This is a genomic window from Siccibacter turicensis LMG 23730, from assembly GCF_000463155.2.
Taxonomy (GTDB): Bacteria; Pseudomonadota; Gammaproteobacteria; order Enterobacterales; family Enterobacteriaceae; genus Siccibacter; species Siccibacter turicensis.
This window is the reverse complement of sequence record NZ_AWFZ01000042.1, coordinates 419,228-475,587: the sequence shown is the minus strand read 5'-3', so window position 1 is coordinate 475,587 and position 56,360 is coordinate 419,228. Positions and strand designations below refer to the sequence as shown.

At 60.6% G+C, this 56,360-nt stretch carries 51 protein-coding genes (2 of these 51 running past the window's edge); 16 read left to right on the top strand and 35 right to left on the bottom strand.

Translation table 11 applies throughout. The annotated features are described in order from the left end of the window. The 3 genes from DW58_RS14205 to hglS form a co-directional block, all read right to left on the bottom strand. On the bottom strand, positions 1-1,091 hold the 5' portion of the coding sequence (locus tag DW58_RS14205; protein WP_024549555.1) for a glucan biosynthesis protein D. 565 nt of this gene lie to the left of the window's left edge; 1,091 of the gene's 1,656 nt are visible here — the first part of the coding sequence; it begins with the start codon at positions 1,089-1,091; its stop codon lies beyond the left edge, outside the window. A gap of 289 nt (positions 1,092-1,380) precedes the next feature. Next, entirely contained in the window at positions 1,381-2,892 is a 1,512-nt protein-coding gene (locus DW58_RS14200; RefSeq protein ID WP_024549556.1) for a carboxylesterase/lipase family protein, read from the bottom strand. Positions 2,893-2,932: 40 nt separating this feature from the next. Further along, complete coding sequence (gene hglS / locus DW58_RS14195) at positions 2,933-4,276, bottom strand: 2-oxoadipate dioxygenase/decarboxylase HglS (protein WP_024549557.1); 1,344 nt, start codon at positions 4,274-4,276, stop codon at positions 2,933-2,935. 267 nt (positions 4,277-4,543) lie between these two features. On the opposite strand from hglS, the gene DW58_RS14190 reads away from it, so the two are divergent. Continuing rightward, complete coding sequence (locus DW58_RS14190; protein WP_024549558.1) at positions 4,544-5,467, top strand: LysR substrate-binding domain-containing protein; 924 nt, start codon at positions 4,544-4,546, stop codon at positions 5,465-5,467. Positions 5,468-5,519: 52 nt separating this feature from the next. Here DW58_RS14190 and DW58_RS14185 read toward each other — a convergent pair whose 3' ends face one another. The 4 genes from DW58_RS14185 to DW58_RS14170 all read right to left on the bottom strand — a co-directional run bounded on the left by DW58_RS14185 (position 5,520) and on the right by DW58_RS14170 (position 9,438). Continuing rightward, positions 5,520-6,017: a YciE/YciF ferroxidase family protein gene (locus DW58_RS14185; protein ID WP_024549559.1), complete on the bottom strand. Its 498-nt coding sequence runs from the start codon at positions 6,015-6,017 to the stop codon at positions 5,520-5,522. A 139-nt stretch (positions 6,018-6,156) separates the two neighbouring features. Next, on the bottom strand, positions 6,157-7,848 hold the full coding sequence (locus tag DW58_RS14180) for a methyl-accepting chemotaxis protein (RefSeq protein ID WP_024549560.1): 1,692 nt from the start codon (positions 7,846-7,848) through the stop codon (positions 6,157-6,159). A gap of 162 nt (positions 7,849-8,010) precedes the next feature. After that, positions 8,011-9,129 carry an S-(hydroxymethyl)glutathione dehydrogenase/class III alcohol dehydrogenase gene (locus tag DW58_RS14175; RefSeq protein WP_024549561.1) on the bottom strand — a complete coding sequence of 373 codons (1,119 nt, stop codon included), beginning with the start codon at positions 9,127-9,129 and terminating at the stop codon, positions 8,011-8,013. A gap of 33 nt (positions 9,130-9,162) precedes the next feature. Then, positions 9,163-9,438, bottom strand: a complete 276-nt coding sequence (locus DW58_RS14170; RefSeq protein WP_024549562.1) for a metal/formaldehyde-sensitive transcriptional repressor — start codon at positions 9,436-9,438, stop codon at positions 9,163-9,165. Positions 9,439-9,818: 380 nt separating this feature from the next. Between DW58_RS14170 and DW58_RS14165 the strand changes: the two genes are divergently transcribed. Together DW58_RS14165 and DW58_RS14160 are read left to right on the top strand one after the other, a co-directional pair. Beyond that, the gene (locus DW58_RS14165; protein ID WP_029696388.1) at positions 9,819-10,154 is read left to right on the top strand and encodes a hypothetical protein; all 336 of its coding nucleotides are present in this window, start codon (positions 9,819-9,821) and stop codon (positions 10,152-10,154) included. 221 nt (positions 10,155-10,375) lie between these two features. After that, positions 10,376-10,747 carry a hypothetical protein gene (locus DW58_RS14160; protein WP_024549563.1) on the top strand — a complete coding sequence of 124 codons (372 nt, stop codon included), beginning with the start codon at positions 10,376-10,378 and terminating at the stop codon, positions 10,745-10,747. Positions 10,748-10,782: 35 nt separating this feature from the next. Here DW58_RS14160 and DW58_RS14155 read toward each other — a convergent pair whose 3' ends face one another. From DW58_RS14155 to DW58_RS14120, 8 genes are all read right to left on the bottom strand, one after another. Continuing rightward, complete coding sequence (locus tag DW58_RS14155) at positions 10,783-12,108, bottom strand: MFS transporter (protein ID WP_024549564.1); 1,326 nt, start codon at positions 12,106-12,108, stop codon at positions 10,783-10,785. A gap of 239 nt (positions 12,109-12,347) precedes the next feature. Next, a complete protein-coding gene (gene cybB, locus DW58_RS14150; RefSeq protein ID WP_024549565.1) occupies positions 12,348-12,878 on the bottom strand; it encodes a cytochrome b561 in 531 nt (176 codons plus the stop codon). Positions 12,879-12,991: 113 nt separating this feature from the next. Then, on the bottom strand, positions 12,992-13,327 hold the full coding sequence (locus tag DW58_RS14145) for an EmrE family multidrug efflux SMR transporter (RefSeq protein WP_024549566.1): 336 nt from the start codon (positions 13,325-13,327) through the stop codon (positions 12,992-12,994). Next, the gene (locus DW58_RS14140; protein WP_024549567.1) at positions 13,327-13,917 is read right to left on the bottom strand and encodes a TetR family transcriptional regulator; all 591 of its coding nucleotides are present in this window, start codon (positions 13,915-13,917) and stop codon (positions 13,327-13,329) included. The genes DW58_RS14145 and DW58_RS14140 overlap by 1 nt, the downstream gene beginning before the upstream one ends. Before the next feature lie 151 nt (positions 13,918-14,068). Next, positions 14,069-15,508 (bottom strand): aldehyde dehydrogenase, encoded by a 1,440-nt coding sequence (gene aldA, locus DW58_RS14135; protein WP_024549568.1) that lies wholly within the window; start codon positions 15,506-15,508, stop codon positions 14,069-14,071. A gap of 197 nt (positions 15,509-15,705) precedes the next feature. Continuing rightward, on the bottom strand, positions 15,706-16,503 hold the full coding sequence (locus tag DW58_RS14130; protein WP_024549569.1) for a YdcF family protein: 798 nt from the start codon (positions 16,501-16,503) through the stop codon (positions 15,706-15,708). A 117-nt stretch (positions 16,504-16,620) separates the two neighbouring features. After that, positions 16,621-17,034 (bottom strand): fosfomycin resistance glutathione transferase, encoded by a 414-nt coding sequence (fos, locus tag DW58_RS14125; RefSeq protein ID WP_024549570.1) that lies wholly within the window; start codon positions 17,032-17,034, stop codon positions 16,621-16,623. After that, positions 17,018-17,506: a GNAT family N-acetyltransferase gene (locus tag DW58_RS14120; RefSeq protein ID WP_024549571.1), complete on the bottom strand. Its 489-nt coding sequence runs from the start codon at positions 17,504-17,506 to the stop codon at positions 17,018-17,020. Before DW58_RS14120 ends, fos begins: the two co-directional genes overlap by 17 nt. A 132-nt stretch (positions 17,507-17,638) precedes the next feature. On the opposite strand from DW58_RS14120, the gene DW58_RS14115 reads away from it, so the two are divergent. Genes DW58_RS14115 through DW58_RS14100 form a run of 4 tightly spaced genes read left to right on the top strand, consistent with a single transcriptional unit; the run spans position 17,639 to position 22,214 of the window. Further along, positions 17,639-18,070, top strand: a complete 432-nt coding sequence (locus DW58_RS14115; protein ID WP_024549572.1) for a MarR family winged helix-turn-helix transcriptional regulator — start codon at positions 17,639-17,641, stop codon at positions 18,068-18,070. After that, the gene (locus DW58_RS14110; RefSeq protein WP_024549573.1) at positions 18,070-19,722 is read left to right on the top strand and encodes an MFS transporter; all 1,653 of its coding nucleotides are present in this window, start codon (positions 18,070-18,072) and stop codon (positions 19,720-19,722) included. Before DW58_RS14115 ends, DW58_RS14110 begins: the two co-directional genes overlap by 1 nt. 33 nt (positions 19,723-19,755) lie before the next feature. Then, positions 19,756-20,838 carry an HlyD family secretion protein gene (locus tag DW58_RS14105; RefSeq protein WP_029593039.1) on the top strand — a complete coding sequence of 361 codons (1,083 nt, stop codon included), beginning with the start codon at positions 19,756-19,758 and terminating at the stop codon, positions 20,836-20,838. After that, positions 20,835-22,214: an efflux transporter outer membrane subunit gene (locus DW58_RS14100; RefSeq protein WP_173644479.1), complete on the top strand. Its 1,380-nt coding sequence runs from the start codon at positions 20,835-20,837 to the stop codon at positions 22,212-22,214. Before DW58_RS14105 ends, DW58_RS14100 begins: the two co-directional genes overlap by 4 nt. Positions 22,215-22,238: 24 nt before the next feature. On the opposite strand, the gene DW58_RS14095 is transcribed toward DW58_RS14100, so the two are convergent. Beyond that, positions 22,239-23,051: a hypothetical protein gene (locus DW58_RS14095; protein WP_024547599.1), complete on the bottom strand. Its 813-nt coding sequence runs from the start codon at positions 23,049-23,051 to the stop codon at positions 22,239-22,241. Between the two features lie 23 nt (positions 23,052-23,074). Then, positions 23,075-26,977, bottom strand: coding sequence for an ATP-dependent RNA helicase HrpA (gene hrpA, locus DW58_RS14090; RefSeq protein ID WP_024547598.1), 3,903 nt, complete (start codon positions 26,975-26,977; stop codon positions 23,075-23,077). A 230-nt stretch (positions 26,978-27,207) separates the two neighbouring features. Between hrpA and azoR the strand changes: the two genes are divergently transcribed. Then, positions 27,208-27,813, top strand: a complete 606-nt coding sequence (azoR, locus tag DW58_RS14085; RefSeq protein ID WP_024547597.1) for an FMN-dependent NADH-azoreductase — start codon at positions 27,208-27,210, stop codon at positions 27,811-27,813. Positions 27,814-27,871: 58 nt separating this feature from the next. On the opposite strand, the gene DW58_RS14080 is transcribed toward azoR, so the two are convergent. From DW58_RS14080 to DW58_RS14065, 4 genes are read right to left on the bottom strand one after another with little or no spacing between them, the layout of a single operon-like run. Further along, complete coding sequence (locus DW58_RS14080) at positions 27,872-28,201, bottom strand: hypothetical protein (RefSeq protein WP_024547596.1); 330 nt, start codon at positions 28,199-28,201, stop codon at positions 27,872-27,874. Positions 28,202-28,211: 10 nt separating this feature from the next. Continuing rightward, entirely contained in the window at positions 28,212-28,505 is a 294-nt protein-coding gene (locus DW58_RS14075) for a YdbL family probable chaperone protein (RefSeq protein WP_152525625.1), read from the bottom strand. A 50-nt stretch (positions 28,506-28,555) separates the two neighbouring features. Next, positions 28,556-28,747, bottom strand: coding sequence for a YnbE family lipoprotein (locus tag DW58_RS14070; RefSeq protein WP_024547594.1), 192 nt, complete (start codon positions 28,745-28,747; stop codon positions 28,556-28,558). Then, on the bottom strand, positions 28,744-31,386 hold the full coding sequence (locus tag DW58_RS14065; RefSeq protein ID WP_024547593.1) for a YdbH family protein: 2,643 nt from the start codon (positions 31,384-31,386) through the stop codon (positions 28,744-28,746). Before DW58_RS14065 ends, DW58_RS14070 begins: the two co-directional genes overlap by 4 nt. A 210-nt stretch (positions 31,387-31,596) precedes the next feature. Here DW58_RS14065 and DW58_RS14060 point away from each other — a divergent pair, with 210 nt between their 5' ends. Beyond that, the gene (locus DW58_RS14060) at positions 31,597-32,583 is read left to right on the top strand and encodes a 2-hydroxyacid dehydrogenase (protein ID WP_024547592.1); all 987 of its coding nucleotides are present in this window, start codon (positions 31,597-31,599) and stop codon (positions 32,581-32,583) included. 94 nt (positions 32,584-32,677) lie between these two features. Here DW58_RS14060 and DW58_RS14055 read toward each other — a convergent pair whose 3' ends face one another. Then, positions 32,678-32,944, bottom strand: a complete 267-nt coding sequence (locus DW58_RS14055; RefSeq protein ID WP_024547591.1) for a putative hemolysin — start codon at positions 32,942-32,944, stop codon at positions 32,678-32,680. 311 nt (positions 32,945-33,255) lie between these two features. On the opposite strand from DW58_RS14055, the gene nifJ reads away from it, so the two are divergent. Further along, positions 33,256-36,780: a pyruvate:ferredoxin (flavodoxin) oxidoreductase gene (nifJ, locus tag DW58_RS14050; protein ID WP_024547590.1), complete on the top strand. Its 3,525-nt coding sequence runs from the start codon at positions 33,256-33,258 to the stop codon at positions 36,778-36,780. 53 nt (positions 36,781-36,833) lie between these two features. Here nifJ and dbpA read toward each other — a convergent pair whose 3' ends face one another. Next, the gene (dbpA, locus tag DW58_RS14045) at positions 36,834-38,207 is read right to left on the bottom strand and encodes an ATP-dependent RNA helicase DbpA (RefSeq protein WP_024547589.1); all 1,374 of its coding nucleotides are present in this window, start codon (positions 38,205-38,207) and stop codon (positions 36,834-36,836) included. Between the two features lie 82 nt (positions 38,208-38,289). Beyond that, positions 38,290-38,670, bottom strand: a complete 381-nt coding sequence (locus DW58_RS14040; RefSeq protein ID WP_024547588.1) for a RidA family protein — start codon at positions 38,668-38,670, stop codon at positions 38,290-38,292. 306 nt (positions 38,671-38,976) lie between these two features. Between DW58_RS14040 and DW58_RS14035 the strand changes: the two genes are divergently transcribed. From DW58_RS14035 to ttcA, 3 genes are all read left to right on the top strand, one after another. Then, positions 38,977-39,693 carry a hypothetical protein gene (locus DW58_RS14035; RefSeq protein WP_024547587.1) on the top strand — a complete coding sequence of 239 codons (717 nt, stop codon included), beginning with the start codon at positions 38,977-38,979 and terminating at the stop codon, positions 39,691-39,693. A 226-nt stretch (positions 39,694-39,919) separates the two neighbouring features. Beyond that, on the top strand, positions 39,920-40,393 hold the full coding sequence (locus DW58_RS14025) for an Hcp family type VI secretion system effector (RefSeq protein ID WP_024547586.1): 474 nt from the start codon (positions 39,920-39,922) through the stop codon (positions 40,391-40,393). Between the two features lie 262 nt (positions 40,394-40,655). Next, positions 40,656-41,588, top strand: coding sequence for a tRNA 2-thiocytidine(32) synthetase TtcA (gene ttcA / locus DW58_RS14020; protein WP_024547585.1), 933 nt, complete (start codon positions 40,656-40,658; stop codon positions 41,586-41,588). A gap of 34 nt (positions 41,589-41,622) precedes the next feature. Here ttcA and ynaL read toward each other — a convergent pair whose 3' ends face one another. The 3 genes from ynaL to DW58_RS14010 all read right to left on the bottom strand — a co-directional run bounded on the left by ynaL (position 41,623) and on the right by DW58_RS14010 (position 45,154). Beyond that, positions 41,623-41,772: a proline-rich small protein YnaL gene (gene ynaL, locus DW58_RS21195; protein ID WP_162831860.1), complete on the bottom strand. Its 150-nt coding sequence runs from the start codon at positions 41,770-41,772 to the stop codon at positions 41,623-41,625. 274 nt (positions 41,773-42,046) lie between these two features. After that, on the bottom strand, positions 42,047-43,030 hold the full coding sequence (zntB, locus tag DW58_RS14015) for a zinc transporter ZntB (protein WP_024547584.1): 984 nt from the start codon (positions 43,028-43,030) through the stop codon (positions 42,047-42,049). Positions 43,031-43,534: 504 nt separating this feature from the next. Then, on the bottom strand, positions 43,535-45,154 hold the full coding sequence (locus DW58_RS14010; RefSeq protein ID WP_024547583.1) for a peptide ABC transporter substrate-binding protein: 1,620 nt from the start codon (positions 45,152-45,154) through the stop codon (positions 43,535-43,537). 273 nt (positions 45,155-45,427) lie between these two features. Here DW58_RS14010 and mpaA point away from each other — a divergent pair, with 273 nt between their 5' ends. Continuing rightward, complete coding sequence (gene mpaA, locus DW58_RS14005; protein WP_024547582.1) at positions 45,428-46,129, top strand: murein tripeptide amidase MpaA; 702 nt, start codon at positions 45,428-45,430, stop codon at positions 46,127-46,129. Here mpaA and ycjG read toward each other — a convergent pair. Continuing rightward, the gene (gene ycjG, locus DW58_RS14000) at positions 46,120-47,097 is read right to left on the bottom strand and encodes an L-Ala-D/L-Glu epimerase (RefSeq protein WP_024547581.1); all 978 of its coding nucleotides are present in this window, start codon (positions 47,095-47,097) and stop codon (positions 46,120-46,122) included. The genes mpaA and ycjG overlap by 10 nt on opposite strands. 159 nt (positions 47,098-47,256) lie before the next feature. On the opposite strand from ycjG, the gene tpx reads away from it, so the two are divergent. After that, on the top strand, positions 47,257-47,763 hold the full coding sequence (gene tpx, locus DW58_RS13995) for a thiol peroxidase (RefSeq protein WP_024547580.1): 507 nt from the start codon (positions 47,257-47,259) through the stop codon (positions 47,761-47,763). A 51-nt stretch (positions 47,764-47,814) separates the two neighbouring features. Here tpx and tyrR read toward each other — a convergent pair whose 3' ends face one another. The 3 genes from tyrR to DW58_RS13980 all read right to left on the bottom strand — a co-directional run bounded on the left by tyrR (position 47,815) and on the right by DW58_RS13980 (position 52,058). Beyond that, positions 47,815-49,377, bottom strand: a complete 1,563-nt coding sequence (gene tyrR, locus DW58_RS13990; protein ID WP_024547579.1) for a transcriptional regulator TyrR — start codon at positions 49,375-49,377, stop codon at positions 47,815-47,817. 228 nt (positions 49,378-49,605) lie between these two features. Next, positions 49,606-50,664 carry a YcjF family protein gene (locus tag DW58_RS13985; protein ID WP_024547578.1) on the bottom strand — a complete coding sequence of 353 codons (1,059 nt, stop codon included), beginning with the start codon at positions 50,662-50,664 and terminating at the stop codon, positions 49,606-49,608. Continuing rightward, positions 50,661-52,058: a YcjX family GTP-binding protein gene (locus DW58_RS13980; RefSeq protein ID WP_024547577.1), complete on the bottom strand. Its 1,398-nt coding sequence runs from the start codon at positions 52,056-52,058 to the stop codon at positions 50,661-50,663. The genes DW58_RS13985 and DW58_RS13980 overlap by 4 nt, the downstream gene beginning before the upstream one ends. A 232-nt stretch (positions 52,059-52,290) precedes the next feature. Here DW58_RS13980 and DW58_RS13975 point away from each other — a divergent pair, with 232 nt between their 5' ends. Next, positions 52,291-53,301 (top strand): LacI family DNA-binding transcriptional regulator, encoded by a 1,011-nt coding sequence (locus DW58_RS13975; RefSeq protein WP_024547576.1) that lies wholly within the window; start codon positions 52,291-52,293, stop codon positions 53,299-53,301. 47 nt (positions 53,302-53,348) lie between these two features. Here DW58_RS13975 and DW58_RS13970 read toward each other — a convergent pair whose 3' ends face one another. The 4 genes from DW58_RS13970 to DW58_RS13955 form a co-directional block, all read right to left on the bottom strand. Then, entirely contained in the window at positions 53,349-54,272 is a 924-nt protein-coding gene (locus DW58_RS13970) for an OmpG family monomeric porin (protein WP_024547575.1), read from the bottom strand. 71 nt (positions 54,273-54,343) lie between these two features. After that, a complete protein-coding gene (locus DW58_RS13965; protein ID WP_024547574.1) occupies positions 54,344-55,426 on the bottom strand; it encodes an ABC transporter ATP-binding protein in 1,083 nt (360 codons plus the stop codon). Positions 55,427-55,436: 10 nt separating this feature from the next. Next, entirely contained in the window at positions 55,437-56,120 is a 684-nt protein-coding gene (pgmB, locus tag DW58_RS13960; protein WP_024547573.1) for a beta-phosphoglucomutase, read from the bottom strand. Then, positions 56,089-56,360, bottom strand: partial view of a glycoside hydrolase family 65 protein gene (locus tag DW58_RS13955; RefSeq protein ID WP_024547572.1) — the end only. It continues 2,029 nt past the right edge of the window; the window shows 272 of its 2,301 coding nt (coding positions 2,030-2,301); the start codon falls outside the window, past its right edge; it ends in the stop codon at positions 56,089-56,091. The genes pgmB and DW58_RS13955 overlap by 32 nt, the downstream gene beginning before the upstream one ends.

The following is a 56,360-nucleotide window of genomic DNA, read 5'->3' as shown; positions in this document are numbered from 1 at the left end:
ACCCACAGGCTTGGGCGCTTGTTGTACCAGCCCATGATGTCCTGATAGTTATCGAAGTCGCGGTCGAGCTGCAGCAGGCCGAAGCCCTTCGGATTGTTATCCTGGAAGGCGTTGAACTGCAGTTTCTGCGGGTTATTCAGCGGACGGCAGATCCACTCGCCGTTACCGCGCCACATGGCGAGGCGATCCGAGTCGTGGATCTGCGGGTGGATGGTGTCGCACATCCGGCGCTCGTGGTTGCCGCAGCTGAACATGCTGGTCATCGGCGCGATGCCGACCTGCTTGATGTCCTTGCGGGCATAGAGGTGGTTTTCCACCTCCATAATCACCTGCGCCTGCTCGCAGTGAATGGTGAACTTGTACGCGCCGGTGACGCTCGGGCCGTCGAGCAGCGTATAGACCACAAAGGTGGTGTCGTCGGCTTTCGGGGTTTCAAACCAGAACGCGGTGAAGTCCGGGAACTCTTCCGGAGTATCGGTGAAGGTATCCACCGCCAGACCACGGGCGGAGAGCCCGTACTGATAGGTGTCATCCACCGCGCGGAAGTAGCTGGCCCCGAGGAAAGAGACGATGTCGCGGCGCGCCAGCTCCGGCGCTTTGAAGGCGCGGAATCCGGCGAAGCCCAGGTCGCTCTGGCCCTCAAGCTGACGGGTATCGACCCCGGCGTCGTTGTAGTTGAACAGCTCCGGGCGGAAGTGAATCTCCCGCGCCTGACGGGTGGCGGCGTCCAGCGAGAACATGCGCACCCGGCGGCGGAAGCCCATGCCGACGTGGAAGAACTGCACGTCCAGCTCGCGCCCCTCGATGTTGCTCCACAGCGAGTGGGCCGCATCGTACTGAATGCTGTTGTACTGCTGGGGCGTGAGGGTAGCCAGCGTCTGCGGCAGCGGGCGCGGCGCCCCGCCCCACGGCTGGCCGGCGAGATCCCGGGCCATCGACTGAAGGACAGAGAAATCAAAGGCACGGCTCTGACCATCCGCGATACCTGCTTCCTGCGCCCAGGCTTCGCGTGAAAAGAGCGTAGCCAGAGCCGGTGTGCCGCACGCTGCGGCAAGCGCCATTGAGGCTTTAATAAAACGTCTGCGGTTCATGCCTGTAAAATCGTCCTTCTTATTGTCGTGGTAATCATATTCCGCGGGGCGGAACATAACGGCAAGAGAGTGCAACGACTGCAAGCCGTTCACTCTAGACAACATTTACGCCAAATCCAATGACTTGACGTAAAAGCGGGCGACTTTTTTCAGCGCCACCGGAAAGTCCCGAAAACAATGCAAATAAACGTAAAAAAGCCCTGCCGGTTATAAATGCAGGGCGGGAATAATACGATGTTTCGTGCGCGCCGGCACCGCAGCGCGAAAATATTTCCGTCTGCGGGCCGGGTCAGTCGAGGGTGACGAGCCGGGACATCACCCGGCAGAAAAGCGCCATGCGGGCGCGCATAAAGCGGTTTTCTACCCGGAAGCCCGCTTCGCGGTGAATGCCGATGCGCAGCAGGCGGTCGCGGCGGCGGGTGCTGGCCGGCCAGCGAACCGGGCCATCCAGCACGCTGGTCTGCGCGCTCGCCGCCCGGGCGAACTGCACCCAGTAGTCCGCCACCTGCCCGGCAAAGGCCAGATCCTGTTCATCCACATGCTGGCACAGCGGTTCGGCGAGCGTCAGGTTGTCGAACACGTACGGCACCTCGTTGCCGTGCCACGCCCCGTGCGGAAACAGCTTGCGCTCGGCGAGCGGCACATAGTCGAACCAGTAGCGCCAGCACGGCTGATTGAGGCGCTGCTGGGCGCGCATCATCACATAGCCCATGGTGGTGAAAGCCATGTCGCGACACACCTCGCGCCCCAGCGGCCCGTCGCCTTTAAGACCGGGATAGAGCAGCCGGATCAGCCCCATCCCCATCCGGCGCTCGCGGCGCAGCCGGGTCATCTGCGCGGCGAAATCGACGCCAAACAGCCCGAGCACGCTGGCCTCATCGCTGTTGCTGCCGATCATCACCGGCACCGGGTACTGACGGGCGTGCAGCAGCGTGTCGAGCATCGGCTCGGGGAGCACGGCGTCACCGGATATCGGCGTGGGGTGCAGGTTGAACGGTTTCTCCAGCGCCCAGAATGCGTCGCCGGGCAACGCCCGCAGCTGCGCCGCGGTGGCGTTTTCCAGTCCCAGATGGGCGGCAACGGCCTCGCCCTGGTGCAGCGCGCGCTGGCGCGGCACATCCGGCAGCGTGTAGCCGCTTTGCACTATCGCTTTATGAAACAGCCCGGCGGCCAGCGGAGAGCACAGCAACGACAGCACGCTGCGCGCCCCGGCCGACTCGCCGAACAGCGTCACGTTGCTGGCGTCACCGCCAAAGGCTTCGATATGCTGCTGCACCCAGCGCAGCGCGGCAATCTGGTCGAGCAGCGCAAAGTTGTGCACCGGGCCGTCAGGATTTTCCTGATCCAGCGCCGGGTGGGCGAAAAAGCCGAGATGACCGAGGCGGTAGTTCACCGAAACCAGCACCACGCCGCGCGCCGCGAGGCGTGCGCCGTCGTAGGGAGGAAGCCCGGCCGAGCCGAGGGTAAACCCGCCGCCGTGCAGCCAGACCATCACCGGCAGCGGTGCGGTACGCTCTTTGGGTGCCCAGACGTTGAGCCACAGGCAGTCTTCGGAGAACGCACCGGGATCGCCCCCGGCAATCTCCTCGCACAGGGTTGCGTTTTGCCAGCAGGCGGCGCCGTTGCGGGTGGCGTCGCGCACGCCCTCCCACGCCGTTACCGGTTCGGGGGCTCGCCAGCGGCGCTCGCCGACCGGCGGCGCGGCGTAGGGGATGCCGCGCCAGCAGTGAATGTTATTTTCCAGGGCTCCGCGCAGCCGTCCCTGGGGCAGTTGAATGATGAGGGTTTCAGGCGTGTTCATACCGCTTCCTTATTGGACACACCCTCTTATTCTGGCGAATTCAGAGGAAACCGCAACGGCGCTTGCTGCGATCCTCCGCCTGCTGATAGAGCGTAAACTCGTCCAGCACCGGGCAGCCCAGCGCCTGCTCGAACGCTTCGCGGCTGGCGTTGCCGTGCCGCTGGCCCTGTGCCTCGTCCCCGAGGTTTGACTGAAAAATCCCCGCCGCGCTCACCGGAAGAAAGTCTTCGTAGATGATGGGCTGGGCGGTGATCCAGCCGCGTTCGATCAGCATCTGCGGGTCATCCCCCGGTGAGATGGCGTGCCGGTGCACCTCGCCCACCGGCGTCAGGCGGTAGCGGAAGTAGGCCAGCCCCTGACGGCGCAGCAGCATCTCGCTATCCGGAAAGGCGCTGAACACCTGGTGCAGGTGATGCTGATGCGTGAGGTTGTCTTTACCGGTCCCGGCTTCGCTCAGTAGACGGTCATACAGCGCCCGTCCCTTTGGCGTTAACGCCATGCCGCGCTGCTCGATTTCGCCGAAGCGCGCCGTATGGGTGCCCTGATGCTCCCCGGCGAACAGAATCGGCTCCTCCAGCGCTTTAAAGCTGGTCTGGCGCAAAAGGATCGGCAGCTCGCGGCGCGGCGGCCCTTCGATGATGGCTTTCGGCGCGATGCCGTACTCCGGCATCAGGGCCTGCACGCGATCGATATCCAGGGTGCGCGGCGTCAGGTGATTAATGTGGCAGCCTTTGAAGCAGACCACATCTGCGATCAGCCGGTGCTCGTCATGCAGCGCCTGGTAGGTGTCGGCGTCCACGGTGGCGTGGCGATGCCAGCGAAAGGTTTCAAGCGCTTCGGTAACGAAACGCTGCGCCTCATCCGGCGTGAACCCCTGGTTGTCGTCGTAACGATCCAGCAGCCGGTAGAGCTGCGGAGTGAAGATGTCGCGCTTCGCGAGTATCGCCGCCGCCTTTTTACGCAGCGCGGCATCGCTAATCAACTCAAGGCGCAGCAGCGAGGTAAAGACGCGGAACGGGTTGCGGCACAGCGCCTCATCCTCCACCGGCCTGAACGCGGTGGAGTGAACCGGGACGCCCGCCTGAGAGAGATCGTAATAGCCCACCGGGTGCATCCCCATCACTTTGAAGATGCGCCTGAGCGTCGCCAGCTCCGCTGGGCTGCCCACCCTGATGGCGCCGTGGCGTTCCACGTTGAGCCGCGCCAGTTCGTCGGCGTTGAGCAACTGCTCGTGCAGCGCCGGGTTGTTCTCCAGAATCGCCAGATTCACATCAGCCACCAGTTCCAGCAATGTGCCATATTGCGGCACTTCCTGCTGGTACATCCCGGACATGGCCTGAGAAAATAGCTCGCGAATTTCATCTGCCGTGATGGTATTCGTCATCTCTCTCTTCCTCTGCGTAACACTCTCTGGAGTGTAGAAAAGCCGTTGACGCGCCGGGCAAATAATTGCCGTTCTGTGATCCCGGATGAATCGGCGTTATTTTTAACCGCATCGGTGACAACGTCACTCAAAATTCAACGTTGCATCATATCGACAATCACTTTTTGTTATCAATACTGACTACTTGTTAATTTTAATTTGCTAGCAAGTTATCAAAATTAAACAAGTTATCTTGTCACCCGCCCCGCACTGCTTTAAACATCGGTTATGGAAAAAAATGGCCTCTTTAGTCAGCGCATTCGTTTGCGCCACCTGCATACTTTTGTCGCCGTCGCCCAGCAAGGAACCCTTGGGCGTGCGGCGGAGACCCTCAACCTCAGTCAGCCCGCCCTGTCTAAAACGCTTAACGAACTGGAACAGCTGACCGGCGTGCGCCTGTTTGACCGCGGCCGGCTGGGTGCAAAGCTGACCGTGATGGGCGAGCAGTTTCTCACCCACGCGGTGAAGGTGCTTGATGCCCTGAACCACGCCGGCCAGGCGCTCAATCGTAAGGAAGACAAGGAGCTTGACGTGGTGCGCGTCGGGGCGCTGCCCACCGCCGCGCTTGGCGTCCTGCCCACGGTTATCGGTCACTTCCACAAGCAGCACAGCGACATCAAGCTGCAGGTCGCCACCATGAATAACCACATGCTGCTGGCTGGGCTGAAAACCGGGGAGATCGACGTGGGCATCGGACGCATGTCGGACCCGGACCTGATGACCGGCCTCAACTATGAGCTGCTGTTTCTCGAGTCGCTGAAGCTGGTGGTTCGCCCTGACCATCCGCTGTTCAATGACAACATTACCCTGAGCCGGGTGATGGAGTGGCCTGCGGTGGTCTCGCCTCAGGGCACGGTGCCGCGGGAGAACGCCGAAGCGCTGCTGGAGAGCCAGGGGTGCAAGCTGGCGCCAACCTGCGTGGAAACGCTCTCGGCGTCGCTGTCGCGGCAGCTTACGGTGGATTTTGACTACGTGTGGTTTGTGCCATCCGGCGCGGTAAAAGAGGATTTAAAACAGGGTGTGCTGGTGGCCCTGCCGGTGCCGACGCTTGGCGCGGGGGAGCCAATCGGCATTCTGACCCGCTCGGATGTGACGTTGTCACCCAGCGCGCAGGCGCTGCTCAATCAGATCCGAAAATCGGTGCCCGCATAAATGAAAACGCCCGGCAGAGCCGGGCGTCGTTCACGTTCCTGAAACCTGACAATCAGGCCGCGCTGGCCTTTTTGTTCACGCCGGACTCCGCAATGAGCGTCAGTTTACCGTCGGTTTCTTTCTCTTCTGCCAGGGTTTCCGCCAGCAGTTTTTCAGCATCTTTGTAGCCCAGCTGTTTCGCGAGGGTTACCAGGGTACCGTATGCGGCAATCTCATAGTGCTCAACCTTCTGCGCCGCAGCGATCAGTCCTGCATCACGCACCGGACCTTTTTCGACTTCTTCAATAACTTCTGCACCCTCTTCAACCAGCCCTTCCATTGCCACGCACTTAATGCGGCGCAGCTTCAGTTCGGGCACGCTGTCGACCACTTTGTCGATGCGCTCGATCTGGCCCTGGGTTTCTTCGAGGTGCATTTTAAACGCCTCGCTCAGCTTCGGTTCAGACGCGGCGCGTGCCAGTTTTGGCAGCGCTTTGGTCAGCTGTTTTTCGGCGCTGTACGTGTCGGAAAGTAAATGTACGAACAAGTCCTGAATGGTTTTGATCTGCATGTCTTATCTCCGTTATCGCTAAAGTCCCCTTAAGCATGGACGACGATGCGGGAAATAAGCCAGGCGGCAAACGCCAGGCATTGTCCTAAAACGCAGGTTGGAGAGTAGACGGGCACGACGAACGTGCCCGGAAAATAACTCAGAAGGTTTCCCAGTGCTCGCCCTGGGCCAGCGCCGGGCGCGGTGTCGCAGCGCGTGGAGCGGACGGTGGTGGCGTGGTGTCGCGTGCTGACGTAACGCCGCGCAGACGGAACGCGCCCACGGCCTGGGTCAGACGCGCGGCCTGATCTTCAAGCGCAACCGCGGCTGCCGATGCTTCTTCAACCAGCGCGGCGTTTTGCTGGGTGACATTATCCATCTCGGCAATCGCCTGGCCTACCTGCTCAATGCCACGACTCTGCTCATCAGAGGCGGCAGCGATCTCCTGCATGATATCGGTGACGCGGCGTACCGCATCGACGATACCCTTCATGGTTTCGCCCGCTTCCACCACTTCACTGGAGCCTTTGTCGATAAGCGTCACCGAGGCGCCGATCAGTCCTTCGATCTCTTTCGCCGCCTGGGCGCTGCGGCTGGCGAGGGTACGCACTTCGCTGGCAACCACCGCGAAGCCACGGCCCTGTTCGCCGGCGCGTGCGGCTTCTACCGCCGCGTTCAGCGCCAGAATGTTGGTCTGGAACGCGATGCTGTTAATGACCGCGGTGATTTCAGAGATTTTCTTCGAGCTGGCGGAGATGCCGCCCATGGTATTGACCACGCCCGACACCATGCGTCCGCCGTCGCTGGCCTTGTTAGAGGCCTCGGCCGCCAGTTTGCTGGCGTGGTGAGCGTTGTCGGCGTTCTGTTTCACCGTGGCGGTGAGCTGCTCCATGCTGGCCGCGGTTTGCTCCAGCGCGGCGGCCTGCTGCTCGGTACGTGACGACAGATCGGTGTTGCCGGCAGAGATTTCGCTGGTGCCCTGATAGATAGCGTCGGCGCCCTGGCGCACGCTGCCCACGGTGTCCACCAGTGAACGCTGCATGTGCTGAAGATGCTGGCTCAGCTTGCCGATTTCGCTGCGGCCCGTGGCCTCTTCCGGCATCGTCAGATCGCCGGCGGCAATCAGCTCAATGCGCTTCGCGGCGTGCTGCAGCGGGGTAATCACCGTGCGGCGCAGCGCCACAAAGGTCAGCAGGGAGAGAATCAGCGCTACCGCAAAGGCGCCGCCCATCACCATCAGGCTAAACTGGGTGCGGTTGTGGGCATCCACGCTCAGCTGCTGCGCGCGTGCGGTGCGGATCTCAATGGCTTTGAGCAGAATGTCGTTATAGTCGCTGTCGAGCTGACGGGCAACTTCATCTTCATGGTTGATGATCGCCTCAAACATGCCGTTTTTAGCGAACTTCAGCATCGGTTGCAGGCCGTCAATGTAGGCGGTAAAGCGGGTTTTCAGCTCGCCATCCAGCGCCACATCGGCCGGGGTTTTCACCTTGCGGTCCATATACTGATTGAAGCCGTCCTGCGCCTGTTTAAGGCGCTTCTCGGCCTCAGCAACGTTCATCTTCATCAGATCCATCTCTGCCACGCGGCTTGCCGCCCCGGCATGGATCATGTTGATGCGCGCGGTGCGCAGGTGATTGGAACTGTTAGAAAGGCTCGAACGAACCTGAATTTCCTCCGTCACATCGTTGAGGGTCTGTTCGCTCTGCAGCTGGAAGTAACCCGCCAGCCCCACGCACAGCGCAAACAGCAGCAAAATCCCTCCGAGAATGGAAGCAAACAGCGGAACCAGCCTTATGTGATGCAGGAAGCCGACGCTCCCCGAGTGGTGCATCGTTTTTGTTTTGTCCATGGCCCAAGTCTCTTATTGGTAAGGTGCGAAATAACACCAGATAAACATCGGCATTTCGCGACGAACGCTTACCGCTAAAAGCGCTAACTGGCTCACAGTTTGCGCTAAAACCTTGCGAGATCGGGGAAATAGCCAGCGGCAGGCGCCGCTGGCAGAGGGGGATTACTTGTCGCCGAAGTGGATAACGGTACGGATGGATTTGCCCTGATGCATCAGGTCAAAGGCTTCGTTGATCTGCGAAAGCGGCAGGCGGTGGGTAATGAACGGGTCAAGATTGATTTTGCCCTTCATGGAGTCTTCCACCATGCCCGGCAGCTGGGTGCGCCCTTTCACGCCGCCAAACGCCGAACCGCGCCATACGCGTCCGGTCACCAGCTGGAACGGACGGGTTTTGATCTCCTGACCTGCACCCGCCACGCCGATGATGACGCTCTCGCCCCAGCCTTTATGGCAGCACTCGAGCGCAGAGCGCATAACGTCAACGTTGCCGATACATTCGAAGCTGTAGTCCACGCCGCCGTCGGTGAGCTCAACGATCACCTCCTGCACCGGCTTGTCGTAGTCTTTCGGGTTCACGAAATCGGTCGCACCCATCTCACCGGCCAGCTTGAACTTCTCCGGGTTAGTGTCGACGACGATAATCCGGCCTGCTTTCGCCTGGACCGCGCCCTGGATCACCGCCAGACCGATACCGCCGAGGCCGAATACCGCTACGGTGTCGCCCTCTTTCACTTTCGCCGTGTTGTGAACCGCGCCGATGCCGGTGGTTACGCCGCAGCCCAGCAGGCAGACTTTGTCCAGCGGCGCTTCAGGGTTCACCTTGGCCAGCGAAATTTCCGCTACCACGGTGTACTCGGAGAAGGTGCTGGTACCCATGTAGTGATAGATCGGCTCGCCATTGTAGGAGAAGCGGGTGGTGCCGTCCGGCATCAGCCCTTTACCCTGGGTGGCGCGTACCGCCTGGCAGAGGTTGGTTTTGCCGGATTTACAGAACTTACACTCGCCGCATTCAGCGGTGTAGAGCGGAATAACGTGGTCGCCCGGCTTCAGGCTGGTCACGCCCTCACCCACTTCGACCACGATACCGCCGCCTTCATGGCCCAGCACGGCCGGGAACACGCCTTCCGGATCGTCGCCGGACAGGGTAAACGCATCGGTGTGGCACACGCCGGTATGGGTGATGCGCACCAGCACTTCCCCTTTCTTCGGCGGCGCGACGTCGATCTCGACGATTTCAAGCGGTTTGCCCGGTCCAAATGCAACGGCTGCACGTGATTTCATAAGCGTCTCTTCCCTTGTTGTGAATAGTACATATTATTTTAGATAAGCCCGCAGCAGCTGGCCGATGTCGTTCATACGTTGCGCCCGCTCAGCGGGCGTGGTGTCCCCGCTGACCAGTTCGTCTTTCAGGTGAATCTCCACCATCTCACCCATCAACCCGTTAGCCGCGCCGCGTACCGCGGCGATCTGCTGGAGAATAGCCAGACAGGGTTCTCCCGCTTCCAGCGCCCTTTCCAGCGCTTCGGCCTGGCCGCGTATGCGGCGCACGCGGGTGAGAATGCGTTTTTTATCCTGCGGTGAATGCGGCATGGCACGCCCTCCGTATACTATAGGGGGGTATAGTAACCTGGTGAGGTGGCATTGTAAAATCACATCGTTTCTCGCTGTGTTCAGGGAACCGGGAGCGGTATTTACATCCTGTCGACACGCCGGAAAGAGAGTTACCTTTTCATTATTAACATAACAAAATTATTATTTTCCAGGTTATTTAGGGAGGCACTGAATTAACAGAAATAATTACAGCGGAAAGTATAATGGCGTAATGAATGATGCTTTCTAAAGAAACGTAAAAAGGCAAACGTTGAAATTGAGAAAATTCTTAATAAGTGTTATTTTGTTTCTCGCTCTCAGGAAGGGCAAATAAACACGACAGACAGGAGCATAGCATTGCTCACAAAAAAGGAAAAAAAATGCATTGGGATATAACCGAGATGTTGGCATCCCCCACCACCGGCACGGCATTCGCCCTTGCCGTTAGCCCGAAAGGTTTTAAGGTCATTCTCTGGTATAAAGGCAGTTACTTTTTGAGGCCAGATAATAATATCTTCACCAGCAGCATAGGCTTACTTGTTAATAATCAACCACGCGATATCGACGTCATCCACTTATTCCCCTACAGCGCCGCCTTCTGGCAGACCACCAAAGCGGGCGCGCAGTGCCCCGGCAACGAACAGCCCCACCTGGAACAGTGCTCTCGCTCTTCAGCCTGCCAGTTTGATCTTTGCCCTTATGGAATTGAAAAGTAGCAGACAGGTTAATTTCACGAGTAGCAGCAGTTCATCACTCATTATTTTTACAGCCATTTAGCACTGTGTTATAAATCGTTTATAAGTTTGTGGTAAATATATTTACCTCTTGGATCTCTCAACTCAAATCGTAAAGGAAAAGTGATAGCATTAATTGCACTATAATAATTTCACCCCGGGTAAGATCCACGGCATGATCCTTCCCTTTCAGGATGGAATGAATGCTGAATTACACGCTGTCGGCGCCGAATATGGCGCAATCAAATATCATGGAGGAAGTCATGACAAACCGCACTGGTCATCGGATGGGCGTTAATAACACCGCGTTTGCTCTCATTGGTTTACTGACAGCGTTCAGCAGCCTGGCTGTTGAAAAAATACCGCAGGAGATAACCACGTTCATCACCCAGGCCGATAGCTGTGAATACCTTGCAGGCGAATGGGACAATATGCTGCCGGTTGCTCGCCAACAATCGTTAGAAAAGGAGATAAATCAGGTCTGCTCCGCGGCCAAAACGCAGCAGGCGCAACTGCGCCTGCGCTACCGCACGCATGATGATCTGCTGGAGATGATTAACCGCTACGACTTTTAACGGCAGAGAGGATACGCGTTCCATTCACACGCCCGCTAACGCTTCAGTGGCTGCCCGGCGGTTTCCCTGGCGCGCAGCACCGTCAGGAAGGTGATGACCGCCGCGCCCATCACGTACCAGGCCGGCGAGAACGGGTAGCCGGTGGCGCTGATAAGCCAGGCGGAGAACCACGGCGTGATACCACCGAAAAACGCCACCGCCACGTTGTAGGCGATCGACATGCCCCCGTAGCGAATGCTGGTCGGAAACAGCTCTGCCATCGCTGCGCTACAGGCCCCGTCAAACGCGGCGATAAATGCCCCGAGCATCAGCATGGCCAGCACCGCGGAGAGCATGTCTCCGCGCGCCATCAGCATCAGTGCGGGCCAGGTAAAGAGGATAAATCCGGCACAGCCGGCCAGCATCAGCGGTTTGCGACCGTATTTGTCGGAGAGATAGCCCATAAACGGCACCATCACCGCAATTGCAAACAGCCCAATGGTGGTGATGGCGTAGGCGTCGAGCTTGCTGTAGTGCAACTGGGTGGAAAGGTAGCTCGGCATAAAGGTTTGCAGCACCCAGTGCCCCACCGCTTTGATCACCACGAACCCGACGCAGAACGCCAGCGCGCCCCAGGCGGTGGTCATCGCCACCCGCAGCGGTGCAGCTTCGGTTTTCCCGCTGGCGGCCGCCGCGGTGAATTCCGGTGAATCCTCCAGATGTGTACGCAGATAGAGGCCGATAAGCCCCAGCGGCCCGGCGATCAGAAAGGGAATGCGCCAGCCCCATGCGTTCATGGCACTTTCGCCCAGCCCGGCGGTAAGTAAAAACACCAGCCCGGAGCCGGCGACAAACGCCATAAAGCCAAAGTTATCGATCCAGCAGGTGAAGTAGCCGCGCCGCGCGACCGGGGCGTATTCCGCGAGATAGGTGGTGGCCCCGGAGGTCTCGCCCCCGGCGGCGAAGCCCTGCACCAGACGCGTCAGCACCAGCAGCACCGTGGCGGTGACGCCAATAGAGTGCCAGGTCGGCAGCAGCCCCATCACAAAAGTGGCGCCGGAGGTGAGCAGGATCACCGTGGCCAGCACTTTCTGGCGGCCTATCCGGTCGCCCAGCGAGCCGAAAAACAGCCCGCCGAGCGGGCGCATGATGAACCCGGCGCCGAACACCGCAAACGACGCGAGCAGCGCGGCGGTGGGATCGGCGGAGGGGAAGAAGTTGATGCCGATGATCGCCGCCAGCGTGCCGTAGAGTCCAAAATCGAACCACTCGACAAAATGGCCCACGCCGGTGGCGAGCAGCACCTTACGCAGCTTGCGCGTTACCACGGCCTCTTCACCCTTATTCACGTGCGCTTCCCCAGCGCGGACTGAATCGTTCATCACATCCCCTTTCGCGTTCAATACGCGCCGGTGGTGGGTTGCGGAAGCTGGCAGTGCCAGCCCCTGGACAGGTCATCTGCATAAAGTGTTTCTATAATAGATATAGTTCTATAGGCAACGCCGCGCTTTCGCCCACCCGGCTGGAATAAAAATGTGAAGTGAAACGCTACCGGGGCAGAAAACAGCCAGCGGGATCACGTTTTGCCCCCAAAAAAAACGCCCCGTTGCGGGGCGTCGAGTCAGGTACGTTTGCCAGGCATCATTCTCAGCAGCGTGTTGTCTTTCCAGAGATAGTGATGCAGCAGCGCAGCGGCCGCATGGATGCCGACCACGAAATAGCTGATATTGGCGATCAGCACGTGGTAATCGGACAGGGTTTCGACCAGATCTTCATCCCCGACTGCCGCAGAGGGCATCGGCAGGCCAAACGCCATCCAGTTCCCGCCCCGGTAGTACATCGACAGGAAGCCCAGCACCGGCAGCACAATAAAGATCAGGTACACCGCCAGGTGCCCGAGGTGCGACAGGCCGATCACCATGCCGCGCGGTTTCGGCACGATGGGCGGAGCAGGATACTTCAGACGCACCAGCAGCCGCGCCACCATCAGCACCATAACGCTGATGCCGCAGCTGACGTGAACCATGTTAACCAGCCAGCGCAAATTGCGGGGCGCATAGCCGCGAAGCTCCATCGTGGCATACGCCACAATGACCAGCAGCGCGACCAGCCAGTGAATTGTAATTTGCAGAGTTGTATAACGAGAGCGCATAAATTAACCATATCGAACGCAGCGGAGAAAACACCATAGCGAGAGACGCGGCTGATTTCATTACTTTTTCCGTTCCAGCCGCGAAATATCGTTTCGTTGTCAGATTGATACGGTCAATGTGCCGACGACGTCGAGAACAGATTAATCACCAGCACACCGGCGACGATCAGTCCCATGCCCAGCATCGCGGGCAGATCGAGCTTTTGGCCGCTGAAAATCCAGCCGGCGATAGAGATCAACACAATCCCGACGCCCGACCAGATGGCATAGGCGATGCCGGTAGGAATGTGCTCCAGCGTCCGGGAGAGACACCAGAAGGCAATGCCGTAACACAGCGCCGTGCCCAGCGTCGGCCACAGGCGGGTAAAGCCGTGGGAATATTTAAGCAGCGTGGTGCCAATCACTTCGGCAACGATTGCCACGCCCAGGATAAGCCAGATACCGGGCATTATCTCACCTCATCGTTGTAAATTTCGGCCGCGATAAAGCGAGCCAGATCCTGTTTCATCTCGTCCAGGCTGCCCGGCATCGCGCCGATCTCATGGAGCAGATCCATGCCGGTGGCAAAGCCGATCAGCCGCCAGGCGGTACGCGATGCGCTGTCTCGTAGCCTGACGTGCGGCGCCTGCGCCTCAAGGTAGCCCGCCACCGACTGCGCCCAGCCGCGCAGCGCGTGCTGGTGAATGACCAGCAGCGTCGGGTCGCTGTTTGCCAGCACCGCCACCTCGCGCCACAGCGACATCACGTGCTGGTTCCGGGCATCGGTGGGATCGCCGAGCAGCGTCATGAGGCCGTCCAGCGGCACCTTGCCCACGCTGGCGGCTTCGGTGTCCGCTACCAGCCGGTCGTTGATGCGATAAAGCGCGGCATGCTTAAGGGCGGTAAGCGATCCAAACAGCCGGGTAATGTTTCCTACCGCAACGCCGCCCAGGGCAGCAATATCCCGGGTGGTGGTCGCGCGGTAGCCCTTCTCCGTCAGCAGCTGGACGGTAAGCGCAATCAGCTGCTCTTCGCGTGCGTCTCGTTTCAGATACGTCATGGGTGTTACCTCCTGATGACGACAGCACTATGGCAAAAGATGAACGCATGTTCAACATTTTTGTGAACATGCGTTCATCTTAAAGGGAGGGAGTGGCCTGGTGGGGTGGGCGGGAAAAAAACGCCCCGACGCATGTCGGGGCGGCAGGCACTCAGGATTGCAGATACACCACCTGGGTTTGCAGGTATTCGTTCAGGCCGTGACGCCCGTCGGCGCCGCCGATCCCGGATTTGCGCCAGCCGGCGTGGAAGCCCTGCATCGCTTCGAAGTTTTCCCGGTTGACGTAGGTTTCCCCAAACTTCAGCCCGTTAATCGCCCGCATGGCGGTGGTGAGATCCCGGGTATAGAGGGAGGATGTCAGGCCGTACTCGCTGTCGTTGGCCATCGCCAGCGCCTCATCAAGCGTATCGAAGGCCACCACCGGCAGCACCGGGCCGAAGGTCTCGTCGTGCATGATGCGCATCTCCTGACGCACATCCACCAGCAGCGTGGGCGGATAGAAATAGCCGCTGCCCGACGGAAGCGTACCGCCCGTCAGCACGGTGGCCCCGTCGCGTACCGCGCCGTCTACCGCGGCGGCCACCCGCTCACGCGCCGCGGCGTTGATCAGCGGCCCCATGGCAATATCCTGCCGCTCGGCGGGGTCGCCATACTGCACCGCGCCCATGGCGCTGGCGAGACGGGCAACAAACGCATCATAGATGCCCCTCTGGACGTACACGCGCTCGGCGCAGTTGCACACCTGCCCGGTGTTGATGACGCGCGAATCGACGATGGCTTTCACCGCAAGCTCCAGATCCGCATCGTCCATCACGATGGCCGGCGCCTTGCCGCCCAGCTCCAGACAGACTTTGGTGATGTTTTTCGCCGCGGCGGTCATGATCTTTTCCCCCGCCGCCACGCTACCGGTCATGCTCACCATCGCCACGTCCGGGTTGCCGGCCAGCTCCTGCCCGACGGTCTCCCCGCGGCCCAGCACCAGGTTAAACACTCCGGCCGGCAGGCCGATGCCATGCACAATCTCAGCAAACGCCACGGCGTTACTGGGGGTCAGTTCGCTTGGCTTGATAACGATGGTGTTGCCGGTAATCAGCGCCGGCGCAAGCTTGCGGGCGATGAGGAAGAACGGGAAGTTCCACGGCAAAATGCCGGTGGTCACGCCCAGCGCGCGCTTAAACACCAGAATGTTCTCCCCCGGCCGATCGCTTTGCAGGATCTCGCCTTCGTAGCGGCGCGCCCACTCCGCCATGTAATCGAGGTAGTCGGCGGTAAACGCCACCTCCACCTCGGCAAGCCCCTGCACCTTACCGCCCTCGGCCACGATCAGCGCGGCGATCTCTGCTGCGCGTTCGCGGATACCCTGGGCGATCTGGCGCAGCCAGCCCGCACGCTCAATGGCCGGCAGCGCCTCCCAGCCCGGCTGGGCGCGTTTCGCCGCCGCAATGGCCTGCCGGGCGTGCGCCGCGGTGCCGTCCGGAATGCGCGCGATAACCGCTTCGGTGGCCGGATTGATGACCTCTATCCAGGCATCGCCCTGCCCGCTGACAAACTGCCCGTCGATATACATGGAATGTTGCACCGGTGCCGTCATGACCTACTCCTGAAACGTGGTGGGAAGAAAGTGAATTAGTTGTTAAAAATCTAAATCTCGTTAACAACAAACGGCAGCGGTGGGCAGCAAACTGTGAAGGGGATCGAAAAATTGGGCGGTTCGGCGGTCGGGGACGTTACGGAAATGCAACATAAGCTGCCCGTTTGAGCAGAGCGAGACACAAACGGGCACCCGGGCTACAGCAGCGAACGGTTACGCAGCGCCTGGGTGAGGATGGGATCGTTGAACAGCGAGTGCCAGGCCTGCTCTATCTCAGGCGGAATATCGACGTGTTCGATAAAGTCCTGCCCTTGGGGGCCATATCCGCGGTGGTCATCGCGCAGGCGGGGAATTTCGCCGATGATCAGTGAGATGTAGCGTTCCGCAGGCCACATGCCCGCATCGCCTTCAACAAAGTGCACGCCGCGCGCGCCGTTGCGCAGCACCGGCACGATACCCGGCTGGCTGCTCCACGCGGGCTGCAGCGCGGCACCGCGCCAGGCGTGGGCGAAGGTTGCCAGGGTACGACGCTGCATGGCCGGGTCCTGCGCCACGATAACGTGCGCTGGCGACATGCCCCACTCGTCCAGAAGCTGGCGGGTAAAGGCCGCGTTTTCACCGCAGTTGGTGGAGCGATCCTCGATAATGATCCGCTCTTCGGGCAGGTTCCAGAACTCGCGCGCGATGTCGGCCAGTATGGCCGCTTCGCTACGCCCGGTGGTCTGGATGGTGTTGTAGCGCGGGTGGCGCGCTATCGCCGCGTAGAGGAAGGTGGTGGAGTGCCCCACGCCGCCGGTAATCAGCAGCGGGATCTCCTGGGTCGCGGCGCGCTCGCACGCTGCGTCGATAGTCGGGATCACGGCGTTGCCGGCAAGCACCAGCAGGTCCGCTTTGGCATTTCTGGTGCTGTTGGCGTCGTCACACGCCAGCCATTGCCCGATGGTGTTGACAGCCTGTAGCGTCTGGTCAGGGAGACGCGGGAAAGTCGTTATCATCGTCCACTCCATGTTGAAAGCCTGATGTAAAGATATATCCCACCGTCCTGTTTCGACATCAGATCATCCCTAAAGCCAGCAACACGGCCCGGTTACCGCAGGATGACACCGCGACGCTTACTCATCCTCGTAGAACATCATGCCGCTGTAGGGCTTTTCGCGGCAGGACGCCAGACGTGAGGCCAGCGAGCCGACGTGCAACTCCAGTTGATGGTTATCCGGGTCGAGAAAGTAAAACGATTCCCCTTCGCTGCGGTTGCTTTTCCAGACGCTCACCCCGGCCTGCTCCAGCCTGGCGCACAGCGCCGGGAAGTCCGCTTCCGCCACGCTGAACGCATAGTGGGTGTAGTCCTCCCGCCGCGTGCCGGCCGCCTCGTCGAGGGAGAGACAGACCCAGAGCGGACCGGCGGACAGATAGGCCCCGGTATCCCAGCGGGCGTGCAGCGTCAGGCCCAGTAGTTGATGATAAAACGCCACGCTGGGGTCCAGCGCCCGCACCGCCAGCGTCAGATGATTAAGCCCGGCGATCATCATTCACCTCCAGCGTGCGCCCGAAGCACACGGCGTCCTCCTGTCCGACGTAGCGCCCGTAGTTGTCGATGATGTGATACCCGGCGCGCAGGTAGAACTCCACCGCACGCTGATTGGTGGTACGGGTTTCCAGCCACAGTTCGCGATACCCCTCTTCGCGGGCCCACTGCTCTACCCAGCGCAACAGCGCCGCCCCGGCACCGGGATTACCGGGCAAAGCGAACAGGCGTTTCACCTCCCCGACGCCCGCCTGCAAGGGGCGACAGGCCACGCAGCCGATGGGGTTGTTCTCTTCATCTCGCGCAATGAAAAATCCGGCGCCGTTGACCTGCACATCCTCATAGCGGAACGATGCCCGCCCTGAGCTGCCGGTCAGGCCCTGCAGGGTTTCAGAGAGCGCGGCCTGTAATGCCAGCGCATCGGGGGCAGTAGGATCGCTTTGCGCGACGCAGTAGACTCTTTTCTGTGACACTGTCACCTCCAGCGGGTGTCATGATAGACCCGTAACCGGCTGAGCGTAGCGGCTTTTATCATGCTTTGCTACTTGCAGTCTGCGACGCGCCTACCATAATATGATTAGACCTCTACCTTTCTGATAACGCCTGTGGACTACGACCGCCTGACCTTTTCGCACCTTCTGCATCTGACCGCGCACCACTGGCGGCTGGCGGTTAATCGTCGCCTGAAAACCCGCGGCATGAGCCAGGCGAGCTGGATGGCCGTGTCGGCGATTGCCCGCCACCCGGAGCCGCTCTCCCAGCGCGAGCTGGCGCAGGAGCTGGGCGTGGAGACCGCCACCCTGGTGCCCTTGCTGAACCGCCTGGTTGCCCAGGGGCTGATTGAGCGGGTGAAAACCGAGGACGACAAACGCAAGCGGCTGCTGGTCGCCACCCCCGAGGGGCAAACGCTCTACCGTGAGGTGCTTGAGGTCGCCGATGGTTTTCGCGAAGACGTGCTGACCACCATTACCCCGGACGAGCAACGCCAGGTGCGCAGCGTGCTGACGCGTCTGCTGCAAGAGGTTCAGAAGCGATAATGCGTTTTACCCGTCACGATCCCTATACGCCCCGCGAGTGGCAGCCCCATGAAAAGCCAATGCTGCTCGGCTCGCCCTCAACGCCCTACCACACCACCCCGAAACGCATCGCCTACGGTATCGTTGGCCTGCTGGTGTGCCTTACCGGCGCGCTGGGGAACGCCATGGTGTCAGCGAACCTGCAAAACCTGCAGGGCACTTTCGCGGCCTGGACCACGGAGATCGCCTGGCTGCCCGCCGTGTATGTGATGACCAACGTCTCCATCAACCTGCTGCTGGTCAAATTCCGCCAGCAGTATGGCCTGCGCGCCTTCACCGAGGGTTTCCTGGTGCTCTACGTGCTGGTGACCTTTTTCCACCTGTTCGTGAACGATCTCAGCTCCGCGCTGATGGTGCGTGCCGCACACGGCATGGTTGCCGCGGCGCTCAGTTCGCTTGGGATCTACTACCAGATTCAGGCGTGGCCGGCGAAGCATCGCCTTAAGGCGCTGACCATCGGTATCACCGGGTCGTCGCTCGCCATCCCCATTGCGCGGCTGTTTTCCACCGAGCTGTTGCAGATTGATGAGTGGCGCGGGCTCTACCTGTTTGAGCTGGGGCTGGCACTGGTGTCGCTGGCCTGCGTGATCGCCCTCAAGCTGCCGCCGGGGGATCGCAAAAAGGTGTTCGAGAAGAAAGATTTTTTGACCTTCATCCTGCTGGCACCCGGCATGGCGCTGCTGTGCGCGGTGCTGTCGCTGGGCCGTATCGAGTGGTGGTTTGAAACGCCGTGGCTCGGCTGGGCGCTGGCGGGCGCGGTGGTGCTGATCGTCAGCGCCGTGGTGTTTGAGCACAACCGCAGCAACCCGCTGCTCAACACCCGCTGGCTCTCCAGCGGCAGTATTCTGCGGCTCGGGCTGATCATGCTGCTGATCCGCATCGTGCTCGCCGAGCAGAACACCGGGGTGATCGGCTGGCTGCAGTACGTCGGGCTGCAAAACGAACAGATGACCCACCTGGCCTGGGCTATTTTCGCCGGTATCGTCTGCGGCATCGTCGCCAGCTGTCTGACCATCAAGCCTCAACAGCTGGCGTGGCCGATCATGGCCTCGCTGGCGCTGATGATCGTTGCCTCGCTGATGGACAGCCACTCCACCAGTCTGACGCGCCCCGATCAGCTGATTATCAGCCAGTTCCTGCTTGGGTTCGCCAGCGCCTTCTTCCTCGCCCCGGCGATGCTGGCCGGCATTGGCGGCGTGATTGCCGAGCCGCGTAACCTGGTGAGCTTCTCGGTGCTGTTCGGCATGAGTCAGAACATTGGCGGCCTGCTGGGCTCGGCCATTCTGGGCACCTTCCAGACCTGGCGGGAGAAGTACCACTCCAGCCTGCTGGCCGACCAGCTCACCACCATTAGTCCCTGGGTGAGCGAGCGCATCCAGGCCTATACCCAGCTCTATCAGGACCAGATTGGCGACCCTGCGCTGCGCAGCGTGCAGGCGATTACCCAGCTGCAGAACGTCAGCGCGCTGGAAGCGAATATTCTGGCCTATAACGATACGTACCTGCTGACCGCCAGCATCGCCGCCGCCACGCTGCTGTGGATCAGCTGGCGTCTGCTGCGGCTGCGCATTACCGCCCATCTGGCGCTCAGGCGTGCCACGGGAACCAAATAATAACCACTGTAAAATGACAACTTCGGAGTATCTATGAGTCAGCAGGACGCCGCCAAAGAGCAGGCGAATACCCGCAGCAACCTGCGCGTGGTTTCCATTTTCGCTGCCGCCGCGATCGGCATTGTCGGCGTGCTGGTGATCCTTTACGCCTGGCAGCTACCGCCCTTCACCCGCCATTCGCAGTTTACCGACAACGCCTACGTGCGCGGGATGACCACCTTTATCAGCCCGCAGGTCAACGGCTATATCACCGCCGTCAACGTGCAGGATTTTGCCCAGGTGAAGAAAGGCGATGTGCTGATGACCATTGATGACCGCATCTATCAGCAGCGGGTGCATCAGGCGCAGGCGACCCTCGCCATGCGTGAAGCGACCCTTGCCAATAACCTGCAGCAGCGCCGCAGCGCCGAGGCGGTCATCGCCAGGGATGAAGCCGCGCTGAGCAACGCCCGGGCGCAAAACCAGAAGAACCAGGCCGACCTGAAACGCGTCAAGGAGCTGACATCAGACGGCTCGCTCTCTGTTCGCGAGCGGGATGCCGCGCTGGCCAGCGCCGCGCAGGGCACCGCCAGCATTGACCAGGCGAAAGCGCAGCTGGAGATGTCGCGCCAGGATCTGCAGACCACCATCGTCAACCGCGCCGGGCTGGAAGCAGACGTGGCCAACGCCCGCGCGGCGCTTGAGCTTGCGCGTATCGATCTGCAAAACACCCGTATCGTCGCCCCGCGCGACGGTCAGTTAGGGCAGATTTCGGTGCGCCTCGGCGCTTACGTGGCGGCGGGTACCCATCTCACCACCCTGGTGCCGGCCCAGCACTGGGTGATTGCCAACCTGAAAGAGACGCAGCTGGCGGAAGTGCGCGTCGGCCAGCCGGTGACCTTTACCGTGGATGCCCTGAACGGCGAGACCTTCAGCGGCCGGGTGCAGAGCATCTCCCCGGCGACCGGCGTCGAGTTCAGCGCCATCACCCCGGACAATGCCACCGGTAACTTTGTCAAAATCGCCCAGCGCATTCCGGTGCGCATTGAGGTGAAAGGCGACGCGCGGCACAAAGCGCGCCTGCGCCCCGGTATGTCGGTGCAGGTCACGATTGATACCCGGGAGACGCAGCCATGATCCGCACGCGCATGAGCGCCGTCGCGCTGGCGCTGCTGCTGGCCGGCTGCCACAGCCCGCAGGTCGACAAGGCCCCGGCGTCGCTCACCATTCCCGCCCAGTGGCGCGACGGTATCGGGCCGGACAGCCCGGTGGAAGGTTTCTGGTGGCGTAACTTTCACGACTCGCAGCTCAACCGTTTTGTTGAGCAGGCGCTGCGCTACAACAGCGATGTGCTGACCGCCAGGTCGCGTATTGATGAGTACCAGGCGCGCGTTAACGCCGCCGACAGCGCCCTGTGGCCCACGCTGGATGCCTCGCTCGGCGTGACCCGGGCGCGATCCCAGTCGGCCGCGACCGGGCTGCCCACTCACGGCACCCGCTATCAGGGCGGGCTGAACGCCAGCTACGACGTGGATCTGTGGGGCGCGACGCGCCGTAATATTGATGCCGCCCGTCTGTCGCTGGCGGCGCAAAAATCGGCCGCCGCCGCTGCGGATCTGACCGTGGCCTCCCAGGCTGCCAGCGGATACATCACCCTGCTGGCGCTCGATGCACAGCTGCGCATCACCCAGTCCACCCTTGAGGCACGCGAGCGGGCATACCAGCTGGCAAAGCGGCAGTATGAAACCGGCTATTCTTCCCGGCTGGAGCTGATGCAGTCCGATTCCGAACTGCGCGCCACCCGGGCGCAGATCCCCCAGCTGCAACACCAGCTTGCCCAGCAGGAGAACGCCCTGCAGGTGCTGGCCGGTAGCCTGCCTGCGCCGGTGGCGCGCGGTGGCACGTTCGCCGCCCTTACGCCGCTGCCGATGCCGTCGCAGCTGCCGTCCTCCCTGCTGGCGCGCCGTCCGGATATCGTCCAGGCACAGCAAACCCTGCTGGCGGCGGACAGCACCCTGGCCGCGTCCCGGGCGAAGCTGCTGCCGTCCCTGAGTCTCAGCGCGTCAGGCACTTATCAGGATGATACCCTCGCCGGGCTGCTGGACAACCCGCTGCGGCTGTGGAGCGTGGGGGGGAGCATTCTTGCCCCGCTGCTTAACCGCGATACGCTGAACGCGCAGGTGGATGTCTCGATGTCCCAGCGCAATCAGGCGTTGTATGGCTATGAAAGTACGGTGCGGAGTGCGTTTCGGGAAGTGAATGACAGTCTGGATGCGATTCGCCGCCTGGGCGAACAGCTGACGGAGCTGGAAGCGCAGGAGCAGGTGGCGCAGGAGACGCTGCGCATTGCCCACAACCGCTACCGCAACGGCTACTCCTCGTTCCTGGATGAGCTGGACGCCCAGCGTACCCTGTTCTCAACCCAACTCAACGTGGTACAGACCCGCAACGATCTGCTGCTGGCGCAGGTCGATCTCTATCGGGCATTAGGGGGTGGCTGGCAGGTGAAGTGACAGCGTCATCCCACCTGCTGGCGCTCAGTAATACTTGATCTCTTTGTTCATGACAAAGGTGTAACGGGTGGTCTGTTTCGCGTACTTCTCTTTCTCTTCACGCTTGACCGTGAGACAGCTGTCCTGCTCATCCCATTTCGTGCACTCGTCTACGGTGTAGAGCACGCTGTAGGGATGGCTGGTCTCTGTTTCACTTCTCAGCCAGCGACCATCCTGTCCCCAGCTGACCGTACTGTTCGTCTTACCGCTTGATGTGCGGATCAGCAAGCCACGCGTGTCATAGCTCAGCTCCGTCGTCTCTTCAAAAAACGGCAATGAGCTGCGCGCTACGGTACGAACAATACGATTATTCTTGTCATACTCATACTGCGTCCGCGTCTGCGCCAGCTGGCCGTCAAGGGTAAAGGTCGCGATCGACTCGGTAATGCGCCCGGTACTGTCCGGGCGATAGCGCGTCTCACCCTTCATGTCCGTTAGCGTTTTATCCTTTGCAGTGATCGTCATGGCCTCAGTGGTAATCCAGCCCTCCGCGTCGCGCTTGAGGTGGTAATCCATGGTCATTTTGCTTATGCCGTCATCACGTGAGTACGTAGTGCTGGCGCTTTCCAGCACGTTACACGGCGTAAACGTCGCGCGTGTGTCGGTGGTGAAATCGATGTTTTCACCTTTCGCCACCGCGTGATACGAGGCCATTTCTCCTTTCGGCGCGCTAAGTTCAGCGATAATTTGCAGGTTGTTGGCGTTCATCGCCCGTTGCGTTGGGTCGCACGTCTGCGCCGCCGCGCTCATTGCCAGCGCGCTTAGCGCCACGCTTAACCCGATACTCACCTTTGTCATTACTGTTCCTTTCCGTGATGCGGCTAGCCCGCGATCTGCTCCATGGCCTGCAAAATGCGTTTGTCGGAGATGGGATACGGCGTACCAAGCTGTTGGGCGAAGAAGCTGACGCGCAGCTCCTCGATCATCCAGCGGATCTCGCGCACGTCGTCGTCATCGCGCCGCGCGGGCGGCAGTTTGTTTATCCACTGCTGCCACGCCTGCTGCACCTGCTCCACTTTCAACATCTGGGCGCGGTCGCGGTGCGGATCCACCGCCAGCTTCTCCAGCCGTTTTTCGATGGCGTTCAGGTAACGCAGGGTATCCCCGAGGCGCTTATAGCCGTTGGCCGTCACGAAGCCGCGATACACCAGCCCGCTCATCTGCGCTTTGATGTCCGACAGCCCCAGCGCCATGGTCATATCAACGCGCCCCTTCAGACGCTTGTTGATGCTGAACACCGCCGTCAGGATCTGCTCCACCTGGCTGGCGATTGCCACCACCGTGTCGTTAAGCTCGGCGCGCACTTTCTCCTGCAGCCGGGCAAAGCCCGCCTCGTCCCACACCGGCCCGCCGTTTTCGGCAATCAGCTTATCCACGCCGCAGGCGATGCAGTCGTCAATCAGATCCAGCACTTTGCCGTACGGGTTGAAGTAGAGTCCCAGCTTGGCCTTGTTCGGCAGCTTCTCGTGCAGATACTTAATCGGCGACGGAATATTCAGCAGCAGCAGACGGCGCAGACCGCGCCACATGGCCTGCTGCTGTTCCTGCGGATTGTCAAACAGCCGAATACCCACGCTCTCTTTCTCATCCACCAGCGCAGGCCAGGCCTTCACTTTGTAGCTGCCGCGCTGCTGCTCGTAGCTCTCCGGCAGCGTGCCGAAGCTCCAGATGTGCAGGCCGCTCTGCTCGATGCCGTCGTCCGCCACCGCAGACAGCGTCTCCTGCACCTTCCCCTTCAGCGCCTCTTTCAGCGCCGCAAGGTCTTTACCTTCGTTCAGCCGGCGGTTTTTCTCGTCCACCACCCGGAAGGTCACTTTCAGGTGATCGGGCACCTGATCCCACTGCCAGCTGTCGCGGTCAATGGTGACGCCGGTCATGCGGCGCAGCTCGCGCTCCAGCGCGTCCAGCAGCGGCATCTCCAGCTGCGTGACGCGGCCCAGAAACGCCTCGGCGTAGTTCGGCGCCGGCACAAAGTTGCGCCGTACCGGCTTGGGCAGGGATTTGATCAGGGCAATAATCAGCTCGCGGCGCATACCCGGCACCAGCCACTCAAACCCGGTCTCTTCCACCTGGTTCAGCAGCGGCAGCGGAATGTGTACCGTGACGCCGTCGGCGGCTTCGCCCGGCTCAAACTGGTAGCTGAGCGCCAGCTTGAGATTGCCCTGGTGCCAGAAGTTCGGGTAGTCGAGCTTGCTGACCTGCTCTGCGCCGTCCTTGATGAGCATGCTTTTTTCAAAGTTGAGCAGATCCGGCGTCTCGCGGCTGACCCGCTTCCACCAGCTGTCGAAGTGACGGGCGGAGACCACCTCATGGGCGACCCGCGCATCGTAAAACGCAAACAGCGTGTCGTCGTCCACCAGGATGTCGCGGCGGCGGGATTTATGCTCCAGCTCCTCCACTTCGGCGCGCAGCCGCTGGTTTTCGCGGAAGAAGGCGTGGCGCGTCTGCCAGTCGCCCTCCACCATCGCATGGCGGATAAACAGCTCGCGGGAGAGCGCCGGATCGATGGTGCTGTAGTTAACCTTGCGCGCTGCGACCACCGGCAGGCCATACACCGTCACCTTTTCGGTGGCCATCACCGCGCCCTGCGCCCGCTCCCAGTGCGGCTCGCTGTACGAGCGTTTGAGCAGATGCTGGGCCACCGGCTCGACCCACTCCGGATCGATCCGTGCCGCGATGCGTCCCCACAGACGGCTAGTTTCCACCAGCTCGGCCACCATGGTCCACTTCGGCGGCTTCTTGAACAGCCCGGATCCAGGGAAAATAGCAAACCGGGCGTTGCGCGCGCCGGTGTACTCCTGCTTGTCGGCATCCTTCATGCCGATGTGCGACAGCAGACCGGTGAGCAGCGCGGTGTGGATGGCGCGATAGTCTGCCGGTTCGCTGTTGACCGGGATCCCCAGCTCCTTCACCACCTGGCGCAGCTGGGTGTAAATATCCTGCCACTCGCGCACCCGCAGGTAGTTGAGGTAGTCAGTGCGGCACAGGCGGCGGAACTGGTTAGACGAGAGCGCTTTCTGCTGCTCCCCCAGGTAGTTCCACAGGTTGACGAAGGCCATGAAATCGGACTCTTTGTCGTGGAAGCGGCGGTGCTTCTCATCCGAGGCCTGCTGTTTGTCCGCCGGGCGTTCTCGCGGGTCCTGGATCGACAGCGCCGAGGTGATAATCATCGCTTCACGCACGCAGCCGTGCCGGCTGGCTTCCAGCACCATGCGCGCCAGGCGTGGGTCCACCGGCAGCTGCGACAGCTGACGGCCCTGGGCGGTCAGCTTATAGACGCTCTGCGTCTCATCGGTGGTGATAGCGCCCAGCTCTTCCAGCAGGCGCACGCCGTCCTGAATATTGCGCTTGTCCGGCGCTTCGACAAACGGAAACGCGCCGATATCGCCCAGCCCAAGGGCGGTCATTTGCAGGATCACCGACGCCAGGTTGGTACGCAGGATCTCCGGGTCGGTAAAGGCCGGGCGCGACAGGAAATCATCTTCGGAGTAGAGACGAATGCAGATACCTTCCGATACGCGGCCGCAGCGTCCTTTTCGCTGGTTGGCGGAGGCCTGAGAGACCGGCTCAATCGGCAGACGCTGCACTTTGGTACGGTAGCTGTAGCGGCTGATGCGCGCGGTGCCGGGGTCAATAACGTACTTGATGCCCGGGACGGTGAGCGAGGTTTCCGCCACGTTGGTCGCCAGCACGATGCGCCGCCCGGTATGGGACTGGAACACGCGGTTCTGTTCGGCGTTCGACAGCCGGGCGTAGAGCGGCAGCACTTCGGTATGCGGCAGGTTCAGCTTGTTCAGGGCATCGGCGGTGTCGCGGATTTCGCGCTCGCCGCTCATAAAGATCAGGATATCCCCGGCGCTCTCGCGGCCCAGCTCGTCCACCGCATCAAAAATGGCCTGCAGCTGGTCGCGCTCGGTGTCGTCCGCCTCTTCCACGATCGGGCGATAACGCACTTCAACCGGGTAGGTGCGCCCGGAAACCTCGATAATCGGCGCGTTGTTGAAGTGGCGCGAGAAGCGCTCCGGGTCGATGGTCGCCGAGGTAATGATGACCTTCAGATCCGGACGCTCGGGCAGCAGTTCGCGCAGGTAGCCGAGCAGGAAGTCGATGTTAAGACTGCGCTCGTGCGCTTCATCGATGATGATGGTGTCGTACTGCATCAGCTTGCGATCCTGCTGGATCTCCGCCAGCAGAATACCGTCGGTCATCAGCTTCACCAGGGTGTTATCCCCGACGTGATCGCTGAAGCGCACCTTATAGCCCACCGCCCCGCCCGGCTCGCTTTTCAGCTCCTCGGCAATGCGGTTCGCCACGGTGCGCGCCGCCAGACGACGCGGCTGGGTATGGCCGATCCAGCCTTTTACCCCACGCCCCAGCTCCAGGCAGATCTTCGGCAGCTGGGTGGTTTTACCCGACCCGGTTTCACCGGCGACGATCACCACCTGGTTGTCACGCACCGCGTCGAGAATCGCCTGTTTCTTCTGGCTGACGGGCAGATTGTCCGGATAGACGATGGCCGGGCGCGCCGCTTCACGCAGCGCCACCTTTGCGGCCGCGCTGCTTATCTCCTGGGCAAGCGTCGCCAGCACCGCCTCGCGGGATTCAGGATTTTTAACCTTCTTTGCACCGTGCAGGCGACGGGCAAAGCGCGACTTGTCGCGCAGCATCAGGCCATCAAGCTGCTGTTGCAACGCCGGTAAGGAAATTTTTTCTTGTTCTTTCATCGTATTATTGGGCAGCGTTCTGCCTGAGCCGGTTCGACATATATTGCGTTCAGAATACCATATCCTGCCGGGATTTCCCGGTCTGTCTGGCACAGTGCCCCGGCCGCTTATTCAATAAATTCGAACATAGGCTTCGATATATTGCGCTTTCACTGTACCCGTAATCTGAATAGAGTGTCAGCAAGCGAAGGGCGACGTGCCCCGATAACCAAACGTATAAGGATTCACCCATGAGCAAGGTATTAGTTCTGAAGTCCAGCATTCTGGCAGGTTACTCGCAGTCCGGTCAGCTCAGCGACTACTTCGTCGATCAGTGGCGTGAAAAGCACGGCGCGGATGAGATCACCGTGCGCGATCTGGCCGCTAACCCGGTGCCGGTACTGGATGGTGAACTGGTTGGCGCGCTGCGTCCGTCAGATGCGCCGCTGACCCCGCGTCAGCAGGAAGCCCTCTCCCTTTCCGATGAGCTGATTGCCGAGCTGAAAGCGCATGATGTGATTGTTATCGCGGCGCCGATGTACAACTTCAACATCCCGACCCAGCTGAAGAACTATTTCGACCTGATTGCCCGTGCGGGCGTGACGTTCCGTTACACCGAGAACGGCCCGGAAGGTCTGGTGACCGGCAAGCGTGCGGTAGTGATCTCCAGCCGTGGCGGCATCCATAAAGACGCCCCGAGCGATCTGGTCACCCCTTATATGTCACTGTTCCTGGGCTTTATCGGTATCACCGACGTGAACGTGGTGCTGGCGGAAGGCATCGCCTACGGCCCGGAAGTGGCGGCCAAAGCGAATGCCGATGCGAAAGCCGCTATCGATGCGCTGATTGCTGGCTAACCGCCGTTGAGATAACCAGGCCGTCGGGGAAATCCGGCGGTTTTTTTTTGCGCGTGGTTTACTCAACCACCCAGCGGGTTTCATCGAGGCTGAACGCCAGTTCGCCGTCGCGCACGCTATAGGGCACCTGATACTCATGACGATCGTGCAGGTTCCGGTCAGCGCACGGCTCAAAATAGTGCACGCTGCAGCTAAAGCGAAACTGCGTCTCGTCGATGTCGCTGACGCTGAAGGTTTCCGGCTCCCAGGCGTAGCGCATATCGTCCGGAAACGCCGACATCACAAAGCGTTTGAATAACGGCGCGTTCGCCTCAATCAGCGCTTTCAGCCCCTGACGGTCGCCGGGTTCAACCTCGCCCAGCGCGATCGTGTAGTGTTGGTAAGCCATGTTCTGCTCCTTATTGCGATTGTTTTTGCAGCCATTTGCCGTTGATGCCCCGCACGTACTCCCCCGGCTTCGCCCGCGCGACCAGCTTTTGCCCGGCCATGCGCGCCACTTCATCCACGGCGATATTGTTGCTCTCGGCCAGCTTCTGGTAGCTTTCGGCGCGTGCGGCGTTGATCTGCTTCACCAGCGCAAGGGTTTCCCGGTCCTGTTTCACCGGGGCCAGATAGCCGCTCAGGGTTTCGCCCACCCGGCCCTGTTGGCGGGCCTCGTCCAGGGTCAGCCCAAACGCCAGCGGGCTGACCATCACCAGCGCCAGCAGACAGGATTTCAGCGTCAGTTTCACAGGCACCTCCCTCAGAACAGATCGCTACGGTTTTTAAGCAGCGACTCCACGTCTTTATCAACCTTGACGTGGATCTCATGCTCGATTTTCACATTCATATTGATGGTGATCGGCTCTTTGGGCGCCGCGACTTCAATACGCGGCGTGCAGCCCGCCAGGCTCAGCACCATCAGCGCGGCTACGCCATAAGACATCAGGTTCATTCAGTTTCCTCACACACGGCCCCGGGCACTGCGCACGTTGACGGCGGCAGCGACAGATGTTGTTCAAGCCAGGACTGTAAATTGTCGCCGAAGCGCAGGCTGCGCCACAGCGTAAAAAGGTTCTCTTCGTGGCTGTAGTTCAAGTGTACCGTACTGCTCTTACCCTGCACTTTTCCGGTGCCGGTGATGCTGGCCCGCAGGTGCAGCATCCCGAGATTATCGAGGTCGATACGCGTCCACGACCGGGAGATCTCCATATAGCGCAGCCAGTTGATGGCCGCCCCGGCGGCAATGCTGTCCCGGGCGATGGCGTCGGCGGTGTCATGATCGAGACGCAGCGTCATCGGCCCGGGATTCGCCAGCCAGCCATCTTTGATGATCCACTGCGGATGTTCAAGCCACAGCGGCAGCGCCCCGCTGACCGGGCCGGAGAGCGTAAACTGCTTCGGATTGACCGCGCTTATCAGCTCGCTGGTGGAGATATTATTCACCCGCAGCAGCGCGGCGTCGTGCTGCGGCAGGCGCAGCTGCTGCATGGTAATCGTGCCGCCCAGCGCCTCGACGCTCACATCGCTCAGCGCCAGCGGATGGCTTTCACTCCACGGATACCAGCCCTGTAGCGAGGCGGTCAGGTTGTGTGCCACGATCTGGTTTTCAATGGTGCCAATGTTGAGCTGCACCGGCCCGCGAGTGCCAAGATGCCAGGTTCCGGCGCCGTAGCGGAACGGCAGCACGAAGTCCACGCCGTCGAGGGTGTTGTCCGGCATCCATGCGCTGCCGTCGCGTAATACGCCGTGCCCGCCCGCTTCGAAGCCCTGATCCGCGGCGGCGGAAAACGCCACCTGGGCATACAGCGACCCGTCACGCAGCGCCATTTTCCACTCCGGCGGCACCAGCGGCTGAAACACGGTCAGCGGCTGTTTCGGCCACCAGGCTTCGCCGCGAAGCCGCTCGCCGTCCCAGCGTCCGTGGTGACGCACCGGGCCAATGGCGCCGGCGCGCAGATCGCCTTTGAAGGTAAACCAGGTAGGGTCGCGGCCCTGCAGCGCAAAGGTAAAGGTCGAGGGGGGCAGCACGCTCCCGCCGCTGAAGCGCGTCTCCCCGGCGTTGAGCCGCAGATCGCCGCTGAACGACGGGTGCCGGGCGTCGCGTACCCAGCGCAGCGGTTGCGCCATGGTCAGCCGGGGCGTGCTCATGGTCATGCTGCCGTACTGTAACTGGTCGAAGCCGGTAGAGAGCGCGGTCAGTTCGATGGTGGCGTCCCGCCAGTGCCCGCGCCCGGCCACATCCCAGGCGGCTTTCATTGGCGTAAAGTGGCCCTCGCCCCAGTAGCGCCAGTTCCATACACCGCTGTCAGGTAGAAAATCGCTCGCCTGACCATCAAGGTGCAGGGTGAAATCCCCGGTGCCGCCCTCGTGGGCGCGCAGGATGGCCTGCAAGCGCCCGTCCACGCCGCGCGACGTCAGCCTGACGCCCGCCAGCGGCCAGCGGATCTCATCGATGTTCAGGGCGTCTATAACCCGTCCGCGCGATCGCAGCAGCGCACCGGGGCGAAAACGCAGCGCCGGGTCCAGCAGCGGGCCGGTGAGATCCCCCGGCAGACCCGCATAAAAGATCATCGCCTGCTGCTTGGCATCGCCGGTAATGCGCAGCGGCATGGCGCTCTCGGTGAGGCTGAGCCGACCCGGTCCAAAGTTGAGCACCGCGTTGGCTTTCCCGGCGCTGCCTTCGGTCACCACGTTCAGTCGGCCAGAGATGCGGGCGTTGTCCAGCCCCTGCTGCCAGTGCTCCGCCTTTACCGCCACCCGGCCGCTGAGGGGAAAGCCCTGATACGGCCAGCTCCAGCGCCCGTCGCTCAGCGTCAGCGTTTCGGGGGTGACGGTCCAGGGAAGATCGAGCAGCGGATCGGCGACGTCCGGCGCCATGACAATAAGCTGCCCGCGGTTGTCGTCCCACTCCAGTTCGGCGGTCGCGTCCCGCGGCTCGCGCGGAAGATGCAGCGAGGTGCGGACATTACCCCGCGTCGGCAGTCCGCTCGGCAGCAGGCCAAGAGTCAGCTCACCCGCCAGCGCCAGCGGCGGTTCACCGTCGAACAGCGGCAGCTCCAGCTGGCTGATGGTGAGCGCCTGGCCCTCTACCCGTGCGGTGACCCGCAGCCGTTCGCCCTGAAAACTGAGCTGCTGATTTTCCGGACTCAGCGCCATCGAGAGCGACCCGGCAAACTGCTGCCAGGGGTCGAGAGAGAAACGTTTGATGGTCAGCACGCTACGCGGCAGCATCGCCTGCCACTGGGCCAGGGTGCGCGGCGCGTCGTCGGTTTCTGCCCCAGCGGGCAGCTTACTCAGGCAGGCGCTGTTTACCGTCAGGCTGTCGACGTCAAGCTGCCAGCGGCTGGGATGGCGCAGCGTGGCGTTCTTCACCTGCGCCAACTGGCACTCGCCCGCCAGATAACGCAGATCGGGTATCACAATCGCGTTGCGCGTCAGCCGTGGGCCGGACTCCAGCGCAATGCGCGTGCCTTTCGGCAGCCACAGCCCGGCAAACCCCGGCAGCCAGTACCCCGTGGTGTGCAGCAGCGTAAGCAGCAGAAGGACGATAAGCAGCACAATGGCGATGACGGCTCTGTATTTACCCTTCATGGGCAGTTAATATCCTGAATAAGCGAATAATTTTAGCCAGCGGTATGCCTCATTCTGGCATGTTTGCCCCGGCAGTTGAAGTCAGGGATCCCGGGTAAGCGTAATTGACCTAAAATGAGAGGTAACCGCCTGCTCTATAAATATATTTGATAATTTGTCAGATAATTTTAAATATGCTAACGTGACGAAAAAGTCACAGGAGAAAGCCTTATGAAACTGGCGATATACAGCACAAAACAGTACGACAAAAAGTATCTGGAGCATGTTAACCAGCAATACGGCTTTGAACTCGATTTCTATGACTTTCTACTCACGGAAAAGACCGCTAAAAACGCCCACGGCTGCGAAGGTGTCTGTATCTTCGTCAACGACGACGGCAGCCGCCCGGTGCTGGAGGAGTTGAAAAAGAACGGCGTGAAGTTTATCGCGCTGCGCTGCGCCGGCTTTAACAACGTCGATCTGGACGCCGCAAAAGAGCTTGGCCTGCACGTGGTACGCGTTCCGGCCTACTCCCCTGAAGCGGTGGCCGAGCACGCGGTCGGCATGATGATGTGCCTGAACCGTCGAATTCACCGCGCCTATCAGCGTACCCGCGATGCGAACTTCTCCCTCGAAGGGCTGACCGGTTTCACCATGTACGGCAAAACCGCCGGGGTGATTGGCACCGGCAAAATCGGCGTCGCGACCCTGCGTATTCTGAAAGGCTTCGGGATGCGCCTGCTGGCGTTCGACCCGTACCCGAGCGCGGCGGCGCTGGAACTGGGCGTGGAGTATGTCGATCTGGAAACCCTGTTCTCAGAGTCCAACGTCATTTCGCTGCACTGCCCGCTGACCCCGGAGAACTACCACCTGCTGAACCGCAGCGCCTTTGAGCAGATGAAACCCGGCGTGATGATCATCAACACCAGCCGCGGGGCGCTGATTGACTCCCAGGCGGCGATCGACGCGCTGAAAAGCCAGAAGATTGGGGCGCTGGGCATGGACGTGTATGAGAATGAACGCGATCTGTTCTTTGAAGATAAGTCGAATGATGTGATTCAGGATGACGTGTTCCGTCGGCTGTCCGCCTGCCACAACGTGCTGTTCACCGGTCATCAGGCGTTCCTGACCGAAGAGGCGCTGATCAGCATTTCAGAAACCACGCTGGAAAACCTGCGTCAGCTGGAAAACGGCGAGACCTGCGCCAACGAACTTTAACCTTTCTGTTACCCCGGCCCTCTCCGTGCGGAGAGGGTGCCGTCGGTAATACCTGCCCAGGCGGGGTGCGTTATCCACCCGCCTGTCGTGTCACTTAAAAGCTGCCGCAGCTGCCCGACGCCAGGGCGCTTTCACTGCACCGTTTGCCGTTCGGCATGGCGCACATCCCGGTCGATGTCCCGTCGAGCTGACGCGCCACCAGCGCTACGCCACCCGCCATCGCACAGTTAGCCGCCCCGGTTCCGGACAGCGCCGCACGCATTCCCGGCGGCACGTGTGCGGCCGTCGCCTGCTGTTCTGGCTCGCTGCTGCAAGCCGATAATAAAAGTGCCGCACACCCTACCCAAAACGCTGCGCGCATAGTTCTCCCCTCAAACATGAAATACCAGACCCCGGGCATCTTATGCAGTCGGACGGCGCGCTGTCGAGCCTGCAGAAAAATTTACCTGGGGTTTTGCTGCTTTTTCGCCGTTTTTTTGAGCTATATCGGATTATCCCGGTTTCGCTTGTTTTTAAGGCGCCAGTACGCGCGCCCATTAACCCTGCGGTTTCCAGGTGTAAAGGACACAAAAGCGAAAATGGCCGGACACCCCCTTTGCTAAAATTGCCCCATAATTACAGGGTGCGTTGACGATACGCGCCCCTCTTTTTGCGCAATGTAAGGGTGTCACTATGATCACAACTGACGGCAATGGCGCGGTCGCCTCGGTGGCGTTTCGTACCAGCGAAGTAATTGCCATCTACCCGATCACGCCAAGCTCCACCATGGCGGAGCAGGCAGATGCGTGGGCCGGTAACGGCCTGAAAAACATCTGGGGCGACGTACCGCGCGTAGTGGAGATGCAGTCCGAAGCTGGTGCCATCGCGACCGTGCACGGTGCCCTGCAGACCGGTGCGCTCTCCACCTCGTTCACCTCCTCGCAGGGGTTGCTGCTGATGATCCCGACGCTCTACAAGCTGGCGGGTGAGCTGACGCCGTTTGTGCTGCACGTGGCGGCGCGCACCGTGGCTACCCATGCGCTGTCGATCTTCGGCGACCACTCCGATGTGATGGCGGTGCGCCAGACCGGCTGCGCCCTACTGTGCGCCAGCAGCGTGCAGGAGGCCCAGGACTTTGCGCTGATCGCCCATATTGCCACCCTGAAAAGCCGGGTGCCGTTTATCCACTTCTTCGACGGTTTCCGCACTTCGCACGAGATAAATAAGATTGTACCGCTGGCCGACGACACCCTGCGCAGCCTGATGCCGCAGGCAGAGATCGACGCCCACCGCGCCCGGGCGCTGAACCCCGAGCATCCGTTGATCCGCGGTACCTCCGCGAACCCGGATACGTATTTCCAGTCCAGAGAAGCCACTAACCCCTGGTACAACGCGGTCTACCAGCACGTTGAAGACGCGATGGACGCCTTTGCCGAGGCCACCGGGCGCGCCTATCGTCCGTTCGAGTATTACGGCCACCCCGAGGCAGAACGGGTGATCGTGCTGATGGGATCGGCTATCGGCACCTGTGAAGAGGTGGTGGACGAGCTGCTGATGCGCGGCGAGAGAGTGGGCGTACTCAAGGTGCGGCTCTACCGGCCGTTCAGCGCCCGTCACCTGCTTGAGGTGCTGCCCCAGAGCGCGAAAAGCGTGGCGGTGCTGGATCGCACCAAAGAGCCCGGCGCGCTGGCCGAACCGCTCTATCTCGATGTGATGACCGCGCTGGCCGAGGCCTACAACGCCGGCGAGCGTGAGACGCTGCCGCGCACCCTTGGCGGGCGCTACGGCCTCTCCTCGAAAGAGTTCGGGCCAGCCTGCGTGCTGGCGGTGTTCAACGAGCTGAGCGCCGCGCAGCCGAAACCGCGCTTTACGGTGGGTATCTATGACGACGTCACTAACCTATCCCTGCCGCTGCCGGAAAACACCCTGCCGTCACACGCTAAACTCGAAGCGCTGTTCTACGGTCTTGGCAGCGACGGTAGCGTCTCCGCCACCAAGAACAACATCAAAATCATCGGCAATGCCACGCCGCTGTTCGCCCAGGGCTATTTCGTTTACGACTCGAAAAAGGCCGGGGGGCTTACCGTCTCGCATCTGCGCGTCAGCGAACGCCCGATTAACTCGGCCTACCTGATAGACAAGGCGGATTTTGTGGGCTGTCACCAGCTGCAGTTCGTGGATAAGTACCAGATGGCCGAGCGGCTGAAGCCGGGCGGCATCTTCCTGCTCAATACTCCCTACTCCCCGGATGAGGTGTGGGCGCGGCTGCCGCAGGAGCTGCAAGCGGCGCTGGTGCAGCGCAAGGCGCGGTTCTACGTCATCAACGCCGCGAAGATTGCCCGGGAGTGTCATCTTGGGGCGCGCATCAACACCGTGATGCAGATGGCGTTCTTCCACCTGACTCAGATCCTGCCGGGCGACAGCGCCCTCACGGCGTTGCAGGGCGCGATTGCCAAAAGCTACAGCAGCAAAGGCCAGGAGCTGGTCGAGCGCAACTGGCAAGCGCTGGCCCTGGCCCGGGAATCCCTGTTCGCCGTGCCGCTTGAGGCGGTTAACGCCGACAGCCCGCAGCGCCCGCCGGTGGTGTCCGACGCGGCACCGGACTTTGTGAAAACCGTGACCGCGGCGATGCTGGCCGGGCTGGGGGATGCGCTGCCGGTATCCGCCCTGCCGCCGGACGGCACCTGGCCGGTGGGTACCACCCGCTGGGAGAAGCGCAATATTGCCGAAGCGATCCCCATCTGGAAACCGGAGATCTGCACCCAGTGTAACCACTGCGTGGCGGCCTGCCCGCACTCGGCGATCCGCGCCAAAGTGGTACAGCCGGACGCGCTCGCCGACGCGCCGGAGGCGATGCAGTCTCTGGACGTGAAATCCCGCGACATGCGCGGCCAGAAGTACGTGCTGCAGGTTGCGCCGGAGGACTGCACCGGCTGTAACCTGTGCGTGGAGGTGTGCCCGGCGAAAGATCGTCAGAACCCGGAGATCAAGGCCATCAACATGATGTCGCGTCTCGAGCACGTCGAGGAGGAGAAAGTGAACTACGACTTCTTCCTCAACCTGCCGGAGATCGACCGCACCAGCCTTGAGCGTATCGACATTCGCACCTCGCAGCTTATCTCGCCGCTGTTCGAATACTCCGGGGCGTGCTCCGGCTGCGGTGAGACGCCGTACATCAAGCTGCTCACCCAGCTCTACGGCGACCGGCTGCTGATTGCCAACGCCACCGGCTGCTCGTCAATCTACGGCGGCAACCTGCCCTCGACCCCGTACACCACCGATGCCAACGGACGCGGGCCGGCGTGGGCCAACTCGCTGTTTGAGGATAACGCCGAGTTCGGGCTGGGCTTCCGCCTCACGGTGGACCAGCACAAGCTGCGGGTGCAGCGTCTGCTGGAAGAACAGGCTGACAAACTGCCGGTGGATCTGCTGGCGGCCCTGCGTGCCGATGCCACACCGGAAGTGCGGCGCGAGCAGGTGGCGGCGCTACGGGCGGCGCTGGCCGATGACCCCGGCGCCGCGCAGCTGCTGACCGATGCCGACGCGCTGGTGGAGAAATCGATCTGGCTGATTGGCGGTGACGGCTGGGCCTACGATATTGGCTTCGGCGGGCTGGATCACGTGATGAGCCTCACCGAGAACGTTAATATCCTGGTGCTCGACACCCAGTGCTACTCCAACACCGGCGGTCAGGCGTCGAAAGCGACGCCGCTCGGCGCGGTGACCAAGTTTGGCGAGCACGGCAAGCGCAAGGCGCGTAAGGATCTGGGCGTCAGCATGATGATGTACGGTCACGTCTACGTCGCGCAGATTTCGCTCGGGGCGCAGCTCAACCAGACGGTGAAAGCGATTCAGGAAGCGGAAGCCTATCCGGGGCCGTCGCTTATCATCGCCTACAGCCCGTGCGAGGAGCACGGTTACGACCTGGCCCTGAGTCACGATCAGATGCGTCAGCTGACCGCCACCGGCTTCTGGCCGCTGTACCGCTTCGATCCACGCCGTGCGGATGAAGGGAAACTACCGCTGGCGCTGGACTCGCGTCCGCCGTCGGATGCCCTGGCCGATACGCTGATGAAGGAGCAGCGTTTCCGCCGCCTCAACGCGCAGCAGCCCGAGGTGGCCGAACAGCTGTGGAAGGATGCCGCGGCCGATCTGCAAAAACGCTACGATTTTCTGGCCCAGCTGGCAGGCAAAGCGGAGAAAGCGCCCAGCGAATAAAACGAAAAACGCCCCGTCGGGGCGTTTTTTTTGACGCGGCGTGACGGGCGGGATTATTTGAGCAACCGCACCTTCACCGATTTGCCTTTGATTTTTCCCTGCTGCAGCTGCTTCCAGGCATGGCGCGCCACGCCCTGGCGTACCGCGACATAGGCATGAATCGGATGCATATCGATCTTGCCGATGTCCGCCCCGTCCAGCCCCATATCCCCGGTCATCGCCCCGAGAATATCACCCGGACGCATTTTGGCTTTTTTGCCGCCGTCGATGCATAGCGTGGCCATCTCTGGCTCCAGCGGTTTCACCACTCCGCCAGACGGCGCGGCCTGCCAGTTCAGGGACAGGTTAAGCATCTCTGCCAGCACCGCGGCGCGCTGGGCCTCTTCCGGTGCGCAGAAGCTGATGGCCAGCCCGCTGGCGCCGGCGCGTGCGGTGCGTCCGATGCGGTGGACGTGCACTTCCGGGTCCCAGGAGAGTTCGAAATTGATCACCATCTCCAGCGATTTAATATCCAGCCCGCGCGCCGCCACGTCGGTGGCGACCAGCACACGGCTGCTGCCGTTGGCGAAGCGTACCAGCGTCTGATCGCGGTCGCGCTGCTCCATGTCGCCGTGCAGCGCTAGCGCGCTCTGATCCCGCGCGTTCAGCGCGTCACACACGGCCTGACAATCTTTCTTCGTGTTGCAGAACACCACGCAGGAGGCGGGCTGGTGCTTACTGAGCAGCGCCTGCAGCAGGCCAATTTTGCCGCCGCGTGACACTTCGTAAAACTGCTGCTCAACCGCCGGCAGTTCGTCCACGGTGTCGATTTCAATGCTCTGGGGATCGCGCTGAACCCGTTTGCTGATGGCGGCGATGCCCGCCGGCCAGGTGGCGGAGAACAGCAGCGTCTGGCGGCTGGCAGGCGCGTGACGGATCACATCGTCAATCGCCTCGGCGAAGCCCATGTCCAGCATGCGGTCGGCTTCATCCAGCACCAGGGTCTGCAGCGCATCCAGCTTCACGGTGCCCTTTTCAAGGTGGTCAAGCAGACGCCCTGGGGTGGCGACGATAATGTGCGGCGCGTGCTGCAGGGAGTCGCGCTGCACGCCGAACGGCTGGCCACCGCACAGGGTGAGAATTTTGATGTTTGGCATCGCGCGCGCCAGGCGACGCAGCTCTTTTGCCACCTGATCCGCCAGTTCACGGGTCGGACAGAGCACCAGCGACTGGGTCATAAACTGGCTGGCATCGATATGCTGCAGCACCCCCAGCCCGAACGCAGCGGTTTTGCCGCTGCCGGTTTTTGCCTGCACACGGACATCTTTTCCGGCGAGGATTGCGGGCAGCGCAGCGGCCTGAACCGGGGTCATGGCGAGGTAACCCAGCTCGTTAAGGTTGGCGAGCTGAGCGGCAGGTAAGGCGTTTAAATCGGCAAAAGCGGTCACGTCGGGATTCTCAAGGTATAAAGACTGACGCGTATGCTAGCAGACTCCCGGGTTGCGGTCATGGAACTTGCCCGCCCGACGTTCAGTCAAGCGCGAGCACCGCCTCGATTTCGACGTTCAGATCCGGCGAGAACAGGCCGCTCACCTGCACCAGTGAACTGGCAGGCAGGCTCTCCTCAACGTTAGCGAACAGCACTTCCCGCAGCGCGGGGAGCGCATCGAGGCTGGTCACAAAGATAGTCACTTTAATCAGCGCGCTGAGCGTGGTGTTTTCGGCGGCAGCAATCACCTTCAGCTGGCGGAATATCTCCTGCGCCTGGCTTGCCATATCCTGCCCCTGCGCCGCGCTGCCAAACGCCGTCAGCCCGGAGACATACAGCGTGTCGTTGTGTTTTACAGCGTGAACATAAGGCGCAGTAACCGTACCCAGCTGCGCATAGTTTTTACGTTCCAGATGAATCATAGGAGCCCCGACGGTGTGTAAATCTTATTTTGTAGACCAACAGGTATAGTGTCTCAGCCATGTGACCGTCAAATGAATTGATATTATAAATGGGCAGGTATGTCGTTAATTCTGGGCATGGCCAGTTGCCGTGGGCACCCTTCCTGCGCCGAAAAATAAAATCATATTGCCGGATGTAATAACCTGAATGCGTAATATCTGACAAGTAATTCGCTTTTATTACGGTAAAGCGTAACGGCCTCATCTAATTACAACGTTAAGCCGCGAAATTATAATGGCGTCATCAGTATTCAGTCAGGATGACGAATGTCTTATTACAGCGATGCCCTTAAATTACAGGCCCGGGCCGAAAGCGATCTCGCCAGCCGGCTGGACCGCGCGGTAAGCGCCGTCGGTGAGAGCCTTTATGAGATGGCGAACGATACCCTTGCGGGCATAGAACGCGCCTCCTGGCTGTCATCGTGCTTTATTCCGGGTAAATCCGCGGTGTGCGCTGAGATCAAACACGAAGACGTGCGCTACATTCTCAGTAAAAAAGAGACGCTCACCCGTCCGGACGTGGTTCTCGATATGGTAGAGATCTGGTTTAAGCGAAAAGTCGACCAACTCACTGATAAAGACGAGCGTTCATTACTGGTCAAAATTGCACGGCATCTGGTGGGTATTGCAGTAGATAAGGCGACCGATAACCTCGGCAACTACACCCTCGCCTATTTCCTGGCGCTGCTGGTATTAAGCTCCCGGGATTTCAAAGACGCCACGATGAAATCCATCATCAAAAACTCAGGCTATATCGTCTCTGCCGCCGGGGTTTATGGCAAGGTTCAGAAGGCGGCACTCGCGGCCAGAAAGCTGAAAATCCTTCATCCTGACTACTACTGGGATCTGTATAAAAATAATCTTGAGATGCTCTATTACATTATTGAAGAACCCATGTCGAAAATTATCAATTTACTGGATTCAGGCAGCGATAACGCCGAGGAGATAACGTTTCTGATTAACGATCTGGTCAGTAAACCATGACGGGCTGGTTTATAAAGTGGATAAAACAGGCGCTGGGCATGGCGTTCAATTATCTTGCGCCGTTAACGATTATTGGGGCCTGCGCGTTTATTTTTGCGCACCTTGTTCCGGAGCACACCACGCTGCTCACGATACTGTCAGCCGTGATTGTCTTTTACCTTTTTTCAAAATATTCCAGATGGTATTAGGCCTACCTTAATGAATCAGTCGCCAGGGAGTAATCTGTATGGCAAACATCATCCACCTGAGCGTGACCGGCTACCAGCAAGGGCTGCTCTCCGCAGGATGCGGGACGGAAAAGTCGATTGGCAACAAATGGCAGCGCGGCCATGAAGATGAGATTTTTATCTATGAGATCGCGAATACCGTTACCAGCGAGGACAACCTCAGCTTTCATCCTGTGACCGTACGCAAGCCCATTGATAAAGCCACGCCGCTGCTGCTGCAGGCGCTGAACGATAAAGAGACGCTGGAGTGCTGCTTTCATTTTTACCGCACCAGCGCCCACGGCGGGAATGAACTCTATTTCAAAATGAAGCTGACAAAGGCCCGCATCACTGAAATAAACTACCTTTATCCCAACTCGGTCACCCACAACGATTTGCAGCCCCAGGAGCTGATATCGCTGCGTTTCGCAACCGTCACCATGGAACACACCGTGGCCCATACCTCGGCGTGGGCGAGCTGGAAAGGCGAGTAGTTACCTGACGCGGTGGCGTGCCTGCAAACCCTCTACGCCGCCGCGTCGTCACCCTCTTCCCACCGTGCGCTTCGGCACATGGATCCGCCCGGTTATGGCGCCTCTGCCCCGCCAGGACGCGTTTCACTGTAGATCCTTCTGGTATTCGTCGCCGGAATCCGTACCATACGGCGCATACTTTTACCTGAAGATGAACGGCGGCGAACGCCGACCGTTCGTCCGGCGCGTTACCACGCCCCTTCGTTGTCAGAGACACGCATACATGCAAGATACTCACGATATCAGTAAGAAAGAGCAGTACAACCTTAACAAGCTTCAGAAGCGCCTGCGCCGCAACGTCGGTGAAGCCATTGCCGATTTCAATATGATTGAGGACGGCGATCGCATTATGGTGTGTCTGTCGGGCGGCAAAGACAGCTATACCATGCTGGAAATCCTGCGCAATCTGCAGCAGAGCGCGCCTATCTCTTTCAGTCTGGTGGCGGTCAACCTCGATCAGAAACAGCCGGGCTTCCCGGAGCATATCCTGCCGGAATACCTGGCTAACCTCGACGTGGAGTACAAAATCGTCGAGGAAAATACCTACGGCATCGTTAAAGAGAAAATTCCGGAAGGGAAAACCACCTGTTCGCTCTGCTCGCGCCTGCGCCGCGGTATTCTCTACCGCACCGCCACGGAGCTGGGCGCCACGAAAATCGCGCTGGGCCACCACCGCGACGACATCCTGCAGACCCTGTTCCTGAACATGTTCTACGGCGGGAAAATGAAGGGCATGCCGCCGAAGCTGATGAGCGACGACGGAAAACACATCGTTATCCGCCCGCTCGCCTACTGCCGTGAGAAGGACATTGAGCGCTTCTCCCAGGCCAAAGGCTTCCCGATCATTCCGTGCAACCTGTGCGGCTCCCAGCCGAACCTGCAGCGTCAGGTTATCGCCGATATGCTGCGTGACTGGGATAAACGCTATCCGGGCCGCATCGAAACCATGTTCAGCGCGATGCAGAACGTGGTGCCGTCGCACCTGAGCGACATTAATCTGTTCGACTTCAAGGGCATTCGCCACGGCGCGGATGTGGTCGACGGCGGCGATCTGGCGTTTGACCGGGAAGATATCCCGTTGACGCCGGCAGGCTGGCAGCCGGAAGAGGACGACGAGCGGCCGCTACAGCGCCTCGACGTTCTGGAAATCAAATAGCAAAAAGCCCTCCAGCGGAGGGCTTTTTTTATCGCTATCCCATGTGGGGCGGCGGATCGATTATCGGTTTCGGGTCCGGCTCCAGCGGCGGGTCGGGGATCGGCTGCGGCCTGGGAATCGGGTCGGGCACCGGCACCGGATCGCTCGGTATCGGGTCGCTCATGCGTAGAGTGTGAATCGCCATTGCTGCCTCCTGTAAGGTATACCCGTACTTTAAGGGTAGTGGTTACTGAGCATGAGGCAAAAAAAAAGCCGACATTCAGTCGGCTTCGTACGAATCAAGTGTGCTATGCAGTAATTCAAAAAAAGGAAGTAAGACAATATGGAGCGCAACGCCCATCGCTTGACGTTGCATTCACCTGCGGGAAAGATATTGCCCCAACTATCCGTATGAATTATTGATGTTGCTCAATGTTTCGCAGCTTTGCGAGCGCGATCGCAGATAAAATTCGTTGCATTTACAGCCATTTACTTCGATGTAACCACAGAATAACACCACCGATCAACACCACTAACATGATACAAAAAACGCTAAAGCCCATGTGCCATCCCCCGCCGGGAATACCGCCGAGATTGACGCCGAACAGGCCGGTCAGGAAGGTGCTGGGCAGAAACACCATCGCCATCAGCGACATGGTGTAGGTGCGGCGCGCCAGAGATTCCTGCATCATCTGCGCGATTTCATCGTTCATCACGCTGGTGCGCGCAATGCAGGCGTCGATCTCATCCAGCCCGCGCCCGAGGCGGTCGGTAATGTCCTGCATGCGACGCCGCTGGTCGTCATCCATCCACGGGAAACGCTCGCTGGCAAGCCGGGCGTACACGTCGCGCTGCGGCGCCATATAGCGACGCATGACGATAAGCTGCTTGCGCAGCAGCGCCAGAAAACCGCGCGGCGGGAACTGCTCATCCAACAGGTTGTCCTCCAGATCGATAATGCGGTCGTGAAGCTGCTCGATAAATTCGCTGGCGTGATCGGTCAGGGCATCACACACGTCCACCAGCCAGGCGCCGATGTTTTCCGGCCCGGTGCCCTCGTTGAGGTCGTGAATGACGTCGTCCAGCGCCAGCACCTTGCGCTGCCGGGTGGAGATAATCAGCCGCTCGTCGAGATAGAGGCGCATCGCCACCAGCTGATCCGGGCGCTCATCGGTGCTGCCGTTGATGCAGCGCAGGGTGATCAGCGTCCCTTCCCCGATGCGCGAGACGCGCGGGCGCGTGCTCTCGCCGGCCAGCGCATCACGCACCGGATTCGGCAGCAGCGGCGTGGTCGCCAGCCACTCCGCGCTTTCCGGATTGGTATAGTTAAGGTGTAACCAGCAGGGGTGCGTTTTATCGATGATATCCGCATTGTCGAGCGGTTTTACCCCGCCCTTGCCGTCCAGTATCCAGGCGTACACCGCATCCGGCACGTTCAGGTCGCAACCTTTAATTGTCTCCACGTTCCCTCTTTTTCCGGGTCAGACATGATGCTGTAGTCTAGCCAGCCCTGCCGCCGACGCAACCCCTTCACGGGAAGTGCTTTTCCACGGCGGCGCAGCAGGTTATGCCAGCCGCAATAAATAATATTTCCTGCCTGAAAACCGTCCCGGCACGTGAGGTTATGTCAGCCCGGAGCGCATCATCCCCACGCTTTCACCAGAATCCGGCGTCGTAACCGCGTTTTCGACGCCCGACCGGATGGCCACGCCTGCCGCGGCATATTGCCCGGCGCGAAAAAACGCGTTAGCGTCTGTTCCGCTGCGCTGCCGGATAATGCCATCTGCCGCGCGGTATATGCCTTTTGTTTTCCTCCTCTGGAGGGTCCGGCACAATAAAAAACAACGCCGGATGACACCTGTTCTGTTGATGATGATAGCCTGAGGTGCCCGGCTCGCGCCGGGTTTCTTTCAGCAGCAGAGATAAAAAAAACCACGCCCTGAGGCGTGGTTTTTTTTCATCGCAACCTAGTGCGCGAGGATATACATGGTGCGGCTGTAGGCCACGTCTTCCGGGTTGTTGATGGGGTACCCTTTGAGCCACGGCTTGATCAGTCGCCCGTTGGTGTACTGGTAAATAGGCGCAATCGGCGCTTTGCTGGCAATGATATTTTCCGCTTCGTTGTAATCGGCGTTGCGCGCGTTGTCGGTGGTTTCGATACTGGCCTGTTCGATCACTTTGTCATAGGCCGGATCCTTAAAGCGCGCGATGTTCCCGCTGTGGGAAGAGGTCAGCAGCGACAGGAAGGTCGATGGCTCGTTGTAATCCCCCACCCAGGAGGCGCGGATAACGTCGAAGTTCCCGGTGTTGCGGCTGTCGATATAGGTTTTCCACTCCTGGTTCTGCAGCTTCACGTCCACGCCGAGGTTTTTCTTCCACATCGACGCCACGGCAATGGCGATCTTCTGGTGGTTCTCAGAGGTGTTATAGAGCAGCGTCAGGTTAAGCGGACGGCCAGGCCCGTATCCTGCAGCCTTAAGCAGAGTCTTCGCTTCGGCGTTCAGCTCCTGCTGGCTCATCTCCTCCATGCGCGCCGGGCGCGGCGTAAAGCCTGCCGTAACGTCCGGCGTGAAGCGCCAGGCCGGCTTTTCGCCGGTACCCAATACTTTTTCCGCCATCAGCCGCCGGTCTATGGTCATGCTCAGCGCCAGACGCACCCGGGGATCCGCCGTCGGCCCTTTCTGGGTGTTAAACGCATAGTAATAGGTGCCAAGCTGCGCCGGGGTATAGACCTGACCGGGGATATCCTTCAGCAGTTTCTGATAGAGGTTCTTCGGGAACGACTCGGTGATGTCGATATCCCCTGCCAGATAACGTTTGGTGGCGGCAGACTCCTGGTTGATGGGCAGGAAGGTGACCTTTTGCAGCACGGTTTTGGCGTTGTCCCAGTAGTGGGTATTCGGCACCACCACCAGCTTCTCGTTCACCACGCGATCCTGTAACACGTAAGCGCCGTTCCCCACCAGGTTTCCAGGCTTCGTCCAGTCGTTGCCGAATTTTTCAACTGTCGCTTTCGGCACCGGGTAGAGCGCAAAGTTTGCCGCCAGGTTCGGGAAGAACGGCACCGGCTTGTCGAGCTGCACCGTCAGGGTCCGCTTATCCGTCGCCCTGACGCCCAGCGTGGCAGGCGCCTGCTTGCCATCAATAATCGCCTGCGCGTTGGCAATGCCCGCCAGCGCGGCAAACCAGGCAAACGGCGAAGTGTTTTTCGGGTCGACCAGGCGCTGCCAGCTGTAGACAAAATCATCCGCGGTGACCGGCGTGCCGTCAGACCAGCGGGCGTCATCGCGCAGGGTAAAAGTCCAGACGCGGTTGTCATTGCTCTGCCAGCGGGTAGCGACGCCCGGGATCAGCGTGCCTTTTTCATCCTGATTGACCAGCCCCTCAAACAGATCGCGAATGACCTGGATCTCCGGCAGGCCCACGGCTTTCACCGGGTCGAGCGACGCAGGTTCATCTTTAATGTGACGCACCAGCTCCTGCTTTTTGGCAAGCGTGGCGCCCGCCGGCACGTCAGCGGCCCAGGCGCTGGAAAACGCCCCGGCCACCAGTACTGCAAAACAAGACCATCCCACAGGCAATTTCATGCGATCCCCTTCTGATTCAGTCTGAATACGCCGCGCCCGACGGGCCGCTGCGAAGATATAAGGCTAATCCCTTGATTTTTACACAGTATAGTCGGCGCGTCGTCATCATTCTGCCATGCGGCTTTCACACGCTCGTCATACTCTATTACAGATCCTTATTCCCGCGCGGCGTTTGCAGCCCGAAAGCGTGAACCAGGCCGGGTAAGTGGCTTGCCGAAACGGCCGTTTTGCTTAACACTGCGAACATAACCGGCTGAGTTAATAAGGAAAGAGATGACGACCCTGCGTCCCCGCCCCGATCGCGGCATGCTGCCCCTGCACTCCCGGCGCTACGGAGAATCCGTACTGGGTGCGCCGCTGCTGTGGTTCCCTGCCCCTGAAGCCCACGAGAAGAGCGGGCTGATTATTGCCGCCACCCACGGCGACGAGGGTGCCGCCCAGGTGACGCTCTCCTGCGCCCTGCGCAGCCTTGAGCCCGCGCTGCGTCGTCACCACGTGGTGCTGGCGGTGAATCCCGACGGCTGTCAGCTCGGGCTGCGCGCCAACGCGCGCGGCGTCGATCTCAACCGCAACTTTCCGGCGGCCAACTGGCGGCCCGGCGAGACGGTGTACCGCTGGAACTCTGAGGCCAGCGAGCGCGACGTACTGCTGTCAACCGGCGAGAGGGCCGGCTCCGAGCCGGAAACCGCGGCGCTGTGCCAGCTGATCCACAGCATTAAACCGGCGTGGGTCGTGTCGTTTCACGATCCGCTGGGCTGTATTGAGGATGCGAGGAAAAGCCCGCTCGGTGAGTGGCTGGCACAGGCGTTTGAACTGCCGCTGGTCAGCAGCGTGGGATACGCGACGCCCGGCTCGTTCGGCAGCTGGTGTGCAGACCAGGATCTGCACTGCATCACCGCCGAATTCCCGCCGGTTTCCGCGGATGAGGCCACGGCGCGCTATCTGGACGCCATGACCCGTCTGCTTCACTGGTAATCGGAAAACCGCAGCGAGCCGGTGCCAAACGGCAGGCCCGGCTCCACGTCCACCGCCAGCCAGGTCGGGCCGTCAAGATCGGCAAACCGCGCCCGGGACACCAGCGGCAGCGCCGCGCTGATGGCTCTCGAAGTACAGAGCATACAGCCCAGCATCACGTCAAACCCCTGCTCCTTCGCCGCGGTCGCCAGCGCCAGCGCCTCGGTCAGCCCGCCGGTTTTATCCAGCTTGACGTTGACCATCTCATAGCGCCCCTGCAACGCCTTCAGGCTGCTCCGGGTATGGCAACTCTCATCCGCGCAGATCGGCAGTGGATGAATGAAGTTTGCCAGCGCGCCGTCGTCGCTGGCAGGCAGCGGCTGCTCCAGCATCGCCACTCCCACATCGGCGAGCAGCTGACAGCGGGCCGCCAGCCCCTCGCTGTGCCAGGACTCGTTGGCATCGACAATCAGCGTGGCGTCCGGCACCGCGGCGCGGATCGCCATCATGCGCTCGGTGATATAGTGGTCGTCGAGCTTAACCTTGAGCAGCCGGGCGCCCTTCTCATACAGCAGCGCCGCGCTGCTGGCCATCTGTTGCGCATCCCCGAGTACCACCGTCTGCGCGGTCACGATCTCGGGTGGGATGGTCGTCCCGAGGTACTGGGCCAGCGTCTGCTGATGCTGACGCGCCTCAAGATCCCACAGCGCGCAGTCTACGGCATTGCGTGCCGCACCCGCCGGCAACGCCTGCTGCAGGGACTCGCGCGACATGCCCGCTTCAAGCTGGGGGATCAGCGCGGCGATTTCGGCCAGCACCGAGGCGGTGCTCTCCCCATAACGGGGATAGGGCGTGCACTCGCCCACGCCCTTAATGCCGTCTTCGCTGATTTCCACCACCACAACCACGGCTTCGCTGCGGCTACCGCGCGCGATAACAAAAGGGGTATGTAACGGCCATGCTTCTTCGTACACCCTGACGGTTCTCATCACCTTCTCTCCTGGGACAGCGGGGTACATAATGCGAGCCAGGACACAGTTTTGGCCGGTCACGCATTCATCTCACTAATTTAACTTTGTATATTCAAACACTTCATCATGGCATACACTAGCCGACGACGTTAACTCTATGTAAACAGGAAGATAACCATGTCACAACTCGTCCATTTTCAGGGTAATCCCGTATCCGTTGCCGGTCAGATCCCGCAGCCTGGCAGCAAAGCGCAGCCGTTCAGCCTGGTCGCCAAAGATCTCTCTGATGTGGCGCTGAGCCAGTATGCTGGCAAGCGTAAAGTGTTGAATATTTTCCCGAGCATCGACACCGGCGTTTGCGCCGCGTCGGTTCGTAAGTTTAATCAGCTGGCGACTGAAATGGACAACACCGTGGTGCTGTGCATCTCCGCCGACCTGCCGTTCGCCCAGTCACGCTTCTGCGGCGCGGAAGGCCTGAGCAACGTGGTCACCCTCTCTACCCTGCGCAACCCGGAGTTTCAGCAGCAGTACGGCGTGGCTATAGCTGAAGGCGCCCTGAAGGGCCTGACCGCGCGCGCCCTGGTCGTGCTTAACGAGAACGACGACGTAGTGTTCAGCCAGTTGGTTAATGAGATCACCCAGGAGCCGGACTACAGCGCGGCCCTGAACGCGCTCAACGCCTGATCGCGTTATCTGCGCCATAAAAAAAGCCTCCTGACGGAGGCTTTTTTGTGCCTACTCTTCGGTCTTGCGCTGGCTTAAGCCATATTCACGCAGCTTATTGGCAATCGCGGTATGGGAGACGCCAAGCCGTCTTGCCAGCTTACGGGTGCTGGGATAGGTGCGGTAAAGCTGGGTCAGTACCGAGCGCTCGAAGCGGCGCGTGATATCGTCCAGCGACCCTTCCATCGCCTCTTCGCCCACCGGCAGCGCCGTGGCGTCAAAGTCCGGCAGCAGAATATCCTGAGGCTTGAGTTCATACCCTTCAAGCTGGGTCAGGGCGCGGTAGATGGCGTTTTTCAGCTGGCGCACGTTACCCGGCCAGGAGTAGCGGGTCAGGATGGTGCTCAGCTCGCTGGAGAGCTTCGGACGCGCAAGCCCCTGCTCGTCGGCAAAACGGGCCACGAACATTTCGGTAAGCGGCATGATGTCCTGCGGGCGGTCGCGCAGCGGCGGCAGATTCAGCGTCAGCACGTTCAGGCGGTAATAGAGATCCTCGCGAAACGCCCCTTTCTGCACCAGCTCGACCAGGTTTTTCTGGGTGGCACAGATGACGCGAACGTCGACATGAACTTCGCTGTCCTCCCCTACGCGGCGGAAGGTGCCGTCGTTCAGGAAACGCAGCAGCTTGGTCTGCATGCCCGGCGACATCTCGCCGATCTCATCGAGCAGCACCGAGCCGCCGTTAGCCTGCTCAAAGAACCCTTTTTTGCCCTCAAGCGCCGTCGGCCAGGCACCCGGTGCATGACCAAACAGCTCGCTCTCTACCGCATCTTCCGGGATCGAAGCACAGTTGAGCGCAAGGTAAGGCTTGTCGGCCCGCGGGCTGGCAAGGTGGCAGGCGTGCGCCAGCATATCTTTCCCGGTGCCGGTATCGCCGACGATAAGCAGCGGCGCATTGAGTTGCGCCAGCTTGCGCGCCTGGTCGAGCACGTGGCGCATCTTAGGGCTTACCGCAACAATTTGGCTGAACGCGCTGAGATCCTGCTGGGTCAGGTTCTGCAACTGACGACCCATCCGCACCGTTGAGCGTAGCATCACCACCGCACCGGTCAGCAGACTGCCCTCCTGCTCGTTCTCCAGGTGAACCGGCGTGATTTCCATCAGGAAGTTCTGGCCGCCGATCACCACGTGTTCGGTGTGTGACTCGACGGGATTGCTCTCCAGCCAGCGCAAGAAGTTAAAACCGGCAACCAGACTTGACGCATTGAGGTTGCGCAGCTTGTCTTCGCTCTGACCAAACAGCGCGCAGCTTGCCGGGTTCGCCAGCTCCACTTTGCTTTTCATGTCCAGCGACAGCACCGCTTCCGGCAGCGCCTCCAGCAGCGCGCTAAGCGCCCGGTGTTCGCGCTCGGAGGGCATCCAGGCAATGGTGCGCACGTCCGTTACGCCGGAGATACGGCGGATTTCCGCCATCAGGCTGCTGAAGGCGTCGAAGTCAAGAGAAGAGAAACTGAGGTAGATGCGCCCGACCGGGTCAATCTCAATCCCGCGCAGGTCAAGGCTGCGCAGCACCAGCAGATCGAGCAGTTCACGGGTCAAACCAATACGGTCTTCACAAAATACTTCCAGACGCATAACAGCAGCCTTTACGGTAGAGGGGCAAGGTGGTCCGATAATACTCTGTCTCTCCGGCACCGGGAAGCTATCTGTCAACAATCATTGACACTTTGGCGCAAAAACGGGCGCCCTGCCGTAAAGTCAGGCGGTCAGGCCTGAAGCGCGTGAAGCGCGTGAAGCGCGTGAAGATAGCCCCCAGGTTTCCCGCGCGCGGTTCAGCGTCGTCCCATGACGACGCCTCTTTTTTTACTGTGGCGTTTTGCCCTTCTGCATTGCCGCTTTGACTTCACCAATCAGCTGGCGGCGGAAATCCCCCAGCTTTGGCTTGTCGTTATCGAACCACGGCAGCGGGCGGCATATTTCCATGGCTTTGATGCCCAGTCGCGCGGTCAGCAGCCCGGCGCCGATACCCTGCGCGGCACGGGCCGACAGCCGGGCGGCCAGATCCTGGGAAATCCAGTCCATGCCAACCTCACGCACCAGTTCGCTGGCGCCGGCGAAGGCGATATTGAGCAATACCAGCCGGAACAGGCGGATGCGGCTGAAGTAGCCCAGCTCGATACCGTAGATAGCGGCAATGCGGTTGATCAACCGCAGGTTACGCCAGGCGATAAAGGCCATATCCACCAGCGCCAGCGGACTGACGGCAATCATCAGGGTCGACTCCGCCGCCGAGCGGCTGATAAGCCGCTGCGCCTGGGCATCCAGCACCGGCTGGACCAGATGCGCATAAAGCGTCACTACTTCGCGGTCGTTCTGGGTTTCGTGAATGGCGGCATGCCAGCGCTGCAGCGCCGGATGGCCCTGATCGAGTCCGGCCTGACGGGCAAGCTGCTCGCAGAACGCCCGCCCTTTACCCATGCTGTGGCTGGCAAGCAGCACCCGGGCCTCGTCACGCGCGTCGGCCCGCTCACGCAGGCGGTACAGGCGGCGCCACTCGGTGGCGAGCGAGCCCACACCGGCCCCGACGATCAGCGCCCCGGCGGCGCAGCCACCCAGAGCGATCCAGTCCTGAGTCTGCCATGCCTGCCAGCCCCACTGTATCCCCTGCGCCACGACGCTGACGCCAAACAGCCCCAGTCCGGCGGTCACCATCCGGCGCCACAGGCTGCGTTTCGGGCGCAGCGCGGCATCCACCGCCGCTTCCGCTGGCCCTTCTTCGATTATTGTTTCGTCCGAGGCGGTAACCGGCATAAAGCGCTCGGCTTCCGGTTCGCTGAAGGCATGCGCCCCGCGGTACTGCTCCTCAACCGTGCTTTCCGGCGGGTCGGCAAAATCGATACGCGGCTTTAACGGATCGCTCATCGTAATTTGTCTCCGATTAAAAATTCCAGGGCGGCATCGAGCCGGATATGCGGCAGCGGCTGGTCAACGTCCATGCTCATGGGCCGGAAAGCCTCAAACTGGAAGCCCTGTTTCTCCCAGAAAGCCGTGGAGGGTAACCGGGCCGGCACTTCGCCAGGGTAGACGGTCAGCGGCGCGCCGTCGCTGAGGCGGTTGCCGCGCAGCGCCGGGATTTTTTCTCCGTTGACGTCCACCAGCCCGCTGCGGGTCGCCTGCACGGAGGCCAGCCCCATGCAGTCCATCGCAATGCCTTCAAACGCGGCGTTCTGCCACGCCTCCTGAATCAGCTGCTGGAGCAGCGACACCATGTTGGCGTGCTGATCCACGGTGACGTGGTCCGCTTTAGTGGCGGCAAACAGCAGGCGGTCGATGACCGGCGAAAACAGGCGGCGAAACAGAGTGCGCTGCCCGTAGTGAAAGCTCTGCATCAGCTGGGTCAGGGCGAGACGCATGTCGTTGAACGCCTGCGGGCCGCTGTTGAGCGGTTGCAGACAGTCGACCAGTACAATCTGGCGATCGAAATGCAAAAAGTGGTCGCGATAAAAGCCCTTCACCACCCGTTCGCAGTAGTAGTTGTAGCGCTCGCGCAGCATCCCGGCGTTGGTGGTTTTATCTGCCTGGGCCAGCCGGGTTTCGCCGATGGCGTCCACGTCCGGCCAGGGGAAAAACTGCAGTACCGGCGCGCCGGCCAGATCGCCCGGCAGCACGAAGCGACCGGGCTGGATAAAGTGCAGCCCTTCGCGCTTGCAGGTGGCGAGGTAGTCGGTCCAGGCCTGGGCGATCTCCGCCAGGCGGTTTTCATCCGCCGGGGCCAGCGGGTCTAGCGTGCTGCACAGTTCGCGCCAGCGTGCGGCCCACACCGCGCGATCGCCGGTGAGCAGTCCGGTCATCTGCCGGGACCAGCTCGGGTAGTCCTGGGCCAGCATCGGCAGGTCAAGCAGCCATTCGCCGGGGTAGTCGACAATCTCCAGCCACAGAGTGGCGGTGTCCTTGAAATGACGCAGCAGTGAATCCGTGGTGCGATAGCGCAGCGCCAGCTGGATTTCACTGACGCCCCGCGTCGGCGTCGGCCAGGCGGGCGGCGTCCCATACAGCTGGGCGATGCCCTCGTCGTAGGTGAAGCGCGGGATGCCGAAGTCACGCTGCGGCACCCGCTTCACGCCGAGCAGGCGCTCTTCGCGGGCGGCGCTCAGCAGCGGAAGCCGCGCCCCGCTGTGCAGGTTAAGCAGCTGATTGACCATCCCGGTAATAAACGCGGTTTTTCCGCTGCGGCTCAATCCGGTTACCGCCAGACGCAGGTGTCGGTCCACGCCACGATTCACCAGCGCATGAATTTCGTTTGTTAATCGCTTCATAACTTTCCCGTGTCGTCGGCTTTTCAGCAGGCAGTGTATCGTAAATTTCCGCGCCCATGCAGGCGCGGCCCTGTCGGTCTCAGCCTGCCGGCCACCGTTATTTATGGGGGTGAAAAGCTGATTATTCAATCGCGGCGCCAGCGGGGAAAATAGTCCGGCTGTGCAATAGACACTGTATGCAGCGGTGAGTAAGATGACCGCCAGTCGCGTTGTGATGGAGCATTGTGCAGATATGTCGCCCACTATTTATGATATTGCGCGTGTGGCAAAGGTGTCTAAATCCACCGTGTCCCGGGTGCTGAATAATCAGACCAATATTTCCGATGACGCGCGCGACCGGGTATTAAAAGCCATTGACGAACTCAATTATCAGCCAAATAAGCTGGCGCGCGCCCTCACCTCCTCGGGCTTTGACGCCATCATGGTTATCTCCACGCGCTCCACCGCCACCACCCACGGCAACCCCTTTTTTTCCGAAGTGCTGCATGCCATTACCGCCAGGGCGGAGCGCGAGGGATTTGACGTTATTCTGCAAACCTCGAAAAACAGCGAGGATGACCTGAAAAAGTGCCTCGCCAAAATTAAGCAGAAAATGGTCAAGGGCATAATTATGCTCAGCTCGCCGGCCGACGAACGCTTTTTTGCCGAGCTGGATAATTACGGCGTGCCGGTGGTGGTCATTGGCCGGGTGGAGGGCGAGTACAACTATATTTGCTCGGTCGATACCGATAATTTTCACGACAGCGTGGCGCTCACCGAAGCGCTGATTAATAAGGGGCATCGGCGTATTGCCTGCCTGCATGCGCCGCTGGAGTATCATGTGTCGCTCGACCGACTCAACGGCTTTAAACAGGCGTTAGCCGCGCATCAGCTTGATGTCGATCGGCGTTATATCGTGGACGGGGGATATACCCAGCAAAGCGCCTGCGACGCCGTGGAAAAACTGTTTACCGGGCAGCCGCTGCCCGAGGCGATATTCGCTACCGACAGCCTGAAGCTGATGAGTATTTATCGTGTCGCGGCGCAGAAGAGTATTGCCATTCCGGATGAGCTGGCGGTGGTGGGCTACAGCAACGAGCTGCTCTCCTTTATGCTCTCCCCGCCGCCGTGCGGGATTAACGTTCCTACCCAGGCGCTGGGCGAGGAGAGCAGCGCCCTGCTGTTCGCCCGGCTGCACGGCAAGCCCGCATCGCGGCGGGTGATTGTCGATACCGAGATTACTCAGGCCGCCTCGCTCGGCTGAGCGCATTCGGGGAGCGCCAGGCTCCCCGATTTACCGAACACCTGTCCTCAGAACGCGTAGTTCACGCCGATACCGGCGTAATGAAACCGGTCATCGCTGGTGTGTTTGTCATCGTGGTCTTCCCACTCATAGGCGTATTCCAGCGACATCGACAGACCGTTAGAAAAATCGTGTCCGTAGAATAAGCCGATGCGGCTGAAATTATGCCCTTCGCGATCGAGATCGGTTTGCCAGTCCCAGTTGCTCCAGCGATCGATCGTCAGGCGGGTATAAGGGGTAAAGGTGTTGGTGCCCAGTTCGATGGGGAGATAAATGCGCATCTCCTGGGTGGAAAACTCGCCGTTATTGCGGTCGCTATCGATGTTAAACCCGCGTTCGATATAGTAGTTCGTTTTAAGCGAGACTGTGTCGTTGAATTTATATTTAATGCCGGTTTCCGCCTCGATGCGGCTGTCAGAATAGCCGGTCTCATCGAGATCGTTGCGGAACTGATAGAGCGACAGCCAGCCGTTAAAACTCCACCGGGGATCGAAGGTGATATTCCAGTCGGGGGTTAAGCCGTAGCGTACGGTATTTGCCGTACCGGCCTGAGAGCCGTCGTCATTTTTAAAGTGATAGCCGTAGTTACGCACATTCCCGGTGACGCCGAAGGTCGCCTGTTCATTATCAATAAACTGATAGCGCACGCTCATCTCCGGGCGGTTAAAATAGCCGCCGCGGGTAAAGTTGCTGTAATCCGCCGGCCCTTCCTGATACATCGCCACGGAGAGCGTCCAGTCGCCGTACGCGGCATTAAAATAGACCGACGGCTCATATAAACCGTCTTTGTCATCTTCCTGCCCCTCGACGTTTTCGATTTCGTACATGGCCCCGATATTATAATGCCACGCCGGAGCAGGCGTATTGTCGGCGTGCGCCGCGGCAGCGGTGAACAGCACAAACAGGGGCGAGAGCGTTACCAACTTTTTCATATGTCTTTCCTTTTACACAGTGCAAATACAACAAAAAAAGGAGCCAGTGCGGCTCCGGTGTTACTGCATCCTTAGCGAATAGCGGCTTCCGTTTCGGAATCGAAAAAGTGGCATTTGCTCATATCAAATTTTATCCCCACCTTCTCATCCGCCTGATGATGCCCGTCGGCGGCGGTGCGCAGCACGATGTCATGCCCGCCTACCGTGACGTACAGCATGAATTCCGCCCCGGTGAGCTCCGCCACCGTAATGCGCGCTTCGGCATTGCCCTCTCCCGCTGGCCGGGTATGAATATCCTCCGGGCGAATACCGAGCGTCACCGCCTTACGCTGAGACTGCCGGGCCTGCAGCGCCGCCAGCTGCGGCGCCGGGATCGGCAGACGCAGGGTTTCGGTGACAAAGTCACTGCCGTCTATCGCCCCGCGAATAAAGTTCATTGCCGGTGAGCCAATAAAGCCCGCGACGAACATGTTGGCCGGTGCGTTGTACACCGCCTTTGGCTCGCCCACCTGCTGGATGATGCCGTCTTTTAGAATCACAATGCGCGTCGCCATGGTCATGGCTTCCGTCTGATCGTGGGTCACGTAGATCATGGTGGTGTTGAGCTTCTTGTGCAGGCGGCTGATTTCGGCCCGCATCTGCACGCGCAGTTTGGCATCCAGGTTGGAGAGCGGCTCATCCATCAGGAAGACGCCGGCTTCACGCACGATCGCCCTCCCCAGCGCCACGCGCTGACGCTGGCCGCCGGAGAGCGCACCGGGTTTACGTTTCAGGTACTCCTTCAGCCCCAGAATTTGCGCCGCCCAGTTCACCCGCTCGGCGATGGTGTCGGGGTCAATTTTCTGCATCTTCAGGCCGAAAGCCATGTTGTCGTACACCGACATGTGCGGGTAAAGCGCGTAGTTCTGGAACACCATCGCAATATTGCGTGACTTGGGCGGAACATCGTTCATGCGCACCCCGTCAATCAGCAGCTCACCGCCGCTGATCGCCTCCAGCCCGGCGATCATGCGCAGCGTGGTGGACTTCCCGCAGCCGGATGGCCCGACGAAGACGATGAACTCCTTGTCCTCAATCTCAAGGTTGAAGTCCTTCACCACGTGAACCTGGTTGTCGTAGATTTTTTGTATGTGTTTTAACGAGAGTTGGGCCATCATCCTTGCCTCAGTTGACCGGCGCGTCGACGCGCGGTGGGGTTGACCAGAAATCCTGTAAACAGCGCCAGCTCAGCGCGCCGGTGTCGGGCAGCAGCAGGCCGGCGCCCTGCAAGTCGTGTCCGATACCGACCGAACGCATCCCGCTGGCGTTAATGGCGTCGATACCCGCCTGGGCATCTTCGATGCCAATCGCCTGCTCCGGTGCGACGCCAAGTCCGGCGCAGGCGGTGAGGAAGATCTCAGGGTCGGGTTTCGAATGACGCAGCAGGCTTGCGTCCACGCAGTAGTCAAAACGCGCCCGCAGCCCAAGCGCATCCAGAATAAACGGCGCGTTCAGCGACACCGACGCCAGGCCGACGGCGATGCCGTGCTGCGCCAGCGCATCGAGCAGCGCCGGAATGCCGGGCAGAATGGCGCGACTGTCCAGCGAGGCGAGCAGCTCCCCGTAGCGTGCGTTTTTGCGCGCCGCCAGCCGGGCGCGCTCCGCCTCGTCGAACGCCCGTTCTTTCCCGCCGTGGCGCAGGATCAGCGCCAGCGATGCCATTCGGCTGATGCCCTTTAACCGGGCGTTAAAGCTCGGGTCGATCGTGATGCCGATTGCCGCCGCCGTCTCCTTCCAGGCCTGATAGTGCAGGTGCGCGGTATCGGTAATGACCCCGTCAAGATCGAAAATCACTGCGCGAAAACTCATGCTGCCCCTCCGTGGTACCGCTCCCGGCTTTGCCGGTAAAAAAATCCCGTCGATAGAAAATGTGCTGCCCGGTGATGACAACCTGCTTACCCCATAGCGTCAGGCTGAGGGTACTGCGGGCGGTGACGGCAACCGCGTCGTGGGTCAGGCGAATACGCAGCGGCTGCCCGTGCCAGACCAGCGGAAACTGCATCTCATGCCAGTGCGACGGCAGGCAGGGATCCAGCGACAGCGCCCCGT

What these genes read in the sequence shown, in the direction of transcription:
- DW58_RS14200 (WP_024549556.1), bottom strand. Translation starts at nt 2,892, where the DNA reads ATGAACACGCCTGAAACCCTCATCATTCAACTGCCCCAGGGACGGCTG.
- hglS (WP_024549557.1), bottom strand. Translation starts at nt 4,276, where the DNA reads ATGACGAATACCATCACGGCAGATGAAATTCGCGAGCTATTTTCTCAG.
- DW58_RS14190 (WP_024549558.1), top strand. Translation starts at nt 4,544, where the DNA reads ATGGAAAAAAATGGCCTCTTTAGTCAGCGCATTCGTTTGCGCCACCTG.
- DW58_RS14185 (WP_024549559.1), bottom strand. Translation starts at nt 6,017, where the DNA reads ATGCAGATCAAAACCATTCAGGACTTGTTCGTACATTTACTTTCCGAC.
- DW58_RS14180 (WP_024549560.1), bottom strand. Translation starts at nt 7,848, where the DNA reads ATGGACAAAACAAAAACGATGCACCACTCGGGGAGCGTCGGCTTCCTG.
- DW58_RS14175 (WP_024549561.1), bottom strand. Translation starts at nt 9,129, where the DNA reads ATGAAATCACGTGCAGCCGTTGCATTTGGACCGGGCAAACCGCTTGAA.
- DW58_RS14170 (WP_024549562.1), bottom strand. Translation starts at nt 9,438, where the DNA reads ATGCCGCATTCACCGCAGGATAAAAAACGCATTCTCACCCGCGTGCGC.
- DW58_RS14165 (WP_029696388.1), top strand. Translation starts at nt 9,819, where the DNA reads ATGCATTGGGATATAACCGAGATGTTGGCATCCCCCACCACCGGCACG.
- DW58_RS14160 (WP_024549563.1), top strand. Translation starts at nt 10,376, where the DNA reads ATGCTGAATTACACGCTGTCGGCGCCGAATATGGCGCAATCAAATATC.
- DW58_RS14155 (WP_024549564.1), bottom strand. Translation starts at nt 12,108, where the DNA reads ATGAACGATTCAGTCCGCGCTGGGGAAGCGCACGTGAATAAGGGTGAA.
- cybB (WP_024549565.1), bottom strand. Translation starts at nt 12,878, where the DNA reads ATGCGCTCTCGTTATACAACTCTGCAAATTACAATTCACTGGCTGGTC.
- DW58_RS14145 (WP_024549566.1), bottom strand. Translation starts at nt 13,327, where the DNA reads ATGCCCGGTATCTGGCTTATCCTGGGCGTGGCAATCGTTGCCGAAGTG.
- DW58_RS14140 (WP_024549567.1), bottom strand. Translation starts at nt 13,917, where the DNA reads ATGACGTATCTGAAACGAGACGCACGCGAAGAGCAGCTGATTGCGCTT.
- aldA (WP_024549568.1), bottom strand. Translation starts at nt 15,508, where the DNA reads ATGACGGCACCGGTGCAACATTCCATGTATATCGACGGGCAGTTTGTC.
- DW58_RS14130 (WP_024549569.1), bottom strand. Translation starts at nt 16,503, where the DNA reads ATGATAACGACTTTCCCGCGTCTCCCTGACCAGACGCTACAGGCTGTC.
- fos (WP_024549570.1), bottom strand. Translation starts at nt 17,034, where the DNA reads ATGATCGCCGGGCTTAATCATCTGACGCTGGCGGTGCGGGCGCTGGAC.
- DW58_RS14110 (WP_024549573.1), top strand. Translation starts at nt 18,070, where the DNA reads ATGCGTTTTACCCGTCACGATCCCTATACGCCCCGCGAGTGGCAGCCC.
- DW58_RS14105 (WP_029593039.1), top strand. Translation starts at nt 19,756, where the DNA reads ATGAGTCAGCAGGACGCCGCCAAAGAGCAGGCGAATACCCGCAGCAAC.
- DW58_RS14100 (WP_173644479.1), top strand. Translation starts at nt 20,835, where the DNA reads ATGATCCGCACGCGCATGAGCGCCGTCGCGCTGGCGCTGCTGCTGGCC.
- DW58_RS14095 (WP_024547599.1), bottom strand. Translation starts at nt 23,051, where the DNA reads ATGACAAAGGTGAGTATCGGGTTAAGCGTGGCGCTAAGCGCGCTGGCA.
- hrpA (WP_024547598.1), bottom strand. Translation starts at nt 26,977, where the DNA reads ATGAAAGAACAAGAAAAAATTTCCTTACCGGCGTTGCAACAGCAGCTT.
- azoR (WP_024547597.1), top strand. Translation starts at nt 27,208, where the DNA reads ATGAGCAAGGTATTAGTTCTGAAGTCCAGCATTCTGGCAGGTTACTCG.
- DW58_RS14080 (WP_024547596.1), bottom strand. Translation starts at nt 28,201, where the DNA reads ATGGCTTACCAACACTACACGATCGCGCTGGGCGAGGTTGAACCCGGC.
- DW58_RS14075 (WP_152525625.1), bottom strand. Translation starts at nt 28,505, where the DNA reads ATGGTCAGCCCGCTGGCGTTTGGGCTGACCCTGGACGAGGCCCGCCAA.
- DW58_RS14070 (WP_024547594.1), bottom strand. Translation starts at nt 28,747, where the DNA reads ATGAACCTGATGTCTTATGGCGTAGCCGCGCTGATGGTGCTGAGCCTG.
- DW58_RS14065 (WP_024547593.1), bottom strand. Translation starts at nt 31,386, where the DNA reads ATGAAGGGTAAATACAGAGCCGTCATCGCCATTGTGCTGCTTATCGTC.
- DW58_RS14060 (WP_024547592.1), top strand. Translation starts at nt 31,597, where the DNA reads ATGAAACTGGCGATATACAGCACAAAACAGTACGACAAAAAGTATCTG.
- DW58_RS14055 (WP_024547591.1), bottom strand. Translation starts at nt 32,944, where the DNA reads ATGCGCGCAGCGTTTTGGGTAGGGTGTGCGGCACTTTTATTATCGGCT.
- nifJ (WP_024547590.1), top strand. Translation starts at nt 33,256, where the DNA reads ATGATCACAACTGACGGCAATGGCGCGGTCGCCTCGGTGGCGTTTCGT.
- DW58_RS14040 (WP_024547588.1), bottom strand. Translation starts at nt 38,670, where the DNA reads ATGATTCATCTGGAACGTAAAAACTATGCGCAGCTGGGTACGGTTACT.
- DW58_RS14035 (WP_024547587.1), top strand. Translation starts at nt 38,977, where the DNA reads ATGTCTTATTACAGCGATGCCCTTAAATTACAGGCCCGGGCCGAAAGC.
- DW58_RS14025 (WP_024547586.1), top strand. Translation starts at nt 39,920, where the DNA reads ATGGCAAACATCATCCACCTGAGCGTGACCGGCTACCAGCAAGGGCTG.
- ttcA (WP_024547585.1), top strand. Translation starts at nt 40,656, where the DNA reads ATGCAAGATACTCACGATATCAGTAAGAAAGAGCAGTACAACCTTAAC.
- ynaL (WP_162831860.1), bottom strand. Translation starts at nt 41,772, where the DNA reads ATGGCGATTCACACTCTACGCATGAGCGACCCGATACCGAGCGATCCG.
- DW58_RS14010 (WP_024547583.1), bottom strand. Translation starts at nt 45,154, where the DNA reads ATGAAATTGCCTGTGGGATGGTCTTGTTTTGCAGTACTGGTGGCCGGG.
- mpaA (WP_024547582.1), top strand. Translation starts at nt 45,428, where the DNA reads ATGACGACCCTGCGTCCCCGCCCCGATCGCGGCATGCTGCCCCTGCAC.
- ycjG (WP_024547581.1), bottom strand. Translation starts at nt 47,097, where the DNA reads ATGAGAACCGTCAGGGTGTACGAAGAAGCATGGCCGTTACATACCCCT.
- tpx (WP_024547580.1), top strand. Translation starts at nt 47,257, where the DNA reads ATGTCACAACTCGTCCATTTTCAGGGTAATCCCGTATCCGTTGCCGGT.
- tyrR (WP_024547579.1), bottom strand. Translation starts at nt 49,377, where the DNA reads ATGCGTCTGGAAGTATTTTGTGAAGACCGTATTGGTTTGACCCGTGAA.
- DW58_RS13985 (WP_024547578.1), bottom strand. Translation starts at nt 50,664, where the DNA reads ATGAGCGATCCGTTAAAGCCGCGTATCGATTTTGCCGACCCGCCGGAA.
- DW58_RS13980 (WP_024547577.1), bottom strand. Translation starts at nt 52,058, where the DNA reads ATGAAGCGATTAACAAACGAAATTCATGCGCTGGTGAATCGTGGCGTG.
- DW58_RS13975 (WP_024547576.1), top strand. Translation starts at nt 52,291, where the DNA reads ATGTCGCCCACTATTTATGATATTGCGCGTGTGGCAAAGGTGTCTAAA.
- DW58_RS13970 (WP_024547575.1), bottom strand. Translation starts at nt 54,272, where the DNA reads ATGAAAAAGTTGGTAACGCTCTCGCCCCTGTTTGTGCTGTTCACCGCT.
- DW58_RS13965 (WP_024547574.1), bottom strand. Translation starts at nt 55,426, where the DNA reads ATGGCCCAACTCTCGTTAAAACACATACAAAAAATCTACGACAACCAG.
- pgmB (WP_024547573.1), bottom strand. Translation starts at nt 56,120, where the DNA reads ATGAGTTTTCGCGCAGTGATTTTCGATCTTGACGGGGTCATTACCGAT.